This window comes from Tautonia rosea, from assembly GCF_012958305.1.
Taxonomy (GTDB): Bacteria; Planctomycetota; Planctomycetia; order Isosphaerales; family Isosphaeraceae; genus Tautonia; species Tautonia rosea.
The window spans coordinates 519,044-568,591 of the sequence record NZ_JABBYO010000003.1; the positions used below are offsets into that span (position 1 = coordinate 519,044).

Here is a 49,548-nt window from a genome sequence, read left to right on the forward strand (position 1 = left end):
CCCATCCTTCCGGCAGAAGGATCATGGGACGGAACTCACCGATCAAGGCCGGACGTCCGAGTTTTGCGGAGACGCAGAGGCGTGGACGCATCGCCGGGTGTTCCGAGATCAAGAGCCTGGCGTACTCCTTGGTCGCCCAGGCAGAGGCAGGTCGAGCGGTCTGGATCAGGTGTCTCGACGCCAGAACGCCGAGCAGGAGCCAGCCGATTCCTGCCGCGACACTGATCAGATAGCCAAGGGTGAGCAGGCGACTCAGGAGGCCCAGCGGAACCACTACCCAACCAAACACGTTGGCCACCGGAGCCAGCAAGGCAGATCGAGGGATGAACCCTTCGATCGTCTCGATCGGGAGCAGCATCAAGGGCCCGAGACTCAGTGCTCCGAGAACGCCGACCCTGGCCACGGCTCTCCGCTGCACGGGTTGGCGACAGGCCATCATCGTGATCATCACGAGTGAGAGCCAGACCGCCGTGACGCTTCCGAGGTCGAGCAGCCAGAGCCCCAGGCGATCGACCATTGCGATCATCGGCGAGTTCCACAACGCGATTGAGGAGGAACGGTGTGCGCAACTCAATCCGAATGATTCTGCGAGCTGATCATCGGCGAGCCCTGGCGTTGAGCCTCGTCAAGCATCGCTCGGAGCCGGTCGAATTCCTCGGCCGTCGGCGGTTTCGAGTCGAGCAACGCGACGAGTGTTCGGTCGAGTGCGCCGTCGAAGACGCGATCGACAAAACGTCTCGTTAAATCGCGGATCGTTCGTTCCGGAGACTTGAGCGGCACGTAAATAAATGTTCGTCCCTCGACGACGTGGCTGACCAGTCCCTTCTTCTCTTCCATGATGTTCAGCAGGGTTTGAACCGTGCTGTAGGCGACCGGCCCACTTTCCTTGACCAGCTCGTCCTGCACCTCTCGGACGCTGGCACGTCCCTTGGCCCAGAGAACCTTGAGGATCTCGAGCTCGCGATCGGTGACCATCTGGACCTTTCTCATGGTGGACGCTCCCCGGCTGCCTGGAACGGCGTCGTTCGATCTCCTCAACGTAGCGGGCCCATCACGTGTAAACAACCCTGAAGTCTTACGGAATTCCGAGATGAGAAATGCAACTCGTCAGGCTTTCGAGATGGCATGAAGACGCTGGTGGAGGAGATCCGGAAACTTTCCGTACCAACGTTGGTTCAAGGGGGAGGGGTGCGGAAGCGGACTCAAGATTATCGCTTTGCGGAGGATTCCTTCATCGGTCTCCACAACAAGCTCGCAGGGCAAGTCGGCCTCGTAACGATCGTCTCGTTTCCAGAATTCTTCGATCAGCTTGGCTCCGACGTACGGCGTGAACCACTTGAAGGCCTCGGTGCCCAGGCAAATGACGCGATTGCCGGACCAGTGAGCCGTGAGGAATTCGGCCACGAAGGGCCGAAAGCGTTCCTTGACCGTCGTCGAGTAGGCTTTGTTACCGGGAGGTTTGTACGGGACCGTATTCGAGAGCACAATGTGTTGGAGAGCCGCTTCGAGTCTCGGGTCGTCGTCGGGGGGGGCTCCCAGAAACGTTCGATAGACTTCTCGGCGCACCAGGCGGCCGCCGGCACCGATCTGCGGTTGCCCCCACTTCACCTCATCACGGCCGAGATCGCGCCCGAACGAACACACACGGGCCGAGAGCGAGCCGGCGAAGAGGATAGGCCAGGTCGGATCTTTTTTTGATGCGGAATAGACCGGCTCATCGATCGGGAACTCGGCCCGTCGGGCTTCCTGGGCAATTGCTTCAAGCAGGTCGTCTACACTGCGCATGGCGGGCCTCGAAGAGAAGAGCAGGGGCCTGGTGCATTGATCATGGCCTGATCACCGAAGGAGGTCCAGGTCATCCAGGGGTTCGTGAACCCCGGATCGTGTCTGGTGTGTCCGGGAGTCGTCGGCCACGGTTCATCGTGGTACAATGATGATTCTTTATTCCGTGAAGACGATCGATTCGAGCCAGGTGGACCGCCTCTCATGACGCGCATCGCCATCTACGACACCACTCTGCGCGACGGCAGCCAGGGCGAGGGAGTGAACTTCTCGCTGCAGGATAAGCTGCTTATTACTCAACGGCTCGATGAACTGGGGATCGATTACGTGGAAGGGGGGTATCCCCTCTCCAACCCTAAAGACGAGGCATTTTTCCGAGCGGTCCGCGACCTGGACCTCTCCCATGCACGGGTTGCCGCGTTTGGCATGACCCGCCGCAGAGACATTGCTGCGGAAGATGATCCGGGAATGAAGGCGCTCGTCGGCGCCGGGTCTGCGGTCATCACCGTGGTTGGCAAGAGTTGGGATCTGCACGCCCGAGAGGTGCTCGGCGTCAGCCTGGACGAGAACCTTCGGATGATCGCCGATTCCGTGGCATTTCTCGGGTCCGCGTCTCACGGTCCTGAGATCGTGTATGATGCTGAACACTTTTTTGACGGCTACCGTCATAACCCTGACTACGCCCTGAACACGATTCGGCACGCGGCAGAGGCAGGGGCGTCCTGGATTGTGCTTTGCGACACCAACGGCGGAACCTTGCCCGAGCAGATCGCCGAGGCGATTGATGCGGTTCGATCCGTGACCTCTGTGCCCCTTGGCATCCATACGCACAATGACGGTGAGCTGGCCGTCGCCAACACACTGGCTGCGATCCGGCGCGGGGCAACGCAGGTGCAAGGGACGATCAATGGTATCGGCGAGCGCTGCGGAAACGTCGACCTGTGTAGCGTGATCGCCAACCTGTCATTGAAATATGACGGATACGAGTTACTGCGACCGGGAAGCCTGACACATCTGACGGAGGTGTCTCGCTACGTATACGAACTGGCGAATTTGAATTTCCGAAACGGCCAGCCGTTTGTGGGAGCCAGTGCGTTCGCCCATAAAGGGGGGATGCATGTTCATGGGATTCGTAAGGTCGTTCACAGTTACGAGCATATCGATCCGAGCCTGGTCGGCAACGAGCGTCGGGTGCTTGTGAGCGAGCTGTCCGGCCGATCGAACATTGCGGAGAAGCTGGCCGAGCATGGTCTGGAACATGATTCGGCGTTGATGGCACGAGTGCTCGCTCGGGTGCAGGATCTCGAGAACGAGGGGTATCAGTTCGAAGCCGCCGAGGCCAGCTTCGTCTTGCTTGTGGAGAAGGAAGCGGGTCGCTATCAGAACTGGTTCGAGCGGCTGCACTATCACGTGAGTGTCGAGGCGCGCGACGGGGGTGAGCCGATTACCGAGGCGACGGTCAAGCTTCGTGTCGGTGAGACGATCGAGCACACCGTGAGCGAGGGAGATGGCCCGGTCAATGCCCTGGACGGTGCCTTGCGCAAAGCGCTTGAATCGCACTTCCCAAGGCTCCGGGAAATGAGTCTGGTGGACTACAAGGTACGTGTGATCAACGCTCGCGCCGGAACTGCGGCCAGCGTCCGCGTGGTGATTGAGAGCCGCGACAAGGATTCGGTCTGGGGAACAGTCGGCGTGTCCGAGAACGTGATCGAGGCGAGTTGGCTTGCGCTCGTTGATGCCTTCGATCACAAGCTTTCGAAAGACGCGAGAGAATCGGCGTCGCAGCGATCACAGGGGAATCTGGCTTCCGCGTCCTCTGGTGGCCCTGGTTTGTGAGCCGATCCGGGAGAACCGAACGCACGATGCGACAGATCCGAGCCTGCGGCATTTTGTTGATGACCCGAACCGATCCCCGATCGTTCTTACTCATGCGACACAAAGACCGCTGGGATCTGCCCAAGGGGCGAGTCGATCCCGGCGAGTCGGACCTGGAGTGCGCGTACCGCGAGTTTGAGGAGGAAACGGGGATTCCCCGATCCTCGATCCTTCTTGATGAGAGCTTTCGGTTCGAATTGGTTTATTATCCTGTCCGCAAAAAGACAGGAACACCCGATTGCAAGACGCTCGTGATCTTCCTGGCAACCGTGCCTGATCGTCCCAAGATTTTGGCCACGGAGCATCTCGGACACGAATGGTTCTCCTGGCAACCCCCACATAATATCCAGGAGCGGACGATTAACCCTTTGCTGGCAGCGGTCGCGCAGCATCTGGACGGACACGGCTCGATCGGGAACGGTGATCGATTCTGAACGGCTGACGACCCGGAGAAATGGCGACCGTCAAGCAAGCCTCTGAACACGAAACGACCCGCCAGAAGGCGGGTCGTTTCGAAGGTTCAAGATCAAGAGGCCCTGTTGCGTGTGGCCCCCGATCATCGGCTTGTCGCGAGGGCCTCGGAGCCCTTCTTCGATCGTTTCCCCAGCCACTCGATGAGAATCGGGGCGGCGATGAAGATGGTGCTGTAGGTACCGCTGATGAAGCCGATCACCAGGCAGAACGAGAAGCCGGCAAGTCCCTCGCCACCGAAGCCGTAGAAGATCACGACGACGAGCCACGTCGTAAGTGAGGTGAGGATCGTTCGGCTCAAGGTCATGTTGATCGCATCGTTGACCAGGCGAGCCGTAAGATTCGGCGATTTGCCTTTGATCTCTCGAATGCGGTCGAAGATGACGATCGTGTCGTTGACCGAGAAGCCAATCAAGGTCAGGAAAGCCGCGATCATCGGCAGGTCGATCTTGTAGCCGGCCAGGGCCACCGCGCCGAGCGCAATGAGCACGTCGTGAATCAGGGCAATCACTGCGGCGAATCCGTAGGCGACCGCCTGGAAGCGGAACCAGAGGTACGCGATGATGATCATCCAACTCGCGACAATGGCCACGATGGCCTTCTGCCGGGTTTCGCCCGCCACGACGCCACCGAAGGTTTCCAGACGCTCGAACAGGAAGTCGCGGTCATTGCGAAGCTCCTCTCCGAGGGTCGCCAGAGCGGGATTGATCTGATCAGCCGGGATGGTTGTGCTCAGGGTGAGCGTTTCGCCAGCCTGGTCTGGATCGTTCGGGGGAGCGTCGGGGTTCAAGAGGCTGAACTGACTGCGGGGACTCGGAACCGGAGGCTCGGCCGAGGCAAGGACACGGGCCAGGGCTTCGGTAATCCGAGAAGGCTGTTGAGGGAGGTTGAATGTCAATCGGAAGCGATTGGCGCCTTCCTCGTTGAGGGTAGTATCGGATTCCTCGCTGACGGCCTCGGTCTGAAGATCGACTCGAACCAGACTCTCGGGGAAGGCGTCGAGAATGGCCTGTTGAACCGCTGCCGTTGAGTCTTCGGTGGTTCGAATATTGTACCGAGGGGCAGCGGAGTCTCCCTGCTCTCCCATCAGCGTCAGGCTCTCGACCGTCACATTCGGCAGGTATTCACCGGCCTGATTTCGGACGGAGGAAACCCGGGCAGAGGAACTCATTCCGGAGAGTTCTTCACTCTGAAGCTGGACCGTGACGAGGGTACCGCCCGTGAAGTCGATGTTATACATCGCCCCTCGTTGATCGGCACCACCCCGATTGAAGAAGACGGTCAGTCCCAACGCGATGACCAGAAGCGAACCGACCATGCAGTAACGTCGGGGGGCGACGAAGTCGATGTTCGTCTTGCTCAGGAGGCGGAGCATGTTGAGCCGTTTGATCCAGCCCTTCTGGTAGGCCAGTTCAAAGAGCGTTCGCGAGACAAAGACGGCTGTGAACAGGTTCCAGAGCAGGCCGATGATCGTCACCAGGGCGAAGCCCTTGACCTCCTCGGTCCCGACCGACCAGAGCACGATGCCGGTCAAGATCGTCGTGACGTTTGAGTCGAGAATGGTGGACCAGGCCTTGCCGAAGCCGTTGCGGATCTGCTGTCCGAGTGGTGCTCCTCGGTCGCGTTCTTCCCTCATCCGTTCAAAGATGAGGACGTTCGCATCGACGGCCATACCGATCGTCAGCGCCAGGCCCGCGAGGCCGGGGAGGGTGATCGAACTGCCAGTCAGAGCCATTGAGGCGAGCAACAAGACCATATTCAACAGCAAGGCGATCACCGAGATCAGGCCCGCCACCCGGTAATACACGAGCATAAACAGCGGCACGAGGCCCAACGCAATCGTGATGGCGTAGACCCCCTTGCGAATTGTGTCTTCGCCGAGGGTTGGACCGATCGTTTCTTCCTGCAGGGGGGTGGGATTCAAGGCGATGGGAAGGCTACCTGCGCGGAGGATATCGATCAGGTAATTCACCTGTTCCGTGGCCTGGCTCCCCCGCCCTCCCATGGTGATGATGCCACGGTCGGTGATACGGTCATTGATCTGAGGAGCAGACATGATCTCGCCGTCGAGCAGGATGGCGAGGTTAAAGCGGAAGGCTCCTTCCTGGCGCGGACGATAGCGTCCGGTCAGGTTACCGAAGCGCCGCGAGCCGGTCGGATCAAGGTTAAACCCAACGGCTGCTCGGAGTTGCTCGTCCGTGGTGGGATAGACCCGGTCGAGCATGTCGCCGGTGACATCCTGCGAATCCCGGGGGACTTCGTAGAGCACGAAGTACTCCGTGAGGCCGGGTTGAGTGGGGAACGGCACACCCCGGACGATCCAGTCTCCGGCGGTTTCGGGAAGGATCGAAACGCCGTCGGCTCCCATGGCGATACCGCTGGGGTTGTAGGCCAGACGGTAGGAGGTGACGGATTCGAGCCCGTGATCTTCGGTCAGGGTGATGGTGTTGGAGGTATTGCCGGAAATCTCCGTGGTCGCCGTGGCCGGCTCGCCGTTGCGAAGGCCTTCCAGGACCACGGGAAGACCGGAGTAGCGATTGACGGGCCACTCCCGAATCGGGTCGATGATCTGGTTCGAGCCATCGGCAAAGTCAACCGCGTAGCCGGTGATGGTACTGGAAGCAAACTGGTGCGGTTGCCGGAGGACGAGGGTGTCCTTGGTGTTGCGTTCAATCTCGAAGCGGGCGGAAGGGGCGTTGTCGGAGCGTTCCAGGACGACCTGCAAGCCTCGGAAGCGGTTCGGCTCCCAATCGGCATTGGTGTCGGTGATGGTCCGTTCACTCACCGAGGTCGGGGTGCCGCTGGCGGCAGGCACGACCACTTCTTCACCAACTTTTGCCCAACGGAAGCTTTCGGAGTCGGAGCCCGGAGACTTGACCACCGGCAGCCGATCGACGATCGGGGGTGTGTCTCGGTTCAGTCGGTTGAGGTAGGACGGGAAGTCGGCAGCCCGATTGGTGGACGCGAGGATGCGAAACGCCAGTGACCCCACTTCGGTCAACTTGCGTTTGACTTCCTGGGTCTGATTGGCCATCTCCTCGGGCATGATGATTTCGACGCGATCCTGGCCGACGGGGCGGATCGTGATGTCGAAAACACCTTCGGGGTTGATCCGTCGCTTCAGGGCCGCCACAAGTTCATTCAGGTCGACCGGCTCGCCGGCCTGTTCCTCGACCTGATAGACCAGGATCGTGCCGCCGGAAAGGTCGATGCCCAGCTTCAACGGGCGCTCATCGCTCAGGTTGAGTTGCTGAGAGAAGAGGATCGCCAGGCCAGAGATGGCTGCAAGGGCGATCAGGATGAGGCGAGAGGTCACATTCTTCATGGCAGGTCCTTGGGGGCCGCACGGCGAGGGGGGAGATGCGTCCCCGTCCGGCCCGGGGCGGAGCGGCCCAGCCCCGTCCCGATCCGATCGTCATTCAAGATTATTCATTCCCTTGACGATTGCCGCCCTGGGTCTCTTGGCTTGCGAAACCGTCCGAGGGCTCAGCTCACGAGGCTTTCGATTCCGTCGCTCCCGCGTCGACGAGGCCGACAACGCTTGTCTTGCGGCAGGTCAGCCGGACTCCCTTCTCGTCGTCGATCCGAAGCACGATCTTGTCGGCCTTCTCATCGACCGACACCACCGTTCCGTAGATACCCGACTCCGTGAGCACGCGATCGTTCTTCTTCAGGGCGTGGATCATTGCCATACGCCGCTTCTGGTTGCGCATCGGCAGCCAGAAAAACAGGAAGAAGGCCAGCAGCAACACTGGCCCGAATTGCACGAGCAGCACCATCATCGGAGAAAGCTGAGCTTCGCCGCCGGCTCCCTGAGCCGCCTGAGCGAAGCACACCGGAATGAGCGAACAGATCGTGCCGGGCATGGTCGGGGATCGTCGTTTCTGCGAGTCGGTCGAACGTAACGGAGTCACTGGATCAGCGATCGGCCAATCGATCACTACCAGACAATCGGATCACTTTACCGATGACGGGCCAAGGGCTTCAAGCGTCTCCGCCCGGAATTGGACGTAACGGCCTGCCCGGATCGCTTCCCGAGCCCGAGAAACGAGCCGATGAAGGAATGCCAGGTTGTGAACCGAGGCCAAAATCGGGCCGAGCATCTCGTCAGCCAGGAACAGGTGGCGGATATAGCCTCGACTGAACTGGGTGCAGGCGAGACAGTTGCACCCCTCCTCAATCGGACCCGGGTCGCTCTTGTGCGCGGCATTACGCATGCGAACCGTTCCGTGCATGGTCAGGCAGGTGGCGTTGCGGCCGTTTCGGGTCGGCAGCACGCAATCAAACATGTCGACCCCGGCTGCGATCGCGTCGAGCACATCCTGCGGGCGACCGACCCCCATCAGATACCGCGCATGATCCGAGGGGAGATGCGGGGTACTGACCTCGAGGGCCTTGCGGATCTCCTCAGGCGACTCGCCGACGCTGACGCCTCCGATGGCGTAGCCGTCGAAGCCGATCTCGACGAGTCGATCGGCGCACTCACCACGGAGGTCTGGGTGGGCTCCTCCCTGGACAATCCCAAATACGGCCTGATCGGGACGGGTCCGGGCCGCTTTGCAGCGCTTCGCCCATCGAACAGTGCGATCAGTCGCCTCAGCGATCGCGGCTTTCTCAGCCGGGAGGGCGGGGCAATGGTCGAGGACCATCGCCACATCAGCCCCAAGGGCCTCCTGAATGGCGATGGCCCGTTCGGGAGTCAGGTCGAGCATGCTGCCATCTAGGTGCGATCGGAACGCGACCCCTCGTTCGGAAAGGGTGACCCGGTCGCTCATGCTAAAGACCTGAAAGCCTCCAGAATCGGTCAATATCGGCCCGTCCCAGGCCATGAACCGGTGCAGTCCGCCGAGCTCCTGAACCACTGCTTCACTGGGCCGCAAGGCGAGGTGGTAGGTGTTGGCGAGGAGCATCCGGCTTCCAGAGGCCCGGAGCAGGTCGGGCACGATCCCCTTGACGGTTGCCTGGGTGCCGACCGGCATGAAGATCGGCGTTTCCACCGTTCCGTGGCGCGTATGCAGCAGACCAGAGCGCGCGGCCGATCCTGAGTCAACCGCGAGCAATTCGAATCGAACAGGGGAAGCCATGCGTTATCGGGCTCGCGGGTCATCAATACGAGGGCTGGTGGGAAGCAAAGCGTTTCCGACAGCCCTCCGATTCGGTCAGTCGTTCCGCAGCTTGAGCCCCATCTCAGAAAGCTTTTCTCGGACCTCATTGAGCGAGGTGACACCGAAGTTTTTGCATTCGAGCAGTTCGTCCCCGGTTCGGCTCACGAGGTCGCCGATCGTCTGAAGGTTCAACTTCGACATGCATTTGCGCGATCGTACCGAAAGGTTCAGCTCGCTGATCGGTTTGCCCAGGATGGCCCGTTCTTCGGGAGAGACCTCGGCTGCGGACGGTCCGCTCGGGACAGGGGCGTGGTGCGTTGGCCGGGCGAGCGGAGCGCCGCGGTCTGGGGATTCAAGAGCCATGCCGAGCCGAAGCCCCTTGGTGTCCATGATCTGCTTGATCTCGGACAGGGAGGTTTCGCCAAAGTTCTTGGAGGCGAGCAGGGCGACCTCGGTGGTTCGGGTCAGGTCGCCGAGCGTTCGGATGTTCATTTTGCGCAGGCAGTTTCGGCTGCGAACAGACAGCTCGAAGTCAGTGACGGGGATCTCAAGCAAGGTGCGAAGCCGGTCGTACTGTTTCTCCAGGCTTTCGTCATAGTACATGTCGCGGCTGGCGCGGCAGTCCTTGGCGTAGAGCCGGGCTCGGGGCTCATTCCCGAGGTGATCGAGCACCTGGTTGTAGAAGGTTTCCGCCTCTCGATACCGCTGGTCGTCTTCGAGCAGGATCCCGAGATTGATCAGGGCGGCCAGGGGCACGGGCGGATGACGAAGGCACTGGCGATAGTAATCGACGGCGACGTCATCGTTTCCGTAAAGATCGTTGATGTAAGCCAGTTGGAACAATGCACCGGTGTGGTCGCGGTCGAGTTCCAGGGCACGCTCGAAGGCAGCGGCGGCTTCAAGTTGCTCGCGATCGTCGGCCAGGAGGCAGCCAATCTGATAGTGATATTCGGCCTTGCCGTCGGCCTGGCCTTCAAGTTGTTTCAGCAGTGATCGGGCCACGTCCGGCTTGCCCGCCCGTCGCATGGCACCGGCGCGGTGCAAGGTGGCGAGCTTGGCGTCGTAGTCCGACTCGCCGGCAGCGGCGAAGGCATCGGCGGCTTCTTCCCAGCGCTGGAGGTTCTCCAGGGCCAGTCCGCGATGGAAGTGGGCCATACCGCTGTCGCCGGCCTTTTCCAGGTGTTCGAGCGCCTGGAGATAGTGCCCGTGAAGCACTTCGGCCACACCGAGTCTGAGCTGAAGATCCGGCTCCAGTTCCCCCCCTCGGGCCCGATCCTTGATGTTCTGAACGGCCTCTCGGAGGGTCCGGTAGCGTGAGGGGTCGCGGCCGAGCAGCTCACGTAAGTCGGCCACGGTGGAGAGGTCGAACGGGTCGCGGTCCATCAAGGCCCGGACATCGGAGGTCATCTGGTCGGTCATCGGCGTGCCTCAATGCGACGCTGCGGCACCCGTACCATCATCCGGTTCCTCGATGAACCGGCGCAGACGGGGAACCGTGCGAGACAAAGAGTCCAATTTACCAAAATTCACGCCGTGAGCAAGACATCGGACGAGAGTCTGGAGGCAGGGGGTTGCTCGGTGTCAAGCTCCTGGTCCTCATTTCCGTGACCGGGGCGGAGCATTCGCTTCGATGGCGGTGCGGACCGTCAGAAGATGTTCGATCCATTCGCGTCGCAACCCCTCCGTTTGTTTTCCGAAAGCAGCTTGGAACGCGGCGACACCGTGGTTGGTGCTCCCGGATCGAGGATTCCGAAGCTGATCCAGGAACGCCACGAACCCCTCAGGGTCCTTTGTCCGCAGATGCAAGACCAGTGCCCAGGCTGCGGCATAGGGAGCGGGTGCGTAGCCCTGACCGAACCCCTCGTCTCGGACGATTGCTTCGAGTGATGGAATCGATCGAAGCCGTCGCCACTGCTCGATCCGGTGGCCTGGGATGTCGGCAAGTCCGGCCCACTGGCCACCTCGGAATGCCTCGAATTGCATGGCAATTCCTTCGTGGAGCCAGATCGGGAACTGGTCGTATTGCGGCGAGAGCCCCGAGGCAATCACCAGTTGATGGACCAGCTCGTGAACTGCCGCCGCCTGATCCGATCGGCGCTGCTCCAGGTCGTGGAGCAAGAGTGTGCGTTGCGTGTCTCTGCGCAAGGCATCAATCCGAAGTTCAGCCCCCTGTCGGTTCAGAGTCCGAGGGCGATCGCCTGACAGTGAGAATCGAAACCGGGCTGAAGGGGAGACGTTGGCAAGCGATCGCTCCGCCTGGTCGAGTTCGTCGAGGCGATGGCGAAGCCCCGTGGTCAATCGCTTGTCTTCAGGCTGGTTGCGGCTGTCGGCAACGAACACAACCCGGCGGGTCGGATGGTAATAGCCTCGGGTCGTCAGGAATGCCTCGCCGGCTTCCTTGCGCACAAAGGCCAGGTAATCCGATTCTTCGGCAAACCAGACGGCCACAAGCTTTTCGGACGGGAGCCGGAGATCGAATCCGAGGGTCGTGAAGGTGAGATAAAAGGTCGTGACAATCTGATCAAGGAGTGCGAGCCGGGCGGTTGCGTCGGAATCCTCGTGTTGATGAAGGAGAATCAATCGTGGAGTTTCGGCCACCTTGAACTCGGATCGAAGGAGCCTACGCAGCGCGGTCAGGTCTGGGGCCTGGGCAGGTTGTTCCAGCCGATCAAGGATCGAGACGAGGCGGGCCACTGGTTCCAGAGTTGGAGCGCTCCGATGCGAGGCACGAAGCATGGCCACCCCTTCGGAGGTCAACCCGCGTTCGATGGCCCACCAGGCGGCTCGGAACTGGTCCGAGGCATCGCCGGCATTGGCCTGATCGCGACGCAACGGCCAATCGTGCTCGGGCCAGTGGCCGGGGACGATGGCTTGGAAATCGTCGGGACGAAAGGTGTACGATCCGTCTGGGGAGCGCACACGAATGATCTCTCCGTCGATCTCGATGGGAAGCTGGACCTCTCCTCCCTCGGTGAAATAGAGGAGATCCGCAGAGGCTGGTGCGATCGCCACGAGCAATTCGAACACGAGGGTCAGGATTCCGGCTCGATTGGCGTGCCGACGGCTCATCGTGACTGGCTCCTTCGTGCTTGCCGAGGTCGGTTGGGATTGTCTGCTGGAAATCGACCACCGGCCCTTTGACAAGCGGCCGTCGCCGTGCGACCGTTGGCGATCGGCCCGCAGCCGGTCGAGGCCCGGCTGATGGTGACCGTCTGCATCCCGTTCTTCCGATTCGAACCTGAGACGACCGAGGATCGCGACCATGCGACCGCTACGACTCACGGCCGGCGTTCTGACGACGGCCGCCGGGCTGATTGCCGCCGGGCATGTTCCGGCCGCCGCGCAGGAGGACGTCACCGTGGAGATCGTCGAGTTTCGCGGCTGGGAAAACAACGTCAAGCTCAGCAATGGCGACGCCGAGCTGATCGTGACGCTCGACGTCGGCCCACGTGTTATCAGTTATCGGCTGACCGACGGCGAGAACGTGTTCAAGCTTTACGAGGATCAGCTCGGTGGTTCCGGTGAATCCGGCTGGCAGATTCGAGGGGGGCACCGACTTTGGGTGAGCCCTGAAGACCCGGCGCGGACCTACGTTCCCGACAATAGCCCGGTCACGTACGAACAGATCGGCCCGGGACAGATCCGCGTGATCGTGCCGCCCGATCCGACCTTTCAGCTTCAAAAGGAAATGGAGATTACCCTGGCCCCTTCGGGCACCGAGACGACGGTGATCCACCGCATTCGCAACGCTGGCCGACAGCCAACGGAGCTGGCCATCTGGGCCTTGTCGGTGATGGCGCCGGGAGGGATCGAGGTGATCCCCTTGCCGCCGAAAGCCCCGCACCCCGGTGGAGCCGAGAACGCCACGGCCGAGATGTTCGCGCCGCAACTGAGCCTGACGCTCTGGTCCTATTTCGATTTCCAGGATCCCCGATGGACGTTCGGAACCAAAGCGCTGACCCTCCGACAAGACCCGCAGACCGATCGGGGGCCGACGAAGCTGGGCATCTCGACTCCGCTCGGCGTGGTCGGTTATCTCAATCAGGGCACGCTCTTTCTAAAGCGGTTTCCCTACCTGCCAGGGCGTGTCTATCCCGACCGGGGTGTCAATTACGAAACGTTCACGAACGTCGATATGCTCGAACTGGAAACCTTGGGACCGCTCGTCCGACTCGGACCGGGAGAGGTGGTCGAGCACGTTGAGCGCTGGGAACTGGTCGGCAAGGTCGAGGCCGGTGATGGACCCGAGGGAGCGATCGAGGCCGTCTTGCCTCTGATCGTTCGCGAGTAAATGAGCGAGGATTAGGCTGAGAGGTGAGCCGGTTCCTTCGGGAGCCGGCTCGGCTCGATCCCGGGAAACAGTTCAGCCAGGCGAGCAGCCTCACGGCGTACGTCGTGATTGGCGGCCACTCTGGCTGCTCCGGCGGATCCCATCCGACGGAGTTCGGCAGGGGTCGCATCGAGCGCCGCTTCCATGGCGTCGGCCAGGTCGGTGATCGATCCGGCCGGAACGAGCCAACCCGACTCTCCGGTGCGGATCAGTTCGGGAATGCCCGCGATCGTGGTCGAGATCACCGGACGGTGCAGGGCGAGGGCTTCCATGATGACCACCGGAAGCCCCTCGGCAAAACTGGATTGCACCAGTGCCCGGCTTCCTTCCAGAGCCTCACGGACCTGAGCGCTGCTCTGCCAGCCGGCAAGGAGGACGTGATCGCTCAGGCCTCTGCGATCGATCAGATCTTCCAGGATCGGTCGAAAGGGACCATCGCCGACCAGAGTCAGTTCGAAAGTGCGCCCCCGCTTCAGCAGTTCGGCCGCGGCCTCGATCAGGACGAGCTGGCCCTTTTCTGGGGCGAGTCGGCCGATATTGAGGAACCGAGGAGCCTCGGGCGGGTCAGTCGGGGGGCGATCGAGAAAATCGACCGCCAGGCCGCATCGGACGACGTGAATCTTGTCCCAGTCGCCTGGATCGGCCCATCGCCAGAGCTGACTGCGGCCGAACGAGCTGATGGCGACGGTGAATGCGGAATGCCGCACCTTCTCCGCGAGAGAAAGGGCCTTCGGGGCGTCGAACTCCTCGGGACCGTGGACCGTCACGCTATAACTCGGGCCGCCGAGCAGGTGACAGAGCAGGGCGACCGTGGCCGAATTGGTGCCGAAGTGAACGTGGAGGTGGCTTACCTGATCGCGCTGAGCCCATCGCCTGAGCAGGCAGGCTTCGGCAAGGTAAATCAGGTGAAAGGTCAGCCCACGTTCGGAGCGACGGCCGAGCCGCCAGGTTGCAGCGAGTGCCTGAACGAGCCGCACCGGTCGGGTGAGGATGGTGCTGATCAAGGCACCCAGCAGTCCGAAGGCCCCGGAGTCGAGGAGGCGTCGCGTCTTCTCGTACTCGGCCTGATCATCCGGATCGACCCGAGGGAGGCCCGAATCCCGAATCGCGTAGCGGATGACCGGAATGCCCTGCGCCTCCAGCGAACCGATCTCTCGCCGGATGAACGTCTGGCTTGGCATGGGATACGAATTCACGAAGTAGGCCAGGCGTGGCACAAGACACTCCCTGCTGGATGCTCGAAATCGGGAATAGCGACGTCACCGAGGGGGGATTGTCGAAGGAGTTTTTCGATCGACCTTGCGAGTTCAGCGACCCTCTCATCATAGTTGCCGCGGGATTTCGAACGACTCTACGGCGCACCAGGCCATTTAAGGACGGACTTCTTCCGAGAGTTGCTCGAAACAACCTGTTCACGACGGGTGCTGAGGGCGTCACTCCGGGAGATTGGCTGAGAGAGATGAGCGACTTTCGGGAGACACTCAGGCTCGAAGGACCCGTCCCCCATAGACCACGCGATCCTCGGGCGAGCACTGGATACGTAGGCCGCCGTCCGGTCCGATACCGCCGCCCAGGCCCTCGACGATCTCACCACCCAGGTCGATTCGGACGGGAGCCTCCCGCAGCTGATCCCGCAAGGCCCACGATCGGGCAAGGCCGGGATCATCCTGAGCGAGCAAGCGAAGGTTTGCGTCTAGCCGATCGAGGAGGTGTTCGAACAGCGTTTCTTGACTCTCGGGCGGGATGGGTCGATCGGAGAACTCGGCAAGTGCGGCAGCCAGGCGACGAACTTCGTCGGGGGCTTCGTCGAGGTTGGACCGGACGTTCAGGCCGATGCCGATGATCAGTCGAGGCCCGAGTGGTCCGTTGATGCGTTCCGGAAGGATACCGGCAATTTTCCGAGCATCGATCTCGACATCGTTCGGCCAGCGCAAAGCCACCGATCCCCGATCAATCCACGGCTCGACCGTTTCAATGACTGCGATGGCGGTTGCGAGCGAGGATAGCGGCGTGTGCCGATCCTCGAGGCCGAAGGCGAGGGGGTCGAGCAGGACGCTGAAGGTCAGGCTTCCCGAGTCGGACCACCAGGAGTTCGCGCCTCGCCCGCGTCCCTGAGTCTGGCGATCAGCCCGAAAGACCAGAGGGAACGTGAGTGGATCGATCGGATTGAGGGCGTGTTGCTTGGCGAGGTCGTTGGTCGAACCAACCTCTCCAAGCCGAACGACGGACCAACCGGCGGGCATCGGGGGGTGAACTCCTCGGGGATCGAACGCTCAGGAATCGGTCATGCGAATGAGAAGATCCCCCGCCTGGACCTGGAGGCCGACCGAGGCGAGCACCTCGGCCACCCGGCCAGGCCGCTCTGCGTAGAGAGTCGTCTCCATCTTCATCGCCTCGATCGAGAGGAGTTTCTGCCCCTTGCGAACCGGATCGCCCGTCGAGACTGCCACGCCAACGACGAGGCCGGGCAGGGGGGAGGCAATCTGGTTCGGGTCGCCCGGGTCGGCCTTCGGGGCCGTCTTCACGGCCGAGGCGAGCGAACGGTCGGCGACGATGATCTCGCGGGGCTGGCCGTTTAGCTCGAAGAAGGCGGTGCGGGTGCCGTCGACGTGCGGCTCGCCGATGGCGACGAGCTTGACGATGAGCGTCTTACCCGGTTCGATCTCGACCGGATGCTCCGCGCCGATCTCCGGCCCGAAGAAAAAGACGGAGGTGGGTAAGACCGATGTGTCGGAGAAATTCCTCAGGTGCGTCGCCAGTTCGGGGAAGACACGAGGGTAGAGCAGGAGGCTCAGGGCGTCTCGGGTCGTCGCCTCGTGACCGAGCAGTTCCGAGGCCTTCTGCCGGGCGGCGTCGAGGTCGGCCGGAGGAAGATCTTTGCCCGGCCGATCGGTCATCGCGGGGCGTCCCTTGAGGATTCGTTGCTGAACCTCATGAGGGAATCCGCCCGGCGGCTGGCCAAGTCTTCCTTCGACGAACTCGACCACGCTTTCGGGGAATGCCAGCTCACGGCGATCGTCGACCACGTCTTCCGCCGTCAGGTTGTTTGCGACCATGAACAGGGCCATATCGCCGACAACCTTCGACGAGGGGGTGACCTTGACGATGTCGCCGAACAGGAGGTTGACCTCGGCGTACATCGCGCAGACCTCGGGCCAGCGTTCGTCGAGCCCGAGGGCCTTGGCCTGCTGGAAGAGGTTCGTGTACTGGCCCCCGGGCATTTCGTAGGCGTAGACCTCGGCCGAAGGGGCCTTTTGGCCGGTCTCGAAGGGGGCGTAGAGGGCTCGGGCGGCCTCCCAGTACTGGCTCATCTCGATCAAGCGGGCCGGGTTGATTCCCGATTCCCGAGGGGTGAACCGGAGGGATTCGACGATCGCGTTGAGGCTAGGCTGCGAGGTGAGGCCGGACATGGACGCAACCGCGCCATCGGCGATGTCGAGGCCGACCTCGGCCCCCTTGACGACACTCGCCGCCTGGGCGCCGCCGATGTCGTGGGTGTGGAAGTGGATCGGCAGGCCGACTTCTTCGCGGAGGGCTTTAATCAACTGTTCGGCGGCGTACGGTTTGCAGAGGCCGGCCATGTCCTTGATCGCGATCAGGTTTGCCCCGCGTTTTTCCAGTTCCCTGGCCATCGAGACGTAGTACTTCAGGTCGTACTTTGTCCGCTTCGGGTCGAGGATGTCGCCGGTGTAGCAAATAGCGGCCTCGCAGAGGGCCCCCGACTCGCGGATGGCCTCGATCGAGACCTCCATGTTCGGCACCCAGTTGAGCGAGTCGAAGACGCGGAACAGGTCGATCCCGGCGTCGGCTGCTTCCTTGACGAACGCCCGAACGACGTTATCGGGGTAACTCGTGTAACCGACGGCGTTCGAGCCGCGCAGGAGCATCTGGAAGAGGATATTCGGAATCGCCTCGCGAAGCTGGACGAGACGTTCCCAGGGATCTTCCTTCAGGAATCGCATCGAAGTGTCGAACGTCGCCCCGCCCCACATCTCGATCGAGAACAGTTCGGGGCAATTCCGAGCGTAGGCTGCGGCCACCCTGAGCATCTCCCGGGTCCGCATCCGGGTGGCAAGCAACGACTGATGGGCGTCGCGGAAGGTGGTGTCGGTCAGCAGGAGATGGGGCTGTTCCCGGACCCAGGCAGCGAACTTCTCGGCGCCGAGGGCCTGGAAACGTTGTCGAGAGCCGTCGGGAGGTGTGGCTGTCTGATCGTAAGCCGGGGGCTGCGGCTCGGGATCGGGCACATAGCCGCTCGGCCGGGTGACGCCGGGGAAGCCGTTGACGGCGACATCGGCCTCGAAGCTGAGCAGTCGACTGGCACGGTCCTGCCGCTTGGGGAAGATGAACAGATCGGGCGTTTGGTCGATGAACCGTGTCGTGCAGCGACCAGCGGCGAAGTCGGGATGGTCGATGACGTTGAGCAGGAAGGGGATGTTCGTCTTGACCCCTCGGATGCGGAACTCATCGAGCGCTCGCTTCATTCGATTGACGGCGTCGATGAAGCGCCTGCCCTGGGCGCTGACCTTCACGAGCATCGAGTCGTAAAAGGGCGTGACGATCGCCCCAGTGATCGCTGTGCCGCTGTCGAGCCGTAAGCCCATGCCTCCGGGAGAGCGGTAGGAGGTGATCCGCCCGTAGTCGGGGGTGAAGTTGTTTTCCGGGTCCTCGGTGGTAATACGGCACTGGAAGGCGTGGCCGTGGACCTCGACCGATTCCTGGCTAGGCAGGCCGATTTCGGGGTCGGAGAGCGGGGAATTGGCGGCGATCAGGATTTGACTCTTGATCAAGTCAACGCCAGTGATCATCTCCGTTACCGTGTGCTCGACCTGAATCCGAGGGTTCACCTCAATGAACGAGAAGGCGTTGGCGTCGGTATCGACGAGGAACTCGACCGTCCCGGCGTTGTCGTAGCGGCAGTGGCGGCCGAGCTTGATGGCAGCATCGCAGATGGCCTCGCGCAGCTTCGGTTCAAGGCTCGCGGCGGGAGCGATCTCGATGATCTTCTGATGACGCCGTTGGACCGAGCAATCGCGTTCGTACAGATGCACGAGGTTTCCGTGCTGATCGCCGAGGAGCTGCACCTCGATGTGCTTCGCGTGACGGATGAACTTTTCGAGGAAGACATCGGGACAATCGAACGCGGTTTGAGCCTCGCGGCGGGCCTGGTCGAGCGCGTTGTCGAGTTCGTCCGGGGTCTCGACCACGCGCATCCCCCTGCCACCACCTCCCATCGCAGCTTTGACGATGACGGGGTATCCCATCGCCTCGGCCTTGGCGTGCGCTTCCGGCCCAGGAACGATCGGCTCCTTCGTGCCGCCGAGGATGGGTACGCCGGCTTCCTCGGCCAGTTTCCGTGCGGCGACCTTGTCGCCGAGCATGTCGAGTAACTCGGGCCTTGGCCCGACCCAGACGATTCCGGCTTTCTGGCAGGCTCGGGCGAAGGTGGCATTCTCGCTCAGGAAGCCATAGCCGGGATGGATGGCGTCGACCTCCTTCTCGACGGCCAGTGCAATAATGTTGTCGATCCCGAGATAGCTGCGGATCGGCTCTCCCGGTTTCCCGACGAGGTACGCCTCATCAGCCTTGAGCCGATGCATGGCAAAGCGATCCTCGTTCGAGTAAATCGCAACAGTCCGAATCCCCAGCTCGTGAGCCGATCGAAAGATCCGGATGGCGATTTCGCCGCGGTTTGCGACCAGCAACTTGCGAAAGGCAGGCATCGAACGCTCTCGGGCGGTTTCGGGTACGTGGGAGAGAATCGTGGTTGGCAGTATCCTAACGCATCGCAAGACCGGGGGCGAGATGACGCTCACTTACAACGTTCGTTCCTGCTCGCGAGGGTACGCACTATCGAATCGACTTCAGGATCTCCGGTTGACCGTTCTCCGGATCGGGGATAGGAAACCCAGAGAGAAAGCCGATCGGCGGCCGAACTCTCCGAAGGAGTGCCTGTCCGATGATGATCTCGTACGCCCAGAACGCCGAGGATGTCCTGCTCAACCGCGTCTTCGCGGGCCGGAACCAGGGCTTCTACATTGACGTTGGGGCGCACGACCCGATTCACAACTCTGTGACAAAGCATTTCTACGAACAGGGCTGGAGCGGGATCAACATTGAGCCGGAGCAAGAGACCGAACTGTTTGATCGACTTCAGAAGGATCGTCCTCGAGACATCAATATGAACCTCGGTCTCTCGAACCAAGATAGGACCTTGACTTTCTACCAGACGCTTTCCGCACCGGGCTGGTCAACTTTCTCTCCTGCACAGGGCGCGGAGATGGCTCGCTGGGGGTTTGAGTTTGTCGAGCGATCGATCCCCGTCACCACCCTTGCCAGGGTCTGCGAGCAGCACGTTCTTCCGGGACAGGAGATCGATTTTCTCAAAGTCGATGCCGAAAGCCACGAACGCGAGGTGATCGAAGGTGGAGACTGGAACCGCTGGCGGCCAGTGATCGTCCTGGTCGAAGATAACGGAACCGATGTCTGGGAACCCTTGCTGCTCGGGGTCGAGTATCTTTTCGCCGCGTTCGATGGCATCAACCGTTACTATGTTCGGAGCGAGGACCGCCAACTTCTGGATCGCTTCGCCGCGCCGGTCAACGTGACTGATGAGTATGTGCCATTCCGCTACCACCGACTGCATCAGATGTCGGATCTTGGTCCCTCGGCCCTTCGGATTGCACGGCGACTCCAGGACACTGCAAATCGCCACCCGAAGCTCGCTCGTATCGTGAGTCGTTACCTTCGCTGAGGCAAGCCGGTTTTCCCCAATCCGCGCAGGCCATCCGCATCGCTAACGAGCGTTGCGTGTAATCATTGCATAAGTTAGCCTGAAGTACGATGTCGATGGCCAATCGAAAATGCCCCTAGGCTGCCGCGCGACTGGGACGACTCATCATGCTTCAGCGATTAGCGGTTGCCGTCTGTTTGTTCGTGCCGGCCTCTGTGCCGGCCGAGGAACCGATTGACTTCGATCGGACCATTCGTCCGATCTTCGAGGCTCAATGCCTTGGCTGCCATGGAGCAGAGGACCGCAAGGGGGGGCTCTTACTGACTTCCCGTCGCGAGGCACTCTTGCCGACGGACTCCGGGGAACCGGCCCTTGTTCCGGGTGATCCAGACGGCAGCGAGTTGCTACATCGGGTCGAGTCCAATGACGAACTGGATCGAATGCCGCCTTCGGGGGATCGCCTGACACCAACCCAGATCGAAGCGATTCGAGCCTGGATTGCTCAGGGAGCCGACTGGCCCGGGGCCGACGAGACCGAGACAACCCACTGGGCCTACGTTCCCCCGGTTCGCCCATCCTTGCCCGAGGTGGGCGATGAACGCTGGAGCGGGAATCCGATCGATCGGTTCATTCGAGCCCGGCTCGATGATCAAGGGCTCGAACCGTCTCCCGAGGCCGATCGGGCGACCTTGATCCGCCGGCTCTCGCTCGATCTGATCGGTCTGCCGCCGACTCCTGAGGAGGTGGACGCCTTCCTCGGCGACGATCGGCCCGACGCCTACAATCGACTCGTTGATCGGTTGATTGCGTCCCCTCGATACGGTGAGCGGTGGGCGACTCCCTGGCTCGATCTGGCCCGCTTCGCCGACTCGAACGGCTTCCAGCGCGACGGGTTCCGGGATGTTTGGCCGTATCGCGACTGGGTCGTCCGTGCCTTGAATGCCGACATGCCGTTCGATCAGTTCACGATCGAACAGATTGCCGGAGATCTGCTCCCCGACGCTTCGATTGACCAGCACATCGCCACCGGCTTCAACCGGGGGAATCCGGTCAACGTCGAGGCGGGGGTTGATCAGGAAGCGAACCGAGTAAACGGCGTGGTCGATCGGGTCAACGCGGTCTCAACAGTCTGGCTTGGCTCAACCATCGCATGCGCTCAATGTCACAATCATAAATATGATCCGATTACCCAGCGCGAATACTATCAACTCTTTGCGTATTTCAACAATACGCCGATCGAGACAATCTTTCGAACTGAGGGCAATACGTCGGAACTCGATTTTACGGGTCCGTCGATGGAGATTCCGTCACCTCCCGAAATGATTGTCCGACGCAAGGAACTGACCGATCTTCGGGATGGCCTGACCGAACGCATCGACACCCTCTCCAATCGCGTGTGGGAGGATCGACTCGAATGGGAGGAGCAACTGCGAAACGATCCAGATCATCGTTCGGAGCTCCCGAAGGCCGTCGAGGAGGTGCTGAGGATCGCTGACGAAGATCGGACCAAAGCGCAGCATCAGACGATCAAGGATCACCTCCTCGCCGATCATCCCGAGGTTGCGTCGGCCCGCCTGCAAATGGCCGAGCTGGACGAACAGATCGAAGCCCTCGCGCCGGCCCGGTCGCTGGTCATGATTGAGCTGGATGAGCCCCGACCGACGTTTGTAATGAAGCGGGGGAACTTTCTTGATCCCGGTGCTCAGGTTCAGCCGGGCGTGCCCGAGGTGTTTCATCCTCTGCCCCCGGATGCGCCGAAGAATCGACTTGGGCTCGCTCAGTGGCTCGTGGATCCGAATAATCCGCTGATCAGCCGAGTTGCGGTCAACCGGGCCTGGCTCGCCTTTTTCGGCCGAGCCCTGGTTTCGACTCCTGAAGACTTCGGGACGCAGGGGGCCAGGCCCTCGCACCCGGAGTTGCTCGACTGGCTGGCGGTTGAGTTCGTGGAATCAGGCTGGTCGACCAAGCATTTGCATCGCCTGATTGTAACGTCACGTACGTATCAGCAATCGTCGGCAATCTCAGCCGAATTGCTCGAACTCGACCCGGAAAACGCGTTGTATGCTCGAGGATCGCGATTCCGACTCGATGCGGAAATGATCCGAGACAATGCCCTGCATGCTGCCGGATTACTCACCGAATCGATGGGAGGTCCGCCGGTCTTCCCCCCTCAGCCGGAAAACATCTGGCGCGTGACTGGACTGGTCGATAACACCTATCGAACCAGTGAAGGACCCGATCGCCATCGTCGGGGGCTCTACACCATTTTGAGACGAAGCGCTCCGTATCCAAGCTTTGTCGCGTTCGATTCTTCTGATCGTTCCCAATGTCTCGTCCAACGATCACGGACGAATACACCGCTTCAGGCGTTGACCTTACTGAATGATCCAGCTTACGTCGAGATCGCCCAAGCCCTGGCCCGACGCGTCATGACAGAGTATCCCGAGGACGGTTTCGACGACCGCCTGACCCGTGCCTTTCGGCTCTGCCTGGCCCGCAAGCCGACCTCCTCGGAGCTCGAATCCCTCGCCAACGTTTGGCACGGCTTGCACGATCGCTACGCCGACGACCCGCGGGCAACTTCGGCCCTGCTGGGGAACGACGCTGATCCAACGATCGATCCGGTGGATTGGGCCGCCTGGCTCGGCGTGGCGAATGTCTTGCTGAATCTCGACGAGACGATCACGAGAGAATGACCATTTCCGAGCGTGCCGGTCGATCCTCTTTGCACCTGGAACCGTTTCGATGAACCCGATCGATCATCTCCGCATTGGAGTGACCCGTCGCGAACTCTTTCGAAGATCGGGGATGGGTCTGGGAACGATCGCGCTGATGTCGTTGCTCGATCGAGAGCGTGACGCGACGGCTGCCGATGGGCGAGCCCCCCGGCCGACACACCACGCCCCTCGGGCCCGAAACGTCATCTTCCTGCACATGGTCGGTGCCCCCTCGCATCTGGATTTGTTCGAATATAAGCCTGAACTGGTCGCTCACGACGGTCAACTCTGTCCGGAATCTTTGCTCGAAGGCCAACGTTTTGCATTTCTCCGGGGGCATCCCAAGCTCCTGGGAACGCGGTTCCGGTTCGCGCGGCACGGTGAGTCGGGCCTGGAACTGTCCGAATTGTTGCCTCACCTTGCGGGAATGGCCGATGATCTGGCCGTGATCAAGACCCTCAAGACTGAGGAGTTCAATCACGGCCCCGCGCAATTGTTCTTGCAAACCGGATTTGGTCAGCTAGGCCGCCCCAGCCTTGGCTCTTGGGTCAGCTATGGCCTGGGGAGCGAGGCCGACGACCTCCCCAGTTTCGTCGTCATGCTAACCGGCAAGCTGGCCGGCGGAGGGAGTAACCTCTGGGGCAGCGGTTTCTTGCCGACGGTGCATCAAGGGGTCGAGTTCCGCGATGGCGGCGATCCAGTCCTGTTCCTTTCGAACCCTCCTGGAATGGAGGCGACCGCTCGTCGGACAATCCTCGACGGCATCCGTACACTGAACACGGAACGGCTTCTCACGGTTGGCGACCCTGAGATCTCGACGCGGATCGCCCAGTACGAGATGGCGTTCCGGATGCAATCGTCGGTGCCAGAACTCGTCGATCTGGCCTCCGAGCCTCCTCATATCCATCGGCTATACGGAACGAAGCCGGGGCAAGCAAGCTTTGCAAACCACTGCTTGCTCGCCCGACGGCTCGTCGAACGAGGGGTTCGGTTTGTGCAACTGTTCAACGCCGACTGGGATCATCACGGGAACATCTTCAACGGCTTGCCCCGGAAGGCAAGAGAAATTGACCAACCCTGCGCAGCCTTGATTCAGGACCTCAAGCAACGCGGCCTGCTCGATGACACCCTCGTCATTTTCACGGGCGAATTTGGCCGTACTCCCATGCTCCAGGGGGACCGCGGAACCGCTGGCCGCGATCATCATAAGGAGGCGTTTTGCGCCTGGATGGCCGGCGGAGGGGTGCGGGGAGGCACCACCTATGGCCGGACCGACGATCTCGGTTATCATGCCGTCGAAGACCCGATGCATGTCAACGACTTCCACGCCACGATCCTCCACCTGCTTGGCCTCGACCATACCCGAGTCACCTACACCTCGCAGGGACGCAACTTCCGCCTGACCGATGTGGGGGGGACCGTGGCCACCAAACTTCTCGTCTGACCCGCACTCCTGAATTGAAGATGGAACACAACGTGCAACAGTTGATCGTCACGCTCCGAATATCAATCGTTTTTGGTCTTTTGATCGCACTGGCGAGCCCGATCGAGGCGAGCGAAGGAATTGTACCGGCTCGGATCAATCCCGATGGCATAGCCGGTGCTCTGGTGATCGTCGGAGGTGGTCGCATTCCTCAGGACGTGACGGACACCTTTCGATCCCTTGCCGGAGCTGATGCCCGGCTTGTGGTCATTCCGACAGCCAGCGCCTCGGCCGACGAGGAACCCGACGACGAGTGGATCGACCTCTGGAGGCAGCGCGGATTCGACTACGTCACCGTCCTTCACACCCGAGACCGGGACCGGGCGAATGATCCCGAATTCGTCGCACCGATCAAGGAGGCCACGGCGGTCTGGTTTGGAGGTGGCGATCAGTCTCGCATCGCGAGCGCTTATCTCGGCACCGCTGTCGAGGAGGAGGTCTTCGGCGTCCTGGAACGCGGGGGCGTCGTCGGAGGAACCTCGGCTGGAGCGGCGATCATGACTCAAGTGATGATTACCGGAGGCAATCCGAACGCGACGGTCGGCGAAGGGTTCAACCTGCTTCCCGATGCGGTTGTCGATCAACATTTTCTCGCTCGGAATCGCAAGCCTCGACTGCAAGGGGTTCTTAACGAACATCCAGAGACGTTCGGCGTTGGCATCGACGAGAGCACCGCCCTGGTTGTGGTTGGACGCCGGTTGGAGGTCGTCGGTCAATCGAGCGTGACCATTCTGGTGCCCGCCTCGAATGCTCGTCACGAGCGCGAAATCACCTTGAAATCCGGCGACGTTGCCGACCTGACCGCCTTGCGACGTTCTGTCCGGGATCGGGCCAATGGTGACTTTCCGCCGGAGGTCATGAATCCGCCCAAGATCGACGCAGGGGCTCTCGTGATCGTCGGAGGCGGAGGCTTACCGGGGGAAGTCCTGGATCGGTTCGTCAGCCTGGCGGGGGGGCCTGAGGCTCGCATTGTGGTGGTTCCGACCGCTTCTGAAGGCCGAATTTCTCCGATTCCTCACTTTGTGTCTGGTGTGAAGATGTTCGAGGAACGGGGCGTGCGATCGGTCGGAGTGCTTTATGGCCGTCATCCCGAGGAAATCGAAACCCCCGAACAACTCGCCATGCTTCGCGAGGCCACGGGGATCTGGTTCGGGGGAGGGCGGCAATGGCGTTTCGTTGACTGCTACGAAGGTACCTCCATTGTCCCCTTGTTCCACGATGTATTGCGCCGGGGCGGGGTTATCGGCGGTAGCTCAGCCGGGGCGACCATCCAGGGAGATTACCTTGTCCGCGGGAATCCGCTCGGGAACTGGGACATGATGGCCGAGGGCTACGAGCGTGGATTTGCCTTTCTCCCCGGGGTGGCGATTGACCAGCACTATTCCCAGCGAAACCGGTTTGACGATCTCGCGGCAGTCGTGAATCGGTTTCCCCAGGTTCTCGGACTTGGGATTGACGAAGGTACGGCACTGATCGTCGAGGGGAGTACCGGGGAGGTCCTCGGTCGAGGGGCAGTCCATGTCCTTTCTCAGAATCATTCAGGAAACGAGAGTCCTCCCATCACCGAAACCCTCGAAGCCGGGAGCCGGTTCAATCTGGTCGATCGCATTCGAGTCGAGCCAGCCATCGCAGCCGAAGGACAATGACGCCCGCCAGAAGAAGGGCCGATCCCGAGTCCGACCTCCTCAGCCGAGTCATCCGCAATCGGCCCGAGACCCTCGCTCGGAGCGCGCTGACCTCCTGGGCGATCACGGGTGTTCTGGTCGCAGAGTACGCCAGGACCGGTTCCTGGGGACGATTCTGGCCGCTCATGATCCTTCCGATCGGGCTCACGATGATCGCCTCGATCGCACTCCTTCATCGCGATCCGGAACGGGCAGGCATGGATGCCTTCCGATCGGGAGTCGTGGCGATGATTCCTTCTGCCCTGGTGGTTGGCTGGATGGCAGTCCGACGGTTCGAGAACCCCATGGCCGGCCACATCGCGACGGCGTCCATGGCCGGAGCATCGGTTGGCTCTGTGGTTGGAGCGCTTTGCGGGCCGGTCGCGGGATGGGCCGTCAGGGCGATGACCTGCACCGTTCGGGAATGGATTCGCCGTAGCCCGTAACCATCACGGTTGTCACCTCACAACTGAGCATTAGATCTTCTTGCGCCTGGGGTTGATGCAATCTGCTGGACCTTGGTCGTGAGGTGCTTCCTGGCCGATTGATCGTGTCTTCGCACACCCTGGCCAGAGTGCGCTGAAACCGATATGATTCGGACTGGCCGAGAATCGGCCGACGCGTGATCGAAATCGCGGTCGAGGTCCGGTTCCCATCGATGTTTGTGCACACGATCAGGAGGCGACGATGACGACCCGACTTGGGCCAGTGGCGTACTCCTTGGTGATCCTTTGGACCCTCGCAACGCAGGGAGTGGCCCAGGAGGTCAGCGCTGCGCTCCGCGATCGGGTCGCGCAGCTCGTCGAGCGGTTGGGAGAGGAGGGGACCGAGACGCGCGACTCTGCCGAAGAGGCGTTGACGAAGCTCGGCGATCGAATTTTACCCTTGTTGCCCGATCCCGCCGAGGTTGAGGATGTGGACCTTCGGGATCGCATCACGCGCATTCGTTCGGCCCTTGAGGAGTCGAGTACCGAGAATGTCTCTGAGGCCACCCGGATCACGATCCAGGGAGAGGGGATTCGTCTGTCCGAGGCACTTCGGGAGTTGCAGCGTCAGTCAGGAAACCGCATCTCTGACCTCAGGGAACTGTATGGTCAGGATGCCACGAACCCTGCGCTCGACCTTCAGATCGAGGATCTTCCGTTCCTGGAAGCCTTCGATCGAATTGCAGAGAAAGCCGGGCTTGACCCGATTTTCTACACCGGAGACGGAACGATCGGCCTGCTCACGCGAGGAGCGATGGAGTATGGGCCGGGAGAGGCAACAGGATCGGCCCCGACCATTTACACTGGGCCGTTTCGGGTCTCGTTGAATCAAGTCGCCGCTCAGCACGATCTGACGACGGGAACCCGATCCACCAATGCCCAGGTGATGGTGGTGTGGGAGCCTCGATTGCGGCCCATGCTGATGAATCTTGATGTGTCGAATGTTGAGATCGTGGATGATCGCGGTCAGGTCGTTCAGCCAAGTGTTTCTGAGGAAGCCGGGACGGTGGTTCTCCGCCCCGAGAATCCCACGGCGGAATTGAACCTGAACATGACCTCGCCCGATCGCCAAGCTCAGCAACTTGATCGCCTGAAGGTCCGCGCCACCTTAACCGTTCCTTCGGGGAACGAGGTCTTTCGGCTCGACCTGGGAGCCCCGAACGCTTCTCAGGAGCAAGGAGAAGTCACCGTGTCCGTCGGGCGGGTTGAGGTCGACGGATTTGTCTGGAAGGTCGATGTTCGCGTGAATTACGAGGGGCAATCCGAGGCCTTCGAGACCTATCAACAGGGGCTCTTCAATAATCGGATCTGGCTTCAGCGGCCGGATGGTTCCCGATTCGACCAGAACGGCGGGTTCAATCAGATTGGCGCATCAAACAATTCAATGGCGTTTCAGTACCTCTTTGTGGATGCTCCGGGCGAACCTTCGAATTACCAACTCGTTTATGAGACCCCGGGGGCGGTGACGGAAATTCCCTTGGAATTCGAGTTCACCGACATTCCACTACCCTGAGCTGTCACGTTGGGAAGGAGCGATCCTCGATCCATGCTGCGAATGGCGTTAGTCATCGAGGATCGCCGCCGACGATCCTTCCTTGAACTGCGTCCGGTCGAGTCCGTACTTGGCGAGCTTCTGGGTCACGCAACGCCGGGAAAGCCCGCTGTGGCGGGCACACCGAGCGACGTTTCCCTTGTACAGGGACAGCAGTTCGGCAAAGTAATCGCGCTCGACGCGAGAGATGATCGTCTCTGTCAATTCGGGCAAAGGGCGGTCGAGATCGAGGAGCGTCTCGGCCGACTGCCGCAGGGTCGAGGACTGCCGCTCGGCTCGGGGGACGATGGACGGCGCAAGATTTGAACGATGGATCAGAGTCCCGTCTGCCAGGGCCACGGCCGCCCTGATCGCGTTTTCCAGCTCTCGGATATTACCGGGCCAGTCGTAGCTGTATAGCGCGTGCATCGCTTCGGGGTCGATCTCGGTGACTGGAGGAGTACTCCGCGCGGCCAGCTTGTTCAGGAAGTGCATCGCCAGCAGCGGGATATCCTCTCGCCGATCGCGGAGCGGCGGAAGGTCGATCGGGACGACCCGGAGTCGGTAGTAGAGATCGGAGCGAAACACCCCTTGACGGACCAGTTCGTCAAGCCGTTTGTTGCTCGCGGCGACGATTCGGACATCGACCTTCAATGTCTCGGTTCCACCCACACGTTCGAAGTTGCCGGTTTGGAGCACTCGAAGCAGTTTGGCTTGCATGGCGGGGCTGACGTCCCCGATCTCGTCGAGGAAAAGCGTGCCACCGTCCGCGGCTTCAAAGCGTCCGATCCGCCGCCGATCGGCGCCGGTGAAGGCACCTCGCTCGTGTCCAAAAAGCTCGCTTTCAAGGAGTGAATCGCTCAAGGCCGCACAGTTGACGGGAACCCATCGCTGATTCCTCCGACCACTGGCGGCGTGAATGGCCTGGGCGACAAGCTCCTTGCCCGTGCCGGTTTCGCCGTGGATTAAGACCGTCGATCCAAGGGGGCCGACCTGCTCAATCAGGTCGAACACCTGGCGCATCCGGTCATTCTTTGAAACCATGTTCAGGAAGCTGTAATCTTCGCGCATCTGCTGACGGAGATGTTCCAGCTCGTCCCGGAGTTGTCGGCGTTCCAGGGTCCGGTTGACCAGGAGACGGAGCCGATCGGGTTCGAAGGGCTTGGTCACGAAGTCATCAGCGCCAGCCTTCATGGCTGTCAGGGCGACCTGAGGGTCGCCGTAGGCGGTGACCACGATCACCCCGAACGGCAATCGCTCGGAGCGGACGCGAGACAGAAGGTCCATCCCTCCGGTCTCGGGCATGTAGAGGTCGGTAATCAACAGGTGGATCGGACGCGATCGGGCGATCTCGAGCGCCTCCGCAGCTCCCGGAACGGCCTCAACCTCGTGGCCGTCCATCGTCAGCAAGAGACTGAGATACTCTCGTGTGGATTCCTCGTCATCAACGACCAGGATACGGCTTTTCATGCGGGGCACTCCTTGCCGGGTGGACCAAGAGGAATTCAGCCATTCCCGAGTCCGAAGGGCTGGATGAGCAGCGAGCAGAGCGAGTCGTCCGCGACAGGGCTAGCTTTGTCTTGCCAGGGAACTCAGGAAGCCTTCGAGGCTCGAAGGTCAAACAGAGGACACGCCAACAACTCCTGGCGCAAGAGGGCTGAGCAGTCATCTCCCTCCTTTGATCAATCATTGAGGCAAGGGAAACGGTGATCCTGGTCCTCAGCTTGGCGGAGATCGCGAAGCAAGACCCGGAACTCCGATCGACCGCGATGCCGAACACGGAGAATCAGATCACGATCGGTCGGGGCAATGGCGACCGATTCTCGGAATTCGGCCAGCGATCGGACCCGGCGGTCCAGCACGTCCGTCACGACCATTCCCGGCTCTAAACCTCCCAGATCCGCTGGGCCCCCGGGAGTAATTCCCACAATGATCACTCCTGAGACATCCTCATCCAGTCCGAACCGCTGGGTCAACGCTGGCGAAGTCTCTCCCAGACGAAGGCCAAGGCTGGGAAACCGGGTCGGATCACGAGCGGTGGCCGGTTCTGGGAGTCGAATGCTTGGTGTCGGATCGTCAGAGATGGCCGGCTCTGAGTCGGCTGGTCGAGGGGTCACAACCATCGGACCAGCGCCCAGATTAAGGGAATCTCGAATCGGTTTCGGCTGAATGTTCAGGGACTCTCGTCTTCCGTCGCGGACGATTTCAAGAGTCATGGGATGATCGTCTGAGGCGAACTCGACCCTCGAGATGAGGTCCGAAAGGGTCGTGATGGGACGTCCATCAACCAGGACGATCTGGTCTCCAGGGACCAAGCCCGCCTGGCTCGCGGGTCCGTCAACAACCACGGAATCGACCCGGACCGCGCCCTGGAATCCGAGCAGCGCGGCCTCTTCAGGATCGACTCTGGAGACTTGCACTCCAATCATCATGCGATGAACCTGGCCCCGATCGTTCAAGTCCCGAGCGATTCGCTTGGCCCGATGGCTTGGAACCGCAAATCCGATTCGATGATGCCGATCTGACACTTCGGGAACGAACAGGGTGATCCCCACCAGACGACCATTGCGATCGACGAGAGCCCCGCCTGCGCTTCCGGGAGCGATGAGCGCATCGGTCTGAATCAAGTCACGGTAGGCGGTCGATGCGAAGGATCGTTGGAGGCCGCTGACAATCCCGAGACTGACTGTGCCCGAGAGTCCCCAGGGGTTACCGATGCTCATGACCAGGTCCCCAGGTTCCAGGCTCTCCGAGCTTCCCCAATCGAGGGGAAGGAGATCGAGACCCTCGGGATCAATCACCAGCAACGCGAGGTCGCTGGCCGGGTCTTGCCTCAGGTCGAGGACCGGACGTGAGCGTCCATCAGGCAAGGTGATTTGAAGGTTCTGACCGAGCCGATTCCTCACGTCGTCCACGACCGAATTGGCCGTCAGGATCAGACCACGATCCGCGTCGATCACCACTCCGGAACCACCAGAAACGGTGGGAAAGGAGCCTTCCGAAGCGATTGGGCTTACGGGATCGGATCCTCCGACGGTCACAACGGCTTGCAAGGCCCGCCGGGCCGAGGTTTGAACCTCGGACGCCAGGGAGGTCAGGTCCGAAACCTCCTGTCCCGCAACCATGGGAGGCAAGAGCAGAACGGCCAGACCGACGATGACAGCATGGGCGGCCACTGGGCCGCCCCTCCGGTCGCGTCGGGCGTCGTCGGCTCGTCGCATCGGTGGGAATCCTTCCGACTCAGGGTCGATCATCCTGGTCGATAGCGACAAGGCCCGGGCCTCGGGCAATGTCGAGACAGCTCAAGATGAGAACCGGCAGAGGCTTCTCCTCCTGGTTGAAGCTCTCACTATAGCGGAGCCTCCTTGCTGATCCAAGACTTTGCCTGAACGATCGGAGGGACCGTGTCGGAGGAACCGTCTCCAGCGACGTCACCGTTCAGATATGAAGTCTCAGCGAGGCTCTGTGGGGCCCGGGGCAGGGGATTCGGGAGGAACGCCCGAGGTCAGCGGCTCTTCAGGGTCTTCGATGACCATGACCTTGGGCACCACGTAAGGCAAAACCTCCGTGCGCCGTCCGCCTTCGAGCGTCACCTCGACGGGCATTGGGTTCCTCGGGTCAATGGCAAAGGTCTGGACTTGCTCCTCGGCCCCACCTTCGTGCGTGATGATTTCCAGGGTGGCCGCAGTGATGGGCTCATCGGGGTCGCTGACGATTTCCACGACCTGGAAACGGTAGGGGCCGTCAAATCCTCGGGGACAGACATAGATTTCCTCGGCGTCTGAACCTCGACCGTTCTTGATCAAGGCGCCGCCGAAGACCGTTCGAGGGGTCGAGAGACGCGCCGTGGCCCCCAGGGGTTCATCGACGACCAGATCAAGATCACCAAAACCGTCCCAGGTAAGCCGGGCGTAGAGGTCGCGTGGTTCAGCGGCTTCAAGCCGGTCGATGAGTGTTTCGGCCTCAGAAGAGCGGCCTGCCTCACGAAGCCGCTTGGCCAGGGCAAGGGTCCGCAATCGGCATTCGTTGCGCCAGGCCTCATCAACCCCAGGCCAGCCCAGTTCCATCAGGCCCTCGACCGCCCAGGCCATCCGATCGGAGTCGAGTTGACGCTCAGCCAGGTCGAGCGACTTGATCATCGGCTCGGCGCGACCGGGCAACCGTTCGGCAGCGTGATCAAGCAAGTCTGCGACCCGAATCGTCCGGCTGCGACCTTCACCGAGCGGCACCTCGATCTCGAACACGTCTCGGGCGGCCATCAGGTCAACAATCGTCAGCAAACTGTCCGGGGTTCCCTCCTCTCCGGGTCGATCCGCCACCATCGCGGCATAGCCTAGCGCCTGCTGCACGAAGGCTGCATCGGCCTGGTTGTAATCGAAGATGACCGCGAGCATCTGATACATCCAGGCTTCCTTGGGCACATCAGGACGATCGAGATATCCCCGCAAGGCGGCTTCGACCTCCGCCATCTGCCCTTTGCCCTTCAGACGGACGACCGTCTCCAGCAGATCTCTTGCCGAGGTTTCCCGGTTCTTGAAGTGGGCCGACCAGGTCGCAAGTTCCTGGTCTGTTGGTCTTCGACGGATCAGCGGGGCCTCATTTTCGGCCGCCTTTTCCGACCGCGACGAGACTTTCGGACCCTCGGCACCCGATCGTCGTCCCGGAGAAGTCGTTTCCTGGACCATCGAAATACGACGAACAAGGCCGAGTCCGCCCCGGTCGTGATGACCCGGGGCGGCTCGGCCAAGTTGCTCATCCTGAAGATGGGCAGTCTGGAACGGGTCAGAGAACTCCGTCCCAGACTCCAATGGGATCAATTGCTTTTTTTTTCCTGGGGAGCGACAGCGTCATCGGCCGGCTCGGGAGCGACAGGGATGGACATCATTCCACCACCCATCATGCCGCCCATACCGCCACCCATGCCGCCCATGCCCATACCACCCATGCCGCCCATACCCATGCCGCCCATGCCGCCACCCATGCCCATACCACCCATGCCGCCCATACCCATGCCCATGCCACCACCGCCACCACCCATCATCAGGGAGAGGGGGATGATCGCCAGGTCGGCCACCGGGTAAACGCGGATGAGGGTACCACGACGCTCGGAGCCCTTGGCGGTAATCTCCAGAAGGTCGTCATAGACGGTGTAGGAGAGGTCAAGCTGATCCAGCATCAACCGCAGGGTCGTCTTGAGCGGAATGCCGTCCAGGTTGATCTTGATCGGGGACTGGAGGCTTTGCTCAGCTTCCTGAAGCCCGATCTCGTCAACGTAAATCGGGATACCGTTGATGAGCTTCTCGTCGGCAGTGGCCTGGCGGATGTACTCCAGAGCGTCAGCCAACGGGGTGTCGGTGTCGAACGGCATCGAGATCGGTTGTTCGAGGCGGCGCTGAATTTCCAGGGTGAGTTCCGACCGCTCGGCCAGGTCAGCCACCTCGTACCGAGCGATCCGCTTTTCCGAGATCTCTCGGAAAACGTCGGCCGGGGGGTACTCGATGGTGATCAGGTCGGGGAAAGGGACCGAGGCCCGGTCGACGTCGAGCATGGTCGCCATGTAGCGGAATTCCTTCAATTCCTCGTACGCACGGGTCTGTGAAAGGAATCCGAGCGAGGTCGAAACGAACATGCCCGCCCTTGGTGCCGTTTCTCGGGGCAAGAGAGCGTTCGCTGACTGGGCCAGCAGACGGGCGTCGAAGAACGGTTGTGAGTTCTCGACGATATTTCCGGTTCCCCGATTGTCAAGGACGGCGAAGACGCCCTCGTTCATCAAGGTATTAAACTGGATCATCAGTTCCCGGACGGTCGCCTGAGTGCGCAGCAGGGCAGAGACGGCATCGAGTTCGCGCTGAGCGGCCGATTCGAGGCGGATCAGTTCCGCTTGCCGTTGAGCGAGTTCTTCAGAACGTCGGATCGTCTGAAGAAGCTCGATCCGAAGCTCACGCTGCAACTGGTCGATGACCGAATCAGGAACCTGATCGGCCGTTTCCAGAGCGGTCAGGGCCAGACGGAGCGTGGTTTCCGCGGCATCCGGCTGATTCTGGCGGAGCAGGGCTCGGGCTCGGTTGATCCGACCTCGAATGTCGGCATTAAGCTGATCGACGAGAACTTGCTGAAGTTCCCGGGCTCGTTCAATACTCGCCTGGGATTCTGGTGCGGCGAGCGAAGCGTCTTCGTCCTGGAGGCGAAGCGCAACGAGCCGGACACCTTCGTTCGCCTGGGTATTGGACGGATCCAATTCCAGGGCCTTACGGAAGAAGCGGTCGGCCTGGTCGAGCTGACCCTGGGCTTCGGCCTGGTGACCCAGATCGATCAGTTGACGGGAGAGGCCCTCGGGCGAGGTTCCACCCAGAGCCATTGAACCAGTCAGCAGGCAGCCGAGCAGGGTCGCGGGCCCGGCCCCTTTCCACGATCGCGCGGTTCGGGACATGAGTCTTAAATTCTCCGGTGCTTGAGATGCCGGTATGTTCGGGACCGGTTGAGGCGCGATGGGAACATCCTAAGAGTTCGGGATCACCGAGAATCGAATCGGCGCCGGGATCTCAGACCCCGGGTGGCCGTCTCGGCAGAATCGAGCGAAAAGGGACGACCCCGGCCCGACTCGCACCGCCGTCGCGCCACGCTCCGTCGGGGGTCGCCGCTCGTCTGTTGACCATTATGCCACACGGCTCTGGACCTCGCGCGTTGCTTCAGCTCACCAATCCGGTTTCCGGGCCAATCGTGTCGGTTTGACAGGCGTACCCGATCGACCTAGACCTCTGTCAGAGGACAGAACACCAAGGAATCACCTCCGAAGTTGGACGATGCCAGCCGTCCGTGCGTTCGTCGAAAAAAATTCGCCTGATGCATCGTACGGTCTGACTTGATTCGGCGGTGTCCGTCCGAACGTAGGGGAGGCTCGCGGCCAATGGCCGACAATCGATCGACGCCGGGAGGAGGTTCCGAATTCGATTTCGAGAACTTTCCTCGGAATAGCTGTTTCCACGAACGTCGTGAGGTCCCGGAACAAGCTCGGCCCGCCCGAAAGGAGCGGAGGAGGAGAATTGATCCGACAACCTTCGAGAAACAGTATACTCCCGAAGAGTTGGAATTCATGAACGCCATGCAGCAGTTCAAGATGCGAAGCGGAAAAACCTTCCCCTCCTTCGGTGATGTCCTCAACGTGGCTCGGTCCCTTGGTTACGAGAAACTGGGAACCACTCCGGAGGAGTCTGGTCCCCTGGAGCCTCCGGAACGCTCCTAATCTTCAGCGCACGAGGAGGTTCATACTCGTCGTGTCACCTTCAATGATCCGTCAACCATGAGAAACGGCCCGAGCGACGAGAGGTCGCTCGGGCCGTTTCGTCAGTTTCGGGGTCATCCGATTCCGGCGTGCTCGACAGCGTGCCGGATCGGTCGCGATCGCGGATGGAGCCTCCGGTTCAGGAAGCCGGCACCGCCGCGGGACTGGCGGGTTGAATCAACGAGAACCAGGCCTGAAGGGCCTGACCCGTCAATTGAACCGCTTTGACCAATCGCGGCTCGCCGATCGGCTCGGAGACGATCGGTTCCAGCTGTTCAATCTCCCCAACGGCCGAAGCCGTCGAGATGATGAGGTCGGAACCGCCCTCCTCCTCGTCGATCGAAGACGCAAACGCCGAACCGGCCACACCGGAAATCGACGCGGTCAACAGATCATCCCCGAATTCCAAAGCGCTGCCACTCGCCTCAGCGACGAGTGTTGCCGGATCCTCCGGCTCGGACAGCCCGTCGGCCCAGCGGTTCAGGGCATCGGCAAACTCAGGCCCGTAGGCGGCATCGTCAACACCCGCGACGCGTTGCGACGACGTCTCCGGTACCCCCAACTCCTCCGATTGCCCGTCGGCCGCAAAGGACGCGACCACATCCTCGATCACCGTGGCGAAGGCCGCATCGAGTTCCGGGACAAGAGTTTCGGGCTCAACCTCAACGGACGGGCTGGTTGAGGACGAATCCTCAAGCCCGGCCAGCGTGATCCCGTGTCTTGCCTCGAACTCCGCGGCTCTCGCGTGCCACCAAGCTCGTCCCGACTGGGCCAAGGCGTCCACGTCGATGCCTTGCGGCAAATCGAACCCAAGAGCAGCCACAGCACCCACCAGGAGGAAGCGGAAGGCCATGCAGGAATCTCCCTGTCACGGTTTAGGCCGTCGATCGTGACGATACCCTCGATGGTGCCGATCCACCCGAAAGCGGACCGTCTCGGTATCGCATCGACTTTATCGGCTGAGAAGTTCTCGGGGCTTCAGCGAATCTTTGCCGGTTGGGTCGGAGTTTGGATTCGCGTTGGCCGATTGGGCGATCCGCCGTAGGATGAGAGCCCTGAAGGTCAATTCCGATTTCGAGTAACGCCTCCACGAGGATGCACTCTGGTTGGCTCGGGGCAGGGGAGTGCCTAGGGATGGGAAGGTCGGTCCTCGTCACCGGTGCCGGCGGGTTCATCGGCAGCCACCTGGTTGAACGGCTCGTCCGAGACGGTCACACCGTGCGGGCCTTCGTCCGCTACAATGGCCGGGACGATCGCGGGCATCTCGACGCATTGCCCGACGAGGTCAAGGCGTCCGTCGAGGTTCGCCGTGGCGACCTCAAAGATCCCGAGGCGCTCCGCCGCGCTGTCAAGGGGCAGTCCTGGGTCTTTCACCTGGGAGCCTCGATCGCCATCCCTTACTCGTACGAGAACCCGCTCGACGTGGTGCAAACCAACGTCGGGGGGACAGCTCATGTCCTCGATTCCTGCCGCGACAGCGATGCACTTGACCGCCTGGTTCTCACCTCGACCTCTGAAGTTTATGGTACCGCTCAACGGGTTCCGATCGACGAGTCGCATCCGTTGCAGCCGCAATCGCCATACGCGGCGAGCAAGGTTGGCTCGGATGCGCTGGGGCTCAGCTACCATCGATCATTCGAATTGCCGGTCGCGATTCTTCGACCCTTCAACACCTTCGGACCCCGGCAATCGGCCCGAGCGATCATCCCGACGATCATCAGTCAGGCGTTGACACGGCCGTCTATCCGGCTCGGCAGCCTGGAGCCGAGACGTGATCTGACGTATGTTAAGGATACCGCCGCCGGCTTCATCGCCATCGCTTCGTGCGACCAGGCGATCGGACAGGTCGTCAACATCGGTCGGGGAGACGATGTGTCGATCGGGGAGCTCGTGGATCGGATCGGCCAGCGGCTCGGGACGCCGCTCCAGGTCGAAACCGACCCACAGCGCGTCCGGCCTCCGGCGAGCGAGGTGCTCCGATTGCTCGCGGGCACCGACCTCGCAAAGGAGCTCTGGGGATGGCAGCCCCGGTATTCGCTCGACGAAGGGCTTGATGAGACGATTGCCTGGGTTCGAGACAACCTGCATCGGTTCCGGGTGAACGAATACACCACGTGACCGAGCCCGGCGATTCCAAGGTCGGGGCGGCCGTCATTGCGGGATCGGGCCGGGTCGTCATACAATGCCGATTTGACCGACGCCTGCCCCGGAGCATCGTGATGGAACTGGACTGGTCCCCCCTGGCGTCCCTCATTGACACCCACCATCGGTTCCTCCTCACGACTCACGTCCGTCCCGATGGCGATGCTCTCGGCTCCGAGGTGGGGCTGGCCGGTCTCCTGGAACAGCGAGGCAAGGATGTTCGGGTGGTCAACGCAAGCCCGCTGCCCCCTCGCTACGAATTTCTGGCCCCGCGTCCGAGGTTCTTCGAGCGATTTGCCGAACTTCGGCCGGAATCGCTCGCCGATCGCGAGGTGCTGATCATTCTCGACCTCTCCAGTTGGTCGCAGCTCGGGGAGATGGCTGAGTTCGTCCGCGGGTTCAAGGGAGCGAAGGTGGTGATCGACCATCACCTGAGCGAGGACGATCTCGGAGCCCTCGTCATGAAGGATGTCACCGCGGAATCGACCGGAACGCTTGTGCTCAGAATGATCCGGGCGCTTGGGGCCTCTCCTTCTCCGATCATGGCCAATGGATTGCTCACGGCGATCGCCATGGATACCGGATGGTTCCGCCACTCGAACGTCACCTCCGAAACCATGAGAGACGCTGCCGATCTGGCCGAGGCGGGTGCTCCGATCCACGAGCTTTACCGTTCCCTCTTCGAACGAAACACCGCGGCTCGGATGCGGTTAGTTGGCAGGGTCCTTTCGGGCCTGACCCTGGCCCTCGATGGTCGAGTCGCCCATGCAAGCGTCACCAAGGAGGACCTGGCCAAGACCGGAGCGATTCCTTCCGACACCGAGGACCTGATCGATCAACTCGCGGCCATTAACGGTGTCGAGGTGGCCATGCTCTTGATTGAACAGCTTCGGGGAGGAGTGAAGGTCAGCCTTCGATCGCGAAGTGACATCGACGTGGCCGAGCTTGCCGGTCGCTTCGGTGGTGGAGGACACCGCGCCGCCGCAGGGGTCCTGATGCCCGATCCCCTCTCCGACTCCCGCGAGCGGGTGCTTCGGGCCCTCCGGCCCATGCTGGGCCTTGAAGTCCGATCCTGAGCCTCCCAGGCTCCGGCTACGGAACCAATGGTTGAAGTAACCCCTGGCGGCGCCCCACAAGGCACCGTTACGATAAATGTGTTCGCGTGGGGAGGCGTAAGTGAACCCGCCGCGCCTCGAACCCCCCACCTGGCCGCGTCGCTTGACATAGACCGTGGCCACCCGCCCCGCTCCGGCGTCGACGCCGGCTCGACTGTCCGACCGCCCCATGCGATCCCCCCGCCTTTGTCCCTCCCCGCTCGACCGGAGAGACCGCGAACCGATGAATCGTCGTCAATGGTTCCAGTTTGGGGCCGCCGCGATCGGCGCCCTGATCGGCCTGGTCCTGGCCGTGCCGGGCGTGGCCTACTTGCTTTCGCCCCTCTTGAAACGCCGAACGGATGACTCCGACTTTCGCACTCTCACTCGACTGGGTGACCTGGTCGAAGGGCAGCCGCGATCGTTCTCGATCATCGAGGAGCAGCGCGACGCCTGGGTCAGCTATCCGGCCACTCCCGTCGGAACGGTCTGGCTGGTGCGGCAGCCCGAGGATGCTCCCGAGCCGGTCATCGCCCTGTCGGCCGAATGTCCCCACCTGGCCTGCAAGATCAAGGTTTCGGGCGATGGAAAGGGCTTCCTCTGCCCTTGTCACGCCAGCTTTTTCGAACTCGACGGTTCGAGGGTAAACCGGATCTCTCCACGAGGGATGGACACTCTGGAAGTTGAGCCGATCGACCCGAACGACCCCAACGCCGAGATCCGGGTCAAGTTCCACCGCTTCCGAACCGGGACCGAGGAGAAGATCCCCCTTGCGTAACCGAAGCCAGTTCTCAGAGTGGATCGACGCCCGGACCGGACTCGTCTCGCGCGTCTCCGGTCTTTCCGGGGAAACGGTCCAAGGCGGTGCCGGGCTGCGACACGTGTTCGGCTCGGCGCTGGCCGGAGCGTTCCTGATCCAGCTCATCACCGGTTTGTTGCTGATGACCTCGTATGTGCCGTCCTCCTCCCACGCCTGGGGGAGTGTCTGGTTCATCGAGCGCGAGATGATGTTGGGCTGGGTGATCCGGGGCCTGCACCACTTTGGCTCCTCGGCCGTGGTCATTTTGCTGGCCCTGCACCTAGTTCAAACGATCGTGATGGCCTCGTACCGGGCTCCCCGAGAGTTCAACTGGTGGCTTGGCCTGATCATGATGTTTGCCGTCCTCGGCCTGGCCCTGACCGGCTACCTGCTTCCGTGGGACCAGAAAGGTTACTGGGCGACCCGGGTTGCCACCAACATCGCCGGCACGACTCCTGTGATCGGTCCGCTCGCGCAGCAAGTGCTCGTCGGCGGGATCGAATACGGCAATCAGACGCTCACCCGACTTTATGGACTGCACGTTGGTCTATTACCGCTGGTCATCATTCTTTGCCTCCTCGGACACTGGGCCCTGGCCCGTCGTCATGGCCTGAATGGCAAGGAACGGCCCCAACGAACCGACTCCTACTGGCCCGCTCAGGCGTTTTACAATCTGGCGGCAATTGGCCTCGTGCTCGCAATCTTGCTCGGTGTGGTCCTCTACGAAGGCGGTGCCGGCCTTGAAGCCCCGGCCGATCCGACTGGGACTGATTATCCCGCTCGTCCCGAGTGGTACTTTCTCGCACTCTATCAGCTGCTCAATGAGTTCGAGAGCGATACCGAGATTATCGGGACGATGGTCATTCCCGGCACGATTGTGACAATCCTGTTTTTTCTCCCGATCCTTGACCGCCTGTTTCCGAAGCGATTGGTCCACTTTGGGGCCTGCGCGCTGATCTTCGGCGTGCTTGGCGGCGCCGGATACTTGATGAGCAAGGCCCTGCTAGCCGACTGGAACGATGCGGCCTTTATCCTTGCTCGCCAGGAGGCCGACGAGCAACGTGATCGGGCCGACCAGCTCGCCGAGGCCAACGGCCTTCCACCTGACGGCGCAAGTTACCTGATGGCCCGCGATCCCCTGTCTCGGGGAATGGACCTACTCGAAGCGAACTGCCTGAGCTGTCATGCATACGGTGGCAAAGTTCGGGTCCAGCTTCAGGTGGCTCAGCCCACCGCCGAGCAACTGGCCTCTGCGGATCCGACGCGCTTCGCGGAACTCGGCCAATCGCTGTCCGATCCCGTTCTCCGGTCCCTTGCGTTCGCCTTGCCCGAGGATTTTATGGCCGAAGAGGTCAGAAGAGACGAGAACGACGTAACCCAGACTAAGGTGATCCTCAAGGGGAAAAATGCCGGAGGAGAGCGTGTCGAGGCCGAGCTGGTCGAGGGACGTTCCCATGTGATCGTTCAGACCGAGGCCGTTCAGTCCGCCTCCGACCTGGAAGCCTTTGGCACTCGCGACTGGATTCGAGGGCTCCTGGAAGACCCGACGTCGCCGAAGTACTTCGGCCTGGTCCCGCAATGCGGCGGTATGGCCGAGTGGAAGGCCGGTTCTCAACTCTCCTCGGAACAGCTCGACCAGGTGGCCGACTTTTTTGCCGAGTATGTCATTCCATACCGCGAAGGGGTTTCGGCAGCGAGCTGGGAACTTCAGTTCGAAGACCCCGAAAACCAGCACCCAGGCTACGAACACTTTCTCAATGAGTGCGCGAACTGCCACTTCTGGGGGCTCGGCGGTGCAGACGGTACCGGCGTCGATGCTCCGAATCTTTATGGCTGGGGGTCGCCGACCTGGACACGACGCATGATCGAAGAGCCGGGCGCCCGCGATCTCTACGGCTACCTGGCTGATCACGAGCAGATGCCCGGTTTCGCCGGTCAACTGACCCAGGAAGACCTCGACGTGCTCATTCGCTTGCTCAAGGGAGACTTTCTCCCCGTCCGAGATTCGGAGGACGGTTCCACGACCCAGCCTGCTGCCGCGGGAATTGTCGTCGACGCTCAGCAACAACCCGATTGATCGCACGATCACGCTGTGTTCTTCGCGTGGGGACGTATATGAGGACCCGGCCGCTCTCGGTCAACCAACCGAGGCCGCCGGGTCCTTCTCCTTTCGACCGGCGCAGCCTCGAATTGCTGGGAGAGCGTTCTCTCCGAATCCGCTCGGGGTGCCTTGTGAGGATCTTCCAGCGTGCGATTGGCAGCGAGACGCGACGTTGAGCGGGCCAGATCGCGCACCTTGCTTCCCGAATCCGGCTCAGGTGCGCAATCTTCCTCATCTGCAAGAAAAAGCGTTGGTATCACTCGGAACAGGGAGATAGACTCCCTCTCGCTCGATCGGGCCGGTCGAGACCGAAGGATCAGACCCGGACCGGCTCGAGTCCCCCGTTGCGGCTTCTCGCGTATCTTGAACGTCGGCACGGCTTGCCCGAGAACGTGCTCCCCAACCACGAAACCAGGTGCAGGTTCTTCTTGCAAGCCAGCCTGGACGATCTCATGGCCCTTGGCCGCTTGATCGTCCCGACCACCAGGGTGCCGGCAACATCACTCCGTCATCAAGGAAGGATGCCATGACGAAGGAGAAGGATCGGCCGCTGATTGGGATCAACATGGACCTTCGAGGCACTGGCCGAGGCCAGCTCCCGCATTCGATTGTCCAGACCGGCTATTACGACGCCATTCTGACCGCGGGTGGAATCCCGGTCTTGATTCCCCCACTATTCCGAGAGCCTGAGATCGCCCCAATCCTCGATCGGCTCGATGGTCTTGTCCTCACCGGTGGTGACGACATGGACCCCCGCAAGCAAAATGTGGCTCCTCACCAATCGGTCACGGTCATGTCCGAGCGCCGAGAAGCTGCCGACCGCCTGCTCTGCCGTCTTGCCGCCAAGCGACGCCTGCCGACCCTGGCCATCGGCCTCGGCATGCAGGAGATGAACGTCGAGCACGGCGGGGGCCTTTACGTTCACGTCCCCGAGGACCTGCCTCGCGCCATCCCGCACCGAGATCCGCACGGTGGCGCCCACCGGCACATCGTGGTCATGGAACCCGGCACCTTGCTTGAAGAAATCTACGGCGAGGGAGAAATCCGGGTCAACAGCTACCACCACCAGGGGATTCGCAAGCTCGCCTCCATGTTCCGGCCCGCAGCCCACGCTCCGGACGGATTGCTCGAAGCCTACGAGTATCACGACATGGACGAGTGGTGGTGCGTCGGCGTGCAGTGGCACCCCGAGAACGAAGGTCACATTTCGCTCGATACACAACTCCTCGAAGCCTTTATCCAGGCTTCCGACCGGGGCTTCCGCCGAGTCCTCCCGACCAAGGTCAAGGCCGCCTGATCTGGCTTGCCCTCAAGAACCATGCTTTGGCTGGCCCCTCGAAACGCTTCAGGGGCCGGCACGGCTCTCCGTACTAAAGGGTCCGGCTCGGGTCGAATGTGCAAGGATGCGCATTTCGACCCGAGGTCGGCCCGCCCTTTTTTCTCGCGCTCGTCGAGTCAATTGGGCGGTAGCCTGGGCACGTCTCGAATCCATTCGACCGGTTCGAATTACCCTCGATTGAGAATCAACAAGCCAAGCCCTGCGAGCACCAGGCCCGCACCGCCCGTCATCCCGTACGCGGGAATCGGCAGTTGGACGTTCATCCACGAACTCACCATCCCGAGACTGAACGCCACCAGGCCCAGCGCAAGAAACGCGAGGCCAGTCGCCGAGAGGACCTTGCGATGGTCCGACACAAGAAGACTCCGTCAGGAGGATTGGGGTAACTCGAATCGTTTCGCTCGATCGGGAGCGACGATTGAGCAATGACCGGGGTGATTTCGAACTCCCGTAAACGCTCGTTGTTCCCCAGTGATCCACTGGGGCGATGGCGTACCAACGCCTCGATACGTCGTCAGAGCAATCGTACGATAAGCCTCTCCCCCGGTATTCGGGGGAGAGATCTCAGAAACGATTGACAACTCGGCTCACGATGCGGCTACGACGGGTTCTGTCGTCAGTTCAATGAGACCGGCGGCCTGTTGAGCATGTCGGCGGATGTCTTCGCTGATCCGCATCGAGCAGAACTTCGGCCCGCACATTGAGCAGAAGGCAGCCGACTTGAACGCTTCTTGAGGAAGGGTTTCGTCGTGCATCCGGCGGGCGGTTTCGGGGTCGAGTGAGAGTTCGAACTGCCGGTTCCAGTCGAAGGAGTAGCGAGCGCGACTTAATGCGTCGTCCCGGTCGCGGGCTCCCTTGCGATGGCGAGCCACGTCAGCGGCATGGGCGGCGATCTTGTAAGCGATGACCCCCTGACGCACGTCCTCGACTTCGGGTAAGCCGAGGTGTTCCTTGGGCGTGACGTAGCAGAGCATGCTTGCCCCGTACCAGCCGGCCATGGCAGCGCCGATGGCCGAGGTAATGTGGTCGTATCCCGGCGCGATGTCGGTGACGAGCGGGCCGAGCACGTAGAACGGGGCCTCATCACACTCGAAGGCTTGTTTCTCCATGTTCATGGCGATCTGATCCATCGGCACGTGACCAGGGCCTTCCACCATGACCTGGCATCCGCGTTCCTTGGCCCTTCGGGTGAGTTCACCCAGGGTCTTCAGCTCGGCGAACTGGGCTGGGTCGCTGGCGTCGGCCAGACAGCCAGGGCGAAGGCTATCGCCGAGGCTCCAGGTGACGTCATATTCCCGCATGATGTCGCAAAGGTCGTCGAACCGGGAATAAAAGGGATTTTCCTTGTTGTGGGCCATCATCCACTGGGCCATTAACGAACCGCCCCGAGAAACGATTCCGGTGATGCGGTGGGCCGTCATCCCGACATAATCGCGAAGGATACCGGCGTGGATCGTCATGTAGTCCACGCCTTGCTTGGCCTGATGCTCGACCACGTCAAGCAAGCCCTGTTCGGTGATGTCCTCGGGCTTCTTGACCTGCTGGATTGCCTGATAGATCGGTACGGTTCCGATCGGCACGGGGCTGGCGGCAATGATCGCCCGACGGATCTCGTCGATCTTCCCGCCGGTTGAAAGGTCCATGACCGTGTCAGCACCGAGGGCGACCGAGGTTCGAAGCTTTTCCAACTCGTTCTCGACGTCGGAGGTCACGGCCGAGTTGCCGATGTTTGCATTGATCTTACACGCGGCCTTGATGCCGATGCCCATCGGCTGAAGACCGAGTTTCAGGTGCTCCCGGTTCGCCGGAATGACCATCCGGCCGCGAGCGACTTCCTCGCGAACAACCTCGGGTTCGAGCCCCTCTCGACGGGCAACGAACTCCATTTCAGGACTGATGATTCCTCGACGCGCCTGTTCGATCTGAGTCATGATGCAAACATCCGGCAGCGGAACGTATCTCGGTTCTGGAGACGGCCAGCAGGGGTAGAAGGCATGCCATCAGGTCTGACGACGATGGCAAGACTCATGGTAGCCGTCTCAGGGGATACCGGTCAATTCAGCCGATTGCAACCGATCACCTCGGCTCGCGCAACCCCGCGCAATCCCTTTAATCGAGAAAATTCTCCGCAATGGTCCCAAGACTTTCTGGTCGCCTTCACCGTATGATACTGCCAGTGACGACCAAGGAATGACCAGGACGTCACGGTCGCCCGGAACTGACCCCCCTCTCAGGATGCCGAGATCTCGGCACCGGCTTCGAGGAGCTTCGCATGGTCGCGAATCGTGCCTCCGCCTGTCTCCAAGCTCGCCGATGGTGGGTCGCGATTCCGAGTTTGATGGTCCCGATGGGCCTTGTGGCAGGATTTTGTTGGTGGCTGACGCCATCCCTTGAGTCGCTCAAATCGGATGTTGCCCAAGAGCATCGGGCCAGTCGTTCAAACGATCTCGTTCAGGTCGGCGTCGCGAACGCGGATGAGACGTCAGAACAGCTCGACCTCCTGCCCGATTGGCCCGAGCACCGGCTTGAAGGCCAGGAAGCCAAGCAGTATTTGCTCGACTTCATGGAATACGCTGTGCAAAAGCTGGATCAAGTGGACGGGTACTCGGCCAACCTCGTACGGCAGGAGCGGATTAAGGGAGAGCTTGGGCTCGAGCAGTCCCTCCAGATCAAGGTGCAGCACGAGCCGTTCGCCGTCTATCTTCGCTTTGAAGCACCCAGGCCAGGCAAGGAAGCGCTCTACCATTCAGGTCGGTTCGACGATCATTTGCTCGCCCACAACGGCGACTGGACCCGACGGCTCTTTCCTCGCTTGAAGGTGGACCCTCACGGTCCGATCGCCCTGGCGGAGAACCGTCACCCAATCACCGAGGCTGGTCTGGCTCACCTGGCTCGCAAACTCCTTCATTTCCGGAAACTCGATCTGGACGATCCAAGGGCCGAAACCATCCTCGATCGGGAAATCGACGAGAACGGCAAACTTTGGTATTGCTCAACACACTCTCACTCGTCGTTCACCGAGGATCGTCCATTTGCTTATGTCGAGATCCGCTACTGTCCCGAATTGTTGATCCCCCTCCACATCGTCAGCTACGACTGGCCGCAACCGGGATGTGACGACGGCGAACTCCAGCTCGCCGAACGCTATCATTACGAGAACGTGAATTTCGATATCACCTTCTCGGAACTCGACTTCGATCCGACCAATCCCGATTACGGCTTCCAGCGATATTGAGTTCCGATTCCAGGCAAGGCTGAGGCGCGGCCTCGTGCATTAAGGTCATGTATTGATCTTCACCCCATCCGCCAGCCGAGCTCGGCGGATCTGATCTTCGTTCTGAAGACCTCGGACCAGGGCTCGCAAGTTTCTGGCATTTTGCCCCAGGTCTCCCTTGCCAATCCGGGACTGGCTCCTGGCCATCAGGAGCGATCCTCGGGAATCAGGCTCGAAGATAATGTGGACATCATCCACGAAACGAAACACGCGAGTTGTATGCGTGGCGTGGATCATTGCTCGATCCTCGTAAACCGCTTCGATCTTCCAGCGCGGCCACCCGGCAATGATCCGCTGGGCCCAGGTCACTGCATGAACCGGCGCCAGAGACAGGGCGAGTGGTCTGAGATCATCGTCTGAGTCACCTGGCCGGAGTTCGGCCTGGTTCTTCGTTAAGCCATCAAGGAGGGCCATCGGTTTTCCTTCGTATTCTGGTGTCCAGGACAGCAATGAGCAAAGCAACGGAGCAAGGCTCTCCCACGGTTCGTTCCGTCATCGTATCCTCATCGAGAGCGGCCCGAACGGCAAGAAACCGAAGGGCCTTTGCTTCATCGGATCGACTGCGGCGACGGGGGAAGCCATGCAACAAGGCCAACGACTGCGATCGTGTTCTACCTGGCTCGTGACCGCTGCCCTGCTGGGCCTTGGTTCACTCAATGCGACCGGGGCAGAGTCACCCGAGCCAAGTCTCGAGCTGACCGTCGATGCCGGCCGGTTCGATCGCGGACAGACTCCAGTGCAAATTACGATCCCAACGAACGAGGCTGGCCAGGATTGGCCCGATTGGCTTGATCTGATTGCAGCACGGGGGGGCCGCGTCGGGCTTCGCGATCTCGATAATCCCGGCCAGATCGTTGTCGCCCAGGTCGATACGTCCAACGATCTCACTCGGATCCTCTGGATCCTCCCCGGCCACACACCGGCCGGCAGTCGTCGGACCTTCCGTCTCGAACCCCTGGAAACGCCGGTTGAGCCCGATCCCTGGGCCTTCCGGACGAGCCCGGAGGGACACCTGGAGCTATTCAGGGGCGACGACCCGGTCTTTCGATACAACACCACGCCGGTCACCCACCCCGATCATCCCAACCCGAACCAGCCGAGGGACGCCTACATCCATCCCGCCTTCGCCCCCTCCGGAGCAATGGTCACGGGAGATTACTCAGCCGAGTCACACCCGCATCATCGGGGTTTCTTTCTTGCCTACACGAAGACCTCGGTCGGTGATCTTCAACCAGATTTCTGGAACATCCAGAATGGCTCGGGCAAGATTCATTTCGATCGACTCGGATCGGTGACGACCGGGCCTGTTTCCGCCCGGTTCTCAACGTTTCATCGCTGGGAAGCCAACCGAACCGACGCTGACCCTATCGTTGTGCTCAGGGAACGTTGGGATGTCGAGGTCTTTGATCTTCCGGGCACTCCCTACCGCCTCTTCGACCTCACGAGCACTCAGCAGGCGACCGGGATACCCCTGGTCCTGCCACCTTACCGATACGGGGGAATGGCCTATCGCGGCCCTGACTCGTTTTTGCCCCAGGGGGCGCTCGACGTGCTCACCAGCGAGGGCTTCGATCGTGTCGAAGGTGATCAGAAGCCGGCCCGATGGGTGGACCTATCCGGCCCCATCACGGATGGGTCGGACCGTTACGCCGGAGCCGCCATGTTTGACCACCCGACCAATCTGCACCATCCGACCCCTGCCCGGATTCATCCAACCCGGCTCCCTTTCTTTTGCTTCGTCCCCAGCCACGATGAATTGGTGAGCATTGGACCGGAATCGCCCATCGTTTTCCGGTATCGCATCCTGATTCATGACGGGCATCCTGACGTCGAGCGCAATGAACGCGTCTGGCGCGATTTTGCCGAGCCCCCGACGGTCACCCACCTGATCCGATCGCCCTGATCATCTTGACCGGACGTGCGCTGGCACATGATCCAACGTGGGATCGCCCTACGACCTCGGAGGCTCAACCGACCGTTACGACCGGGTCGATCGTCGCGGCCTTCTCAGATGGTCGATGGCGGAGAAAAACCGCCGTGCGACGGTGGGCCGCTTGAGCCTTCAGGGTCGATAACACCCGCGGTCAGTCCCGTCATCCGACTTCGGCAGGAGCCGAGTGAGGTGCGGGCCCGTCTCCGCGGCAAGGCGTCGTGGCCGCCCGCGATGACCGACCGAACCGATCGCCCGGGTGGGTCGGATCTCGGATCGGATTGATCGGGGACGAGCCAGGATCGGACCGGTCCGGATTTCCGGACCTCCGACCAGGGAGGGAAACAGGAAGTGAACATCGTCACGACACGCTTCGGGCCGATCCAGGTTCGGGAATTGGACGTCGTCCAGATTCCCGAGGGACTGGTCGGCTTCCGAGGCACCACGCAGTTTGTGCTCTGGCCCGATTCGGAGGTGGATGGGCTGGTCTGGCTCCAGTCCACCGCCGACCCGGACCTGGCCTTTGCGATGGTGATGCCGCAGGTGGCCGTCGCGGATTACCGGGTCGAGCTTCGTCCCGGCGATCGAACAGCCCTGGAATTGGATGAAGCGGGCGAACCGCTCGTCTACGTCATCCTCAACCACGGGGAACTGGGGCTGACCGTCAACCTCCAGGGGCCCCTGGTGTTCAACCTGGCTCGCCGGCTTGGCCGGCAACTGGTGTTGACCTCAAGTCGCTATGCCGTCCGGTTCCCGCTGGGGGAGCCGGAAGATTCGCCGACCCTGCTGCCCGGACCCACGGCACTTCGCGCCACTGCGTGACGCGGAGGAATCCGCCGGGCAACTGGCAATGGGGGCATGCTCTCGAAGGTGTGCCCGCGGCGGGTCCGCCCGGCGGCCCCGTTGAAGTCTGCCGACAATACGGACGACGTGGCCAGGGATGGGCACGTCCGTCGCTGGCAGGAGGAAGGAGCCTAGTCCATGCTGGTCCTGTCCCGACACCGCGACGAAAGCATCATCATCGGTGATGACATTGTCATCACCGTGGTGGATATACGGGGCGATAAGGTCCGGTTGGGGATCGCGGCCCCGATCGAGATCTCCGTACACCGTCAGGAGGTGTACGAGGCCATCCAGCGAGAGAACCGGCAAGCCAGCCGCCTGGATCCCCAGGAGGCCCGCCGGATCGACCGCCTCAACGGTCCTCCTCTGCGGCGAGAGCCGCGGCGGCCACGACCCGAGGGGCCTTGATCCTGCCGATGCTCAAGCCAGATGGCTGCTCTCCTCGTCGTTAACCTCACAGAGATACAGCAGTTCCGGCGAGCCCCGGTTTCGGCCGAGGGCTCGCCTGGCCCGACTCACCCGGCGTGATTCGATTCCCCAACGATTGCGAATTCGCGCGAGAACCCCG

38 protein-coding genes (1 of these 38 running past the window's edge) are annotated in these 49,548 nt (G+C 61.5%); 19 read left to right on the forward strand and 19 right to left on the reverse strand.

The annotated features are described in order from the left end of the window. The 3 genes from HG800_RS07490 to HG800_RS07500 form a co-directional block, all read right to left on the reverse strand. Positions 1–526, reverse strand: partial view of a M56 family metallopeptidase gene (locus HG800_RS07490; RefSeq protein WP_169975354.1) — the 5' end (the start) only. Its footprint begins 911 nt before the window's first position; 526 of the gene's 1,437 nt are visible here — the first part of the coding sequence; its start codon is at positions 524–526; its stop codon lies off the left edge, out of view. 44 nt (positions 527–570) lie between these two features. Next, complete coding sequence (locus tag HG800_RS07495; protein ID WP_169975356.1) at positions 571–990, reverse strand: BlaI/MecI/CopY family transcriptional regulator; 420 nt, start codon at positions 988–990, stop codon at positions 571–573. Positions 991–1,107: 117 nt separating this feature from the next. Continuing rightward, positions 1,108–1,785 (reverse strand): uracil-DNA glycosylase family protein, encoded by a 678-nt coding sequence (locus HG800_RS07500; RefSeq protein ID WP_169975359.1) that lies wholly within the window; start codon positions 1,783–1,785, stop codon positions 1,108–1,110. A 201-nt stretch (positions 1,786–1,986) separates the two neighbouring features. Between HG800_RS07500 and cimA the strand changes: the two genes are divergently transcribed. Continuing rightward, entirely contained in the window at positions 1,987–3,618 is a 1,632-nt protein-coding gene (gene cimA / locus HG800_RS07505; RefSeq protein WP_169975361.1) for a citramalate synthase, read from the forward strand. A gap of 26 nt (positions 3,619–3,644) precedes the next feature. After that, positions 3,645–4,091, forward strand: coding sequence for a bis(5'-nucleosyl)-tetraphosphatase (locus tag HG800_RS07510; RefSeq protein WP_169975363.1), 447 nt, complete (start codon positions 3,645–3,647; stop codon positions 4,089–4,091). A 122-nt stretch (positions 4,092–4,213) separates the two neighbouring features. Here HG800_RS07510 and secD read toward each other — a convergent pair whose 3' ends face one another. The 5 genes from secD to HG800_RS07535 all read right to left on the reverse strand — a co-directional run bounded on the left by secD (position 4,214) and on the right by HG800_RS07535 (position 12,302). After that, positions 4,214–7,453 carry a protein translocase subunit SecD gene (gene secD, locus HG800_RS07515; RefSeq protein WP_169975366.1) on the reverse strand — a complete coding sequence of 1,080 codons (3,240 nt, stop codon included), beginning with the start codon at positions 7,451–7,453 and terminating at the stop codon, positions 4,214–4,216. Between the two features lie 166 nt (positions 7,454–7,619). Continuing rightward, on the reverse strand, positions 7,620–7,994 hold the full coding sequence (yajC, locus tag HG800_RS07520) for a preprotein translocase subunit YajC (RefSeq protein WP_169975368.1): 375 nt from the start codon (positions 7,992–7,994) through the stop codon (positions 7,620–7,622). Between the two features lie 90 nt (positions 7,995–8,084). Continuing rightward, on the reverse strand, positions 8,085–9,212 hold the full coding sequence (gene tgt / locus HG800_RS07525; protein ID WP_169975370.1) for a tRNA guanosine(34) transglycosylase Tgt: 1,128 nt from the start codon (positions 9,210–9,212) through the stop codon (positions 8,085–8,087). A 75-nt stretch (positions 9,213–9,287) separates the two neighbouring features. After that, on the reverse strand, positions 9,288–10,652 hold the full coding sequence (locus HG800_RS07530) for a DNA-directed RNA polymerase subunit alpha C-terminal domain-containing protein (RefSeq protein WP_169975372.1): 1,365 nt from the start codon (positions 10,650–10,652) through the stop codon (positions 9,288–9,290). A 177-nt stretch (positions 10,653–10,829) separates the two neighbouring features. Beyond that, positions 10,830–12,302 carry a DUF1570 domain-containing protein gene (locus HG800_RS07535; protein WP_169975375.1) on the reverse strand — a complete coding sequence of 491 codons (1,473 nt, stop codon included), beginning with the start codon at positions 12,300–12,302 and terminating at the stop codon, positions 10,830–10,832. A 193-nt stretch (positions 12,303–12,495) separates the two neighbouring features. On the opposite strand from HG800_RS07535, the gene HG800_RS07540 reads away from it, so the two are divergent. Next, a complete protein-coding gene (locus HG800_RS07540; RefSeq protein WP_169975377.1) occupies positions 12,496–13,524 on the forward strand; it encodes a hypothetical protein in 1,029 nt (342 codons plus the stop codon). Positions 13,525–13,535: 11 nt separating this feature from the next. Here HG800_RS07540 and HG800_RS07545 read toward each other — a convergent pair whose 3' ends face one another. The 3 genes from HG800_RS07545 to HG800_RS07555 form a co-directional block, all read right to left on the reverse strand. Next, positions 13,536–14,780, reverse strand: a complete 1,245-nt coding sequence (locus HG800_RS07545; RefSeq protein ID WP_206352158.1) for a glycosyltransferase — start codon at positions 14,778–14,780, stop codon at positions 13,536–13,538. 264 nt (positions 14,781–15,044) lie between these two features. Beyond that, a complete protein-coding gene (locus tag HG800_RS07550; protein WP_169975379.1) occupies positions 15,045–15,806 on the reverse strand; it encodes a biotin--[acetyl-CoA-carboxylase] ligase in 762 nt (253 codons plus the stop codon). Positions 15,807–15,836: 30 nt separating this feature from the next. Then, positions 15,837–19,286: a pyruvate carboxylase gene (locus HG800_RS07555; RefSeq protein WP_169975382.1), complete on the reverse strand. Its 3,450-nt coding sequence runs from the start codon at positions 19,284–19,286 to the stop codon at positions 15,837–15,839. Between the two features lie 236 nt (positions 19,287–19,522). Here HG800_RS07555 and HG800_RS07560 point away from each other — a divergent pair, with 236 nt between their 5' ends. The 6 genes from HG800_RS07560 to HG800_RS07585 all read left to right on the forward strand — a co-directional run bounded on the left by HG800_RS07560 (position 19,523) and on the right by HG800_RS07585 (position 28,158). Next, the gene (locus HG800_RS07560; RefSeq protein ID WP_169975384.1) at positions 19,523–20,317 is read left to right on the forward strand and encodes an FkbM family methyltransferase; all 795 of its coding nucleotides are present in this window, start codon (positions 19,523–19,525) and stop codon (positions 20,315–20,317) included. Between the two features lie 146 nt (positions 20,318–20,463). After that, positions 20,464–22,992 (forward strand): PSD1 and planctomycete cytochrome C domain-containing protein, encoded by a 2,529-nt coding sequence (locus HG800_RS07565; RefSeq protein WP_169975386.1) that lies wholly within the window; start codon positions 20,464–20,466, stop codon positions 22,990–22,992. Between the two features lie 49 nt (positions 22,993–23,041). Beyond that, positions 23,042–24,457, forward strand: a complete 1,416-nt coding sequence (locus HG800_RS07570; RefSeq protein WP_169975388.1) for a DUF1501 domain-containing protein — start codon at positions 23,042–23,044, stop codon at positions 24,455–24,457. Positions 24,458–24,489: 32 nt separating this feature from the next. Beyond that, on the forward strand, positions 24,490–26,142 hold the full coding sequence (locus HG800_RS07575) for a cyanophycinase (RefSeq protein ID WP_169975391.1): 1,653 nt from the start codon (positions 24,490–24,492) through the stop codon (positions 26,140–26,142). Then, the gene (locus HG800_RS07580) at positions 26,139–26,606 is read left to right on the forward strand and encodes a hypothetical protein (RefSeq protein ID WP_169975393.1); all 468 of its coding nucleotides are present in this window, start codon (positions 26,139–26,141) and stop codon (positions 26,604–26,606) included. The genes HG800_RS07575 and HG800_RS07580 overlap by 4 nt, the downstream gene beginning before the upstream one ends. 241 nt (positions 26,607–26,847) lie before the next feature. Further along, complete coding sequence (locus HG800_RS07585) at positions 26,848–28,158, forward strand: hypothetical protein (protein ID WP_169975395.1); 1,311 nt, start codon at positions 26,848–26,850, stop codon at positions 28,156–28,158. Positions 28,159–28,206: 48 nt separating this feature from the next. On the opposite strand, the gene HG800_RS07590 is transcribed toward HG800_RS07585, so the two are convergent. The 4 genes from HG800_RS07590 to HG800_RS07605 all read right to left on the reverse strand — a co-directional run bounded on the left by HG800_RS07590 (position 28,207) and on the right by HG800_RS07605 (position 34,606). Next, the gene (locus HG800_RS07590) at positions 28,207–29,646 is read right to left on the reverse strand and encodes a sigma-54-dependent transcriptional regulator (protein ID WP_169975397.1); all 1,440 of its coding nucleotides are present in this window, start codon (positions 29,644–29,646) and stop codon (positions 28,207–28,209) included. A 212-nt stretch (positions 29,647–29,858) separates the two neighbouring features. Further along, positions 29,859–31,397, reverse strand: a complete 1,539-nt coding sequence (locus HG800_RS07595; protein WP_169975399.1) for a trypsin-like peptidase domain-containing protein — start codon at positions 31,395–31,397, stop codon at positions 29,859–29,861. A gap of 231 nt (positions 31,398–31,628) precedes the next feature. Then, a complete protein-coding gene (locus HG800_RS07600) occupies positions 31,629–32,993 on the reverse strand; it encodes a hypothetical protein (RefSeq protein ID WP_169975401.1) in 1,365 nt (454 codons plus the stop codon). Next, complete coding sequence (locus tag HG800_RS07605; protein WP_169975403.1) at positions 32,990–34,606, reverse strand: tetratricopeptide repeat protein; 1,617 nt, start codon at positions 34,604–34,606, stop codon at positions 32,990–32,992. The genes HG800_RS07600 and HG800_RS07605 overlap by 4 nt, the downstream gene beginning before the upstream one ends. A 477-nt stretch (positions 34,607–35,083) precedes the next feature. On the opposite strand from HG800_RS07605, the gene HG800_RS07610 reads away from it, so the two are divergent. Continuing rightward, complete coding sequence (locus HG800_RS07610) at positions 35,084–35,419, forward strand: hypothetical protein (RefSeq protein ID WP_182830353.1); 336 nt, start codon at positions 35,084–35,086, stop codon at positions 35,417–35,419. A gap of 178 nt (positions 35,420–35,597) precedes the next feature. Here HG800_RS07610 and HG800_RS07615 read toward each other — a convergent pair whose 3' ends face one another. Next, the gene (locus tag HG800_RS07615) at positions 35,598–36,311 is read right to left on the reverse strand and encodes a hypothetical protein (protein WP_169975405.1); all 714 of its coding nucleotides are present in this window, start codon (positions 36,309–36,311) and stop codon (positions 35,598–35,600) included. Positions 36,312–36,592: 281 nt separating this feature from the next. Between HG800_RS07615 and HG800_RS07620 the strand changes: the two genes are divergently transcribed. From HG800_RS07620 to HG800_RS07640, 5 genes are all read left to right on the forward strand, one after another. Next, positions 36,593–37,576: a GDP-mannose 4,6-dehydratase gene (locus tag HG800_RS07620; RefSeq protein WP_169975407.1), complete on the forward strand. Its 984-nt coding sequence runs from the start codon at positions 36,593–36,595 to the stop codon at positions 37,574–37,576. Between the two features lie 101 nt (positions 37,577–37,677). Continuing rightward, complete coding sequence (locus tag HG800_RS07625; protein ID WP_169975409.1) at positions 37,678–38,676, forward strand: DHH family phosphoesterase; 999 nt, start codon at positions 37,678–37,680, stop codon at positions 38,674–38,676. Positions 38,677–38,938: 262 nt separating this feature from the next. Then, positions 38,939–39,472 carry a QcrA and Rieske domain-containing protein gene (locus HG800_RS07630; protein ID WP_169975411.1) on the forward strand — a complete coding sequence of 178 codons (534 nt, stop codon included), beginning with the start codon at positions 38,939–38,941 and terminating at the stop codon, positions 39,470–39,472. Continuing rightward, a complete protein-coding gene (locus HG800_RS07635) occupies positions 39,465–41,570 on the forward strand; it encodes a cytochrome b N-terminal domain-containing protein (protein WP_169975413.1) in 2,106 nt (701 codons plus the stop codon). The genes HG800_RS07630 and HG800_RS07635 overlap by 8 nt, the downstream gene beginning before the upstream one ends. Positions 41,571–42,120: 550 nt before the next feature. Continuing rightward, entirely contained in the window at positions 42,121–42,891 is a 771-nt protein-coding gene (locus HG800_RS07640) for a gamma-glutamyl-gamma-aminobutyrate hydrolase family protein (RefSeq protein WP_169975415.1), read from the forward strand. Between the two features lie 209 nt (positions 42,892–43,100). On the opposite strand, the gene HG800_RS07645 is transcribed toward HG800_RS07640, so the two are convergent. Both HG800_RS07645 and thiC read right to left on the reverse strand, forming a co-directional pair. Continuing rightward, a complete protein-coding gene (locus tag HG800_RS07645; RefSeq protein WP_169975417.1) occupies positions 43,101–43,289 on the reverse strand; it encodes a hypothetical protein in 189 nt (62 codons plus the stop codon). A gap of 231 nt (positions 43,290–43,520) precedes the next feature. Further along, a complete protein-coding gene (gene thiC, locus HG800_RS07650; protein WP_169975419.1) occupies positions 43,521–44,864 on the reverse strand; it encodes a phosphomethylpyrimidine synthase ThiC in 1,344 nt (447 codons plus the stop codon). Between the two features lie 341 nt (positions 44,865–45,205). Between thiC and HG800_RS07655 the strand changes: the two genes are divergently transcribed. Further along, positions 45,206–46,168, forward strand: coding sequence for a DUF1571 domain-containing protein (locus tag HG800_RS07655; protein ID WP_169975421.1), 963 nt, complete (start codon positions 45,206–45,208; stop codon positions 46,166–46,168). 45 nt (positions 46,169–46,213) lie between these two features. Here HG800_RS07655 and HG800_RS07660 read toward each other — a convergent pair whose 3' ends face one another. Continuing rightward, the gene (locus HG800_RS07660) at positions 46,214–46,621 is read right to left on the reverse strand and encodes a DUF1499 domain-containing protein (RefSeq protein ID WP_169975423.1); all 408 of its coding nucleotides are present in this window, start codon (positions 46,619–46,621) and stop codon (positions 46,214–46,216) included. A gap of 166 nt (positions 46,622–46,787) precedes the next feature. Here HG800_RS07660 and HG800_RS07665 point away from each other — a divergent pair, with 166 nt between their 5' ends. From HG800_RS07665 to csrA, 3 genes are all read left to right on the forward strand, one after another. Then, complete coding sequence (locus HG800_RS07665) at positions 46,788–48,110, forward strand: DUF6807 domain-containing protein (RefSeq protein ID WP_169975425.1); 1,323 nt, start codon at positions 46,788–46,790, stop codon at positions 48,108–48,110. Positions 48,111–48,488: 378 nt separating this feature from the next. Further along, positions 48,489–48,959 carry a flagellar assembly protein FliW gene (fliW, locus tag HG800_RS07670; protein ID WP_169975427.1) on the forward strand — a complete coding sequence of 157 codons (471 nt, stop codon included), beginning with the start codon at positions 48,489–48,491 and terminating at the stop codon, positions 48,957–48,959. Between the two features lie 159 nt (positions 48,960–49,118). Further along, on the forward strand, positions 49,119–49,388 hold the full coding sequence (gene csrA, locus HG800_RS07675) for a carbon storage regulator CsrA (protein WP_169975429.1): 270 nt from the start codon (positions 49,119–49,121) through the stop codon (positions 49,386–49,388). Positions 49,389–49,548: the final 160 nt, after the last annotated feature.

Coding starts and splice junctions, on each gene's coding strand:
- HG800_RS07495 (WP_169975356.1), bottom strand. CDS start 990: ATGAGAAAGGTCCAGATGGTCACCGATCGCGAGCTCGAGATCCTCAAG.
- HG800_RS07500 (WP_169975359.1), bottom strand. CDS start 1,785: ATGCGCAGTGTAGACGACCTGCTTGAAGCAATTGCCCAGGAAGCCCGA.
- cimA (WP_169975361.1), top strand. CDS start 1,987: ATGACGCGCATCGCCATCTACGACACCACTCTGCGCGACGGCAGCCAG.
- HG800_RS07510 (WP_169975363.1), top strand. CDS start 3,645: ATGCGACAGATCCGAGCCTGCGGCATTTTGTTGATGACCCGAACCGAT.
- secD (WP_169975366.1), bottom strand. CDS start 7,453: ATGAAGAATGTGACCTCTCGCCTCATCCTGATCGCCCTTGCAGCCATC.
- yajC (WP_169975368.1), bottom strand. CDS start 7,994: ATGCCCGGCACGATCTGTTCGCTCATTCCGGTGTGCTTCGCTCAGGCG.
- tgt (WP_169975370.1), bottom strand. CDS start 9,212: ATGGCTTCCCCTGTTCGATTCGAATTGCTCGCGGTTGACTCAGGATCG.
- HG800_RS07530 (WP_169975372.1), bottom strand. CDS start 10,652: ATGACCGACCAGATGACCTCCGATGTCCGGGCCTTGATGGACCGCGAC.
- HG800_RS07535 (WP_169975375.1), bottom strand. CDS start 12,302: ATGAGCCGTCGGCACGCCAATCGAGCCGGAATCCTGACCCTCGTGTTC.
- HG800_RS07540 (WP_169975377.1), top strand. CDS start 12,496: ATGCGACCGCTACGACTCACGGCCGGCGTTCTGACGACGGCCGCCGGG.
- HG800_RS07550 (WP_169975379.1), bottom strand. CDS start 15,806: ATGCCCGCCGGTTGGTCCGTCGTTCGGCTTGGAGAGGTTGGTTCGACC.
- HG800_RS07555 (WP_169975382.1), bottom strand. CDS start 19,286: ATGCCTGCCTTTCGCAAGTTGCTGGTCGCAAACCGCGGCGAAATCGCC.
- HG800_RS07560 (WP_169975384.1), top strand. CDS start 19,523: ATGATGATCTCGTACGCCCAGAACGCCGAGGATGTCCTGCTCAACCGC.
- HG800_RS07565 (WP_169975386.1), top strand. CDS start 20,464: ATGCTTCAGCGATTAGCGGTTGCCGTCTGTTTGTTCGTGCCGGCCTCT.
- HG800_RS07570 (WP_169975388.1), top strand. CDS start 23,042: ATGAACCCGATCGATCATCTCCGCATTGGAGTGACCCGTCGCGAACTC.
- HG800_RS07580 (WP_169975393.1), top strand. CDS start 26,139: ATGACGCCCGCCAGAAGAAGGGCCGATCCCGAGTCCGACCTCCTCAGC.
- HG800_RS07585 (WP_169975395.1), top strand. CDS start 26,848: ATGACGACCCGACTTGGGCCAGTGGCGTACTCCTTGGTGATCCTTTGG.
- HG800_RS07590 (WP_169975397.1), bottom strand. CDS start 29,646: ATGAAAAGCCGTATCCTGGTCGTTGATGACGAGGAATCCACACGAGAG.
- HG800_RS07595 (WP_169975399.1), bottom strand. CDS start 31,397: ATGCGACGAGCCGACGACGCCCGACGCGACCGGAGGGGCGGCCCAGTG.
- HG800_RS07605 (WP_169975403.1), bottom strand. CDS start 34,606: ATGTCCCGAACCGCGCGATCGTGGAAAGGGGCCGGGCCCGCGACCCTG.
- HG800_RS07610 (WP_182830353.1), top strand. CDS start 35,084: ATGGCCGACAATCGATCGACGCCGGGAGGAGGTTCCGAATTCGATTTC.
- HG800_RS07615 (WP_169975405.1), bottom strand. CDS start 36,311: ATGGCCTTCCGCTTCCTCCTGGTGGGTGCTGTGGCTGCTCTTGGGTTC.
- HG800_RS07620 (WP_169975407.1), top strand. CDS start 36,593: ATGGGAAGGTCGGTCCTCGTCACCGGTGCCGGCGGGTTCATCGGCAGC.
- HG800_RS07625 (WP_169975409.1), top strand. CDS start 37,678: ATGGAACTGGACTGGTCCCCCCTGGCGTCCCTCATTGACACCCACCAT.
- HG800_RS07630 (WP_169975411.1), top strand. CDS start 38,939: ATGAATCGTCGTCAATGGTTCCAGTTTGGGGCCGCCGCGATCGGCGCC.
- HG800_RS07640 (WP_169975415.1), top strand. CDS start 42,121: ATGACGAAGGAGAAGGATCGGCCGCTGATTGGGATCAACATGGACCTT.
- thiC (WP_169975419.1), bottom strand. CDS start 44,864: ATGACTCAGATCGAACAGGCGCGTCGAGGAATCATCAGTCCTGAAATG.
- HG800_RS07655 (WP_169975421.1), top strand. CDS start 45,206: ATGGTCGCGAATCGTGCCTCCGCCTGTCTCCAAGCTCGCCGATGGTGG.
- HG800_RS07660 (WP_169975423.1), bottom strand. CDS start 46,621: ATGGCCCTCCTTGATGGCTTAACGAAGAACCAGGCCGAACTCCGGCCA.
- HG800_RS07665 (WP_169975425.1), top strand. CDS start 46,788: ATGCAACAAGGCCAACGACTGCGATCGTGTTCTACCTGGCTCGTGACC.
- csrA (WP_169975429.1), top strand. CDS start 49,119: ATGCTGGTCCTGTCCCGACACCGCGACGAAAGCATCATCATCGGTGAT.